Annotated in this window: 54 protein-coding genes and 1 other annotated feature; of the genes, 27 read left to right on the forward strand and 27 right to left on the reverse strand. The window is 52.0% G+C overall.

What is annotated here, in order from left to right; genetic code table 11:
* Positions 1-466 precede the first annotated feature (466 nt).
* The 3 genes from QLH52_RS15000 to QLH52_RS15010 form a co-directional block, all read right to left on the reverse strand.
* Positions 467-1,027, reverse strand: coding sequence for a hypothetical protein (locus QLH52_RS15000; protein WP_319962108.1), 561 nt, complete (start codon positions 1,025-1,027; stop codon positions 467-469).
* Positions 1,028-1,104: 77 nt separating this feature from the next.
* Positions 1,105-1,626, reverse strand: coding sequence for a YcxB family protein (locus QLH52_RS15005; RefSeq protein ID WP_319962109.1), 522 nt, complete (start codon positions 1,624-1,626; stop codon positions 1,105-1,107).
* A gap of 25 nt (positions 1,627-1,651) precedes the next feature.
* Positions 1,652-2,953: an NAD(P)/FAD-dependent oxidoreductase gene (locus tag QLH52_RS15010; RefSeq protein WP_319962110.1), complete on the reverse strand. Its 1,302-nt coding sequence runs from the start codon at positions 2,951-2,953 to the stop codon at positions 1,652-1,654.
* Between the two features lie 272 nt (positions 2,954-3,225).
* On the opposite strand from QLH52_RS15010, the gene QLH52_RS15015 reads away from it, so the two are divergent.
* Positions 3,226-3,726, forward strand: coding sequence for a septal ring lytic transglycosylase RlpA family protein (locus tag QLH52_RS15015; RefSeq protein WP_319962111.1), 501 nt, complete (start codon positions 3,226-3,228; stop codon positions 3,724-3,726).
* 68 nt (positions 3,727-3,794) lie between these two features.
* Here the strand turns inward: QLH52_RS15015 and QLH52_RS15020 are convergent, their stop codons facing one another.
* The 8 genes from QLH52_RS15020 to QLH52_RS15055 all read right to left on the reverse strand — a co-directional run bounded on the left by QLH52_RS15020 (position 3,795) and on the right by QLH52_RS15055 (position 13,168).
* On the reverse strand, positions 3,795-4,472 hold the full coding sequence (locus QLH52_RS15020; RefSeq protein WP_319962112.1) for a hypothetical protein: 678 nt from the start codon (positions 4,470-4,472) through the stop codon (positions 3,795-3,797).
* 396 nt (positions 4,473-4,868) lie between these two features.
* On the reverse strand, positions 4,869-5,813 hold the full coding sequence (locus QLH52_RS15025; RefSeq protein WP_319962113.1) for a FecR family protein: 945 nt from the start codon (positions 5,811-5,813) through the stop codon (positions 4,869-4,871).
* A gap of 150 nt (positions 5,814-5,963) precedes the next feature.
* Positions 5,964-6,470: an RNA polymerase sigma factor gene (locus QLH52_RS15030; RefSeq protein ID WP_319962114.1), complete on the reverse strand. Its 507-nt coding sequence runs from the start codon at positions 6,468-6,470 to the stop codon at positions 5,964-5,966.
* Between the two features lie 1,367 nt (positions 6,471-7,837).
* Complete coding sequence (guaA, locus tag QLH52_RS15035) at positions 7,838-9,424, reverse strand: glutamine-hydrolyzing GMP synthase (protein WP_033156915.1); 1,587 nt, start codon at positions 9,422-9,424, stop codon at positions 7,838-7,840.
* A 72-nt stretch (positions 9,425-9,496) separates the two neighbouring features.
* Positions 9,497-10,456, reverse strand: coding sequence for a class I SAM-dependent methyltransferase (locus QLH52_RS15040; RefSeq protein WP_319962115.1), 960 nt, complete (start codon positions 10,454-10,456; stop codon positions 9,497-9,499).
* A gap of 83 nt (positions 10,457-10,539) precedes the next feature.
* Positions 10,540-12,006 (reverse strand): IMP dehydrogenase, encoded by a 1,467-nt coding sequence (gene guaB / locus QLH52_RS15045; RefSeq protein ID WP_033156917.1) that lies wholly within the window; start codon positions 12,004-12,006, stop codon positions 10,540-10,542.
* Positions 12,007-12,082: 76 nt separating this feature from the next.
* Positions 12,083-12,568 (reverse strand): hypothetical protein, encoded by a 486-nt coding sequence (locus QLH52_RS15050; protein WP_033156918.1) that lies wholly within the window; start codon positions 12,566-12,568, stop codon positions 12,083-12,085.
* A gap of 9 nt (positions 12,569-12,577) precedes the next feature.
* Positions 12,578-13,168 carry a CPBP family intramembrane glutamic endopeptidase gene (locus QLH52_RS15055; RefSeq protein ID WP_033157008.1) on the reverse strand — a complete coding sequence of 197 codons (591 nt, stop codon included), beginning with the start codon at positions 13,166-13,168 and terminating at the stop codon, positions 12,578-12,580.
* 86 nt (positions 13,169-13,254) lie between these two features.
* Between QLH52_RS15055 and QLH52_RS15060 the strand changes: the two genes are divergently transcribed.
* The 7 genes from QLH52_RS15060 to QLH52_RS15090 all read left to right on the forward strand — a co-directional run bounded on the left by QLH52_RS15060 (position 13,255) and on the right by QLH52_RS15090 (position 19,641).
* The gene (locus QLH52_RS15060) at positions 13,255-13,527 is read left to right on the forward strand and encodes a YcgL domain-containing protein (RefSeq protein ID WP_033156919.1); all 273 of its coding nucleotides are present in this window, start codon (positions 13,255-13,257) and stop codon (positions 13,525-13,527) included.
* A gap of 108 nt (positions 13,528-13,635) precedes the next feature.
* Positions 13,636-14,655 carry a DUF2333 family protein gene (locus QLH52_RS15065; protein WP_020484171.1) on the forward strand — a complete coding sequence of 340 codons (1,020 nt, stop codon included), beginning with the start codon at positions 13,636-13,638 and terminating at the stop codon, positions 14,653-14,655.
* Positions 14,656-14,662: 7 nt separating this feature from the next.
* A complete protein-coding gene (locus QLH52_RS15070) occupies positions 14,663-14,965 on the forward strand; it encodes a DUF4389 domain-containing protein (RefSeq protein ID WP_020484170.1) in 303 nt (100 codons plus the stop codon).
* 6 nt (positions 14,966-14,971) lie between these two features.
* Positions 14,972-16,063 (forward strand): DNA polymerase IV, encoded by a 1,092-nt coding sequence (gene dinB, locus QLH52_RS15075; RefSeq protein WP_319962116.1) that lies wholly within the window; start codon positions 14,972-14,974, stop codon positions 16,061-16,063.
* Between the two features lie 168 nt (positions 16,064-16,231).
* Positions 16,232-17,656 (forward strand): hypothetical protein, encoded by a 1,425-nt coding sequence (locus QLH52_RS15080; RefSeq protein ID WP_129871453.1) that lies wholly within the window; start codon positions 16,232-16,234, stop codon positions 17,654-17,656.
* Between the two features lie 360 nt (positions 17,657-18,016).
* Positions 18,017-19,245 (forward strand): IS3 family transposase gene (locus QLH52_RS15085; protein ID WP_425257567.1). Its coding sequence is split into 2 segments (ribosomal slippage): positions 18,017-18,311 and positions 18,311-19,245, totalling 1,230 coding nucleotides; the frame shifts between segments, so codons are not numbered across the junction.
* Positions 18,301-18,417: a sequence feature (AL1L pseudoknot), on the forward strand. (Overlaps the previous gene by 117 nt.)
* A 156-nt stretch (positions 19,246-19,401) precedes the next feature.
* Entirely contained in the window at positions 19,402-19,641 is a 240-nt protein-coding gene (locus tag QLH52_RS15090) for a hypothetical protein (protein ID WP_205453084.1), read from the forward strand.
* Between the two features lie 279 nt (positions 19,642-19,920).
* On the opposite strand, the gene QLH52_RS15095 is transcribed toward QLH52_RS15090, so the two are convergent.
* The gene (locus QLH52_RS15095; RefSeq protein WP_205453082.1) at positions 19,921-20,796 is read right to left on the reverse strand and encodes a LysR family transcriptional regulator; all 876 of its coding nucleotides are present in this window, start codon (positions 20,794-20,796) and stop codon (positions 19,921-19,923) included.
* Positions 20,797-20,913: 117 nt separating this feature from the next.
* On the opposite strand from QLH52_RS15095, the gene QLH52_RS15100 reads away from it, so the two are divergent.
* The 4 genes from QLH52_RS15100 (at position 20,914) to QLH52_RS15115 (ending at position 23,756) form a co-directional block, all read left to right on the forward strand.
* Positions 20,914-21,240, forward strand: a complete 327-nt coding sequence (locus QLH52_RS15100; RefSeq protein WP_205453080.1) for an EthD family reductase — start codon at positions 20,914-20,916, stop codon at positions 21,238-21,240.
* A gap of 42 nt (positions 21,241-21,282) precedes the next feature.
* Positions 21,283-21,885, forward strand: coding sequence for a hypothetical protein (locus QLH52_RS15105; RefSeq protein ID WP_064041007.1), 603 nt, complete (start codon positions 21,283-21,285; stop codon positions 21,883-21,885).
* A 45-nt stretch (positions 21,886-21,930) separates the two neighbouring features.
* Positions 21,931-22,824 carry a CE1 family esterase gene (locus QLH52_RS15110; RefSeq protein WP_082877685.1) on the forward strand — a complete coding sequence of 298 codons (894 nt, stop codon included), beginning with the start codon at positions 21,931-21,933 and terminating at the stop codon, positions 22,822-22,824.
* 374 nt (positions 22,825-23,198) lie between these two features.
* Positions 23,199-23,756 (forward strand): C40 family peptidase, encoded by a 558-nt coding sequence (locus QLH52_RS15115; RefSeq protein ID WP_319962118.1) that lies wholly within the window; start codon positions 23,199-23,201, stop codon positions 23,754-23,756.
* Here QLH52_RS15115 and QLH52_RS15120 read toward each other — a convergent pair.
* The 5 genes from QLH52_RS15120 to QLH52_RS15140 form a co-directional block, all read right to left on the reverse strand.
* Positions 23,753-24,424, reverse strand: a complete 672-nt coding sequence (locus QLH52_RS15120) for an NAD(P)H-dependent oxidoreductase (RefSeq protein ID WP_319962119.1) — start codon at positions 24,422-24,424, stop codon at positions 23,753-23,755. The genes QLH52_RS15115 and QLH52_RS15120 overlap by 4 nt on opposite strands.
* 1 nt (position 24,425) lies before the next feature.
* A complete protein-coding gene (locus QLH52_RS15125; protein WP_319962120.1) occupies positions 24,426-25,178 on the reverse strand; it encodes a DUF5765 domain-containing protein in 753 nt (250 codons plus the stop codon).
* A 174-nt stretch (positions 25,179-25,352) separates the two neighbouring features.
* Positions 25,353-27,560 (reverse strand): primosomal protein N', encoded by a 2,208-nt coding sequence (locus QLH52_RS15130; RefSeq protein ID WP_319962121.1) that lies wholly within the window; start codon positions 27,558-27,560, stop codon positions 25,353-25,355.
* Between the two features lie 431 nt (positions 27,561-27,991).
* Positions 27,992-28,489 (reverse strand): disulfide bond formation protein B, encoded by a 498-nt coding sequence (locus QLH52_RS15135; RefSeq protein WP_319962122.1) that lies wholly within the window; start codon positions 28,487-28,489, stop codon positions 27,992-27,994.
* Positions 28,490-28,559: 70 nt separating this feature from the next.
* Positions 28,560-29,513 carry a universal stress protein gene (locus QLH52_RS15140; protein ID WP_319962123.1) on the reverse strand — a complete coding sequence of 318 codons (954 nt, stop codon included), beginning with the start codon at positions 29,511-29,513 and terminating at the stop codon, positions 28,560-28,562.
* A 321-nt stretch (positions 29,514-29,834) separates the two neighbouring features.
* Here QLH52_RS15140 and QLH52_RS15145 point away from each other — a divergent pair, with 321 nt between their 5' ends.
* A complete protein-coding gene (locus QLH52_RS15145) occupies positions 29,835-31,055 on the forward strand; it encodes a potassium/proton antiporter (protein WP_033156926.1) in 1,221 nt (406 codons plus the stop codon).
* A 28-nt stretch (positions 31,056-31,083) separates the two neighbouring features.
* Here the strand turns inward: QLH52_RS15145 and QLH52_RS15150 are convergent, their stop codons facing one another.
* From QLH52_RS15150 to QLH52_RS15165, 4 genes are read right to left on the reverse strand one after another with little or no spacing between them, the layout of a single operon-like run.
* On the reverse strand, positions 31,084-31,788 hold the full coding sequence (locus tag QLH52_RS15150) for a potassium channel family protein (protein ID WP_033156927.1): 705 nt from the start codon (positions 31,786-31,788) through the stop codon (positions 31,084-31,086).
* Positions 31,785-33,389: an NAD-binding protein gene (locus QLH52_RS15155; RefSeq protein WP_319962124.1), complete on the reverse strand. Its 1,605-nt coding sequence runs from the start codon at positions 33,387-33,389 to the stop codon at positions 31,785-31,787. The genes QLH52_RS15150 and QLH52_RS15155 overlap by 4 nt, the downstream gene beginning before the upstream one ends.
* A gap of 6 nt (positions 33,390-33,395) precedes the next feature.
* Positions 33,396-34,109: an SDR family oxidoreductase gene (locus tag QLH52_RS15160; protein ID WP_319962125.1), complete on the reverse strand. Its 714-nt coding sequence runs from the start codon at positions 34,107-34,109 to the stop codon at positions 33,396-33,398.
* The gene (locus tag QLH52_RS15165) at positions 34,097-35,089 is read right to left on the reverse strand and encodes an SPL family radical SAM protein (protein WP_319962192.1); all 993 of its coding nucleotides are present in this window, start codon (positions 35,087-35,089) and stop codon (positions 34,097-34,099) included. Before QLH52_RS15165 ends, QLH52_RS15160 begins: the two co-directional genes overlap by 13 nt.
* Before the next feature lie 391 nt (positions 35,090-35,480).
* Between QLH52_RS15165 and QLH52_RS15170 the strand changes: the two genes are divergently transcribed.
* Positions 35,481-35,837 carry a hypothetical protein gene (locus tag QLH52_RS15170; protein WP_319962126.1) on the forward strand — a complete coding sequence of 119 codons (357 nt, stop codon included), beginning with the start codon at positions 35,481-35,483 and terminating at the stop codon, positions 35,835-35,837.
* Positions 35,838-35,898: 61 nt separating this feature from the next.
* On the opposite strand, the gene QLH52_RS15175 is transcribed toward QLH52_RS15170, so the two are convergent.
* Both QLH52_RS15175 and QLH52_RS15180 read right to left on the reverse strand, forming a co-directional pair.
* Entirely contained in the window at positions 35,899-36,798 is a 900-nt protein-coding gene (locus QLH52_RS15175; RefSeq protein WP_319962127.1) for a PilZ domain-containing protein, read from the reverse strand.
* Positions 36,799-36,899: 101 nt separating this feature from the next.
* Positions 36,900-37,490: an LOG family protein gene (locus QLH52_RS15180; protein WP_171697127.1), complete on the reverse strand. Its 591-nt coding sequence runs from the start codon at positions 37,488-37,490 to the stop codon at positions 36,900-36,902.
* Between the two features lie 156 nt (positions 37,491-37,646).
* Between QLH52_RS15180 and ribF the strand changes: the two genes are divergently transcribed.
* Together ribF and QLH52_RS15190 are read left to right on the forward strand one after the other, a co-directional pair.
* A complete protein-coding gene (gene ribF, locus QLH52_RS15185) occupies positions 37,647-38,591 on the forward strand; it encodes a bifunctional riboflavin kinase/FAD synthetase (RefSeq protein ID WP_319962128.1) in 945 nt (314 codons plus the stop codon).
* Positions 38,588-38,818, forward strand: coding sequence for a DUF1289 domain-containing protein (locus tag QLH52_RS15190; protein ID WP_319962130.1), 231 nt, complete (start codon positions 38,588-38,590; stop codon positions 38,816-38,818). Before ribF ends, QLH52_RS15190 begins: the two co-directional genes overlap by 4 nt.
* Here QLH52_RS15190 and QLH52_RS15195 read toward each other — a convergent pair.
* Together QLH52_RS15195 and QLH52_RS15200 are read right to left on the reverse strand one after the other, a co-directional pair.
* Positions 38,815-40,296, reverse strand: coding sequence for an oligosaccharide flippase family protein (locus QLH52_RS15195; protein ID WP_319962131.1), 1,482 nt, complete (start codon positions 40,294-40,296; stop codon positions 38,815-38,817). The genes QLH52_RS15190 and QLH52_RS15195 overlap by 4 nt on opposite strands.
* A gap of 115 nt (positions 40,297-40,411) precedes the next feature.
* The gene (locus QLH52_RS15200; protein ID WP_319962132.1) at positions 40,412-40,984 is read right to left on the reverse strand and encodes a TetR/AcrR family transcriptional regulator; all 573 of its coding nucleotides are present in this window, start codon (positions 40,982-40,984) and stop codon (positions 40,412-40,414) included.
* A gap of 115 nt (positions 40,985-41,099) precedes the next feature.
* Here QLH52_RS15200 and QLH52_RS15205 point away from each other — a divergent pair, with 115 nt between their 5' ends.
* From QLH52_RS15205 to QLH52_RS15240, 8 genes are all read left to right on the forward strand, one after another.
* The gene (locus tag QLH52_RS15205; RefSeq protein ID WP_033156937.1) at positions 41,100-41,750 is read left to right on the forward strand and encodes a glutathione S-transferase family protein; all 651 of its coding nucleotides are present in this window, start codon (positions 41,100-41,102) and stop codon (positions 41,748-41,750) included.
* Positions 41,751-42,061: 311 nt separating this feature from the next.
* Positions 42,062-42,829 carry a YciC family protein gene (locus QLH52_RS15210; RefSeq protein ID WP_101052841.1) on the forward strand — a complete coding sequence of 256 codons (768 nt, stop codon included), beginning with the start codon at positions 42,062-42,064 and terminating at the stop codon, positions 42,827-42,829.
* Positions 42,829-43,710 carry a DUF4129 domain-containing protein gene (locus tag QLH52_RS15215; RefSeq protein WP_101052843.1) on the forward strand — a complete coding sequence of 294 codons (882 nt, stop codon included), beginning with the start codon at positions 42,829-42,831 and terminating at the stop codon, positions 43,708-43,710. The genes QLH52_RS15210 and QLH52_RS15215 overlap by 1 nt, the downstream gene beginning before the upstream one ends.
* Positions 43,707-45,002, forward strand: coding sequence for a DUF4350 domain-containing protein (locus QLH52_RS15220; RefSeq protein WP_101052845.1), 1,296 nt, complete (start codon positions 43,707-43,709; stop codon positions 45,000-45,002). Before QLH52_RS15215 ends, QLH52_RS15220 begins: the two co-directional genes overlap by 4 nt.
* Positions 44,999-45,967: an AAA family ATPase gene (locus QLH52_RS15225; protein ID WP_101052847.1), complete on the forward strand. Its 969-nt coding sequence runs from the start codon at positions 44,999-45,001 to the stop codon at positions 45,965-45,967. Before QLH52_RS15220 ends, QLH52_RS15225 begins: the two co-directional genes overlap by 4 nt.
* A complete protein-coding gene (locus tag QLH52_RS15230) occupies positions 45,967-47,265 on the forward strand; it encodes a DUF58 domain-containing protein (protein WP_319962133.1) in 1,299 nt (432 codons plus the stop codon). Before QLH52_RS15225 ends, QLH52_RS15230 begins: the two co-directional genes overlap by 1 nt.
* Positions 47,266-47,317: 52 nt before the next feature.
* Positions 47,318-48,088, forward strand: a complete 771-nt coding sequence (locus tag QLH52_RS15235) for an RDD family protein (protein WP_319962134.1) — start codon at positions 47,318-47,320, stop codon at positions 48,086-48,088.
* Between the two features lie 7 nt (positions 48,089-48,095).
* The gene (locus QLH52_RS15240) at positions 48,096-49,085 is read left to right on the forward strand and encodes a stage II sporulation protein M (protein WP_319962135.1); all 990 of its coding nucleotides are present in this window, start codon (positions 48,096-48,098) and stop codon (positions 49,083-49,085) included.
* A 226-nt stretch (positions 49,086-49,311) separates the two neighbouring features.
* Here the strand turns inward: QLH52_RS15240 and sodB are convergent, their stop codons facing one another.
* Positions 49,312-49,893: a superoxide dismutase [Fe] gene (gene sodB / locus QLH52_RS15245; protein ID WP_033156944.1), complete on the reverse strand. Its 582-nt coding sequence runs from the start codon at positions 49,891-49,893 to the stop codon at positions 49,312-49,314.
* A 124-nt stretch (positions 49,894-50,017) separates the two neighbouring features.
* Here sodB and QLH52_RS15250 point away from each other — a divergent pair, with 124 nt between their 5' ends.
* The 3 genes from QLH52_RS15250 to QLH52_RS15260 all read left to right on the forward strand — a co-directional run bounded on the left by QLH52_RS15250 (position 50,018) and on the right by QLH52_RS15260 (position 56,116).
* Positions 50,018-50,491: a CYTH domain-containing protein gene (locus QLH52_RS15250; protein WP_319962136.1), complete on the forward strand. Its 474-nt coding sequence runs from the start codon at positions 50,018-50,020 to the stop codon at positions 50,489-50,491.
* A gap of 231 nt (positions 50,492-50,722) precedes the next feature.
* On the forward strand, positions 50,723-51,412 hold the full coding sequence (locus QLH52_RS15255) for a tetratricopeptide repeat protein (RefSeq protein WP_319962137.1): 690 nt from the start codon (positions 50,723-50,725) through the stop codon (positions 51,410-51,412).
* Between the two features lie 69 nt (positions 51,413-51,481).
* On the forward strand, positions 51,482-56,116 hold the full coding sequence (locus tag QLH52_RS15260; protein ID WP_319962138.1) for an EAL domain-containing protein: 4,635 nt from the start codon (positions 51,482-51,484) through the stop codon (positions 56,114-56,116).
* A 688-nt stretch (positions 56,117-56,804) separates the two neighbouring features.
* Here the strand turns inward: QLH52_RS15260 and QLH52_RS15265 are convergent.
* The gene (locus tag QLH52_RS15265) at positions 56,805-57,275 is read right to left on the reverse strand and encodes a hypothetical protein (protein WP_319962139.1); all 471 of its coding nucleotides are present in this window, start codon (positions 57,273-57,275) and stop codon (positions 56,805-56,807) included.
* Positions 57,276-57,501: the final 226 nt, after the last annotated feature.

Below are 57,501 nucleotides of genomic sequence, written 5' to 3' on the forward strand. Positions count from 1 at the left end.
CGCAAACACGATGGTCCACCGGGTGCCAAGGCCATGTGGATCGGCTTACAGCGCTTGCGCGATTTTGTCATCGCCCTCGATGCTCAACAGGATGTCGCGATGAGATGTGTATAACGATGAGCGCGGCGCGTGGGAACGAGATGAAAGGGAGGAGCGCAGGGAATAAGCAGCATCCGGGTCGCCTTTTCTTTGGATACTTTCTTTTGGCGACGCAAAAGAAAGTATCTCGGTTGTCGGGCCGACAAATCGGCAGGATAGCCGATTTGCATACGGCCGCACCCGAAGGGCGAAAAACAAGGACGTTTTTCGTGAAACCGACATTAAAACCAGCCGTCGCGTTAGCGACACCAAAACATTGTTTTTGCAAGACGACGCAGAGCGTCTAGGGATGCGTTACCACGCTGGAGCGTGGGAACGATGAAAAAGATGATGAAATTTGTTGCTTTTGAACAGAGTATCTACATGGCTACGAGTCACTCTCAGGCCTGCCCCATGCTTCAGCATATATTGAAGCAGACCAAGAATTGAAATCTTCTCTAAACTTCTCGAACTCATAAATTTCTTTTTCCGTTATAGAAAGGTCCATAGGTTTTTTGGGATGAACAAGAGCATTACGGGATTTATATATCTCCTTTAACCTTGTCCAGCGCGAGGAATCGAATTCCCAAAGTAACTTTGGATAAATCGAACCTAATATCTTTATAACTGCTTTCAGTTCATCCACCGGGGATACTATTTTTACCCTTGATTTGATTTCACCATTATTTCCAACATTCCATTCTGTACCGCCCAAGAAATCGAGCACCTCTGGAGAAAGCGAGGAATGAGAAATCAAGTGGTCATTTGTTTTTAGCTCAAGTTTAAGCAAATAAACTCTAGCCTCAAAAAATGTGCAAAGGCAACGTAGATACGAGCGCCTCCAATACTCTATGTCTTCGCCAATCTCTATACCTACAAGACAACGTTCAATGTCGTCATGTAATGGACCGTAGTACTGTAATAAGTCATGGATTGGCATCAAGCTCATGCTTTACGGACTCCTAACAACTAATTATATGGTTTCCATATATCATTCATATCTGCTATATGGACGGAAAAAAGCCATCAACCCGCCCTCTCAATCATCCCCTCAGCCTGCTTAGCAAACGCCTTCAAATCGCCTTTCTTGACCGTGGCGCGCGGAATCACAATCGCTGCATCGATATCCACATAGATGTAAACATAGTCTTTATGCTTCTCCACCCGCAACATGTCTTTCCAGGGGGTCTTACTTTTACCGCCGGGGGCGCGTTCCTGTAAAAACTCCGGCTCGATGCTCAGCCAATGGATACCGAACAGGGCTTTTTTTTCCGCTTCAGTGTATTTGTTGAAAAACTGCCGGCGCATGTCCATCTTCATGATAAACGGCGAAGCAAACGACCAGACCAGCGCCAGTATCGTGATATAGGCAGTGGTGGTCATGTCCACGTAATACACGTAATAAAACAAAGCAATCGCCATCATGACGCCGGGGGCGAAGATACGGTTTTGGCGGATTTTTTTCTGCATTTCCGGGTCTTTTTTTAGCCTTTCCTCATTAAAGTGGACCAGGTCTTCTTCGCGGAATTCGTATTCGATTTCTAACATGTGTATCGCTCGGTGGAGTTGTGGGTTAGTGCATTTTCATTTTGGCGTGGGTACTGCGCCGGAACAGATTGGATAAGGTCAGCATCGCGGTGCGGAAGTAGCCGTGGATGGCCACTTGGTGCATTTTGTACAAGGACAAATACACGCCATAGGCAATCAAGCCGCCGACGCTAACCGTGCCCATCAAGCTCCCCATCAAGGAACCAACCGTACTGAATTTACCCAGCGACACCAGCGAGCCATAATCGCGATAAACAAATTTCGCAGCCGGTTTGCCTTTCAAGCGGTTGATGATGGTTTTGGCCACGGTAGAGGCCATTTGGTGGGCGGACTGGGCGCGCGGTGGCACGTTGCCGCCGTGGCCGACCCATTCGCAAGCGGCGCAATCGCCGATAGCAAAAATGTCGGGGTCGCTGGTTTGCAAAGTTTGATCGACCACTAATTGATTGATGTGATTGGACTCCAAACCATCCAGGTCTTTCATCCAATCCGGGGCTTTGATGCCGGCGGCCCAGACTTTTAAGTCCGCGTCGAACACTTCGCCATCGTAAGTGTGTACCTCGGTTTCGGTGACTTCCGTGACCTTGCGGCCTAGTTTTAACTGGATGCCCAGCTTGATCAATTGCTCCTGGGTGGCTTGCGACAGCCGTGGCGGCAGGGCTGGCAACAATTTAGTCGCGGCTTCAATGATGGTAATGTTGACGTCTATCGAACCTTCCAGCCCGTAGGTTGCCAGTAGTTTGGTCACTTCGTGCAACTCGGCGGACAATTCCACGCCGGTGGCGCCGGCGCCGATGATGACAATCGACAACGGCTTGTCGCGCTGGCGGCTTTGGTTGGCGTAGGACTGAATGTAATAGGTTTCCACCAACTGTTTTTGAAAACGGAAGGCCTCCTTGGTGGTATCGATAAAGCGGCAGTATTTATCGACGCCCTTGATGCCAAAGGTATTGCTGACACTGCCGACTGCCATCACCAGCGTGTCGTACTTGAAGCGGCGTTGCGGAATGATCTCTTCGCCTTTCTTGTTGGTAATCGCGCTGACGATAATTTCTTTATTGGCCCGATCCAAACCTTCCATTCTGCCGAACAAGAAGCGGAAGTGATTGCTGTGTGCTTGGGCCAAATATTCGATTTCCTCGGCTTCGGCTAGCGTGCCGGACGCCACTTCGTGCAGCAAAGGTTTCCAGATATGGGTGGACGCGGCATCCAGCAATGTAATTTGCGCCTTGCCGGCTTTGCCAAGTTTTTGCCCCAATTCGGTGGCCAACTCCAATCCCGCCGCGCCGCCGCCAACAATCAAGATTTTAGGTAATGCATCCGCCATGTCTCTTCCCCTCAAGTGCTGTTTACCGCGTCGGCAAACAAAAAAATCGCTATCCCGGCCTTAGTTGTCTATTTCCTGATGCCGGCATTATAACCAAACCTGTTCGGGCTGACCGATTTTGACGGGATGAACTCGCGCCGGCAACGGTCGGCTATTCGGAAGACGGGAAAGGCGCTGATAAAGCAAACGGATTTTAACGGGAGCTTTAAATTATGCTTAGATTATTGCCAGTGCATGCGCGCCAAATAAATTACGCCCTGTGGAGTTATCGAATGCCGCGAAACCAACTAATCCAGGCACTTGCCCATCCAGGTTTTTTATTGATTTTACTCAGCCTGCTAGCGGGTTGCGCATCCGAGCCGCCGCAGCCTTCCATGCCGGCCCGGTTGCCGGCGTATCAAAGCAACGCCGCTTACAACAAGCCTTACACCGTCAAAGGCATCACGTATTACCCTTTGGCATCGGGGAATGGTTACCGGGAAATCGGCTTGGCTTCCTGGTACGGCGCGGAATCGGGCAATCGTACCGCCGACGGCAGCCGTTTTGATCCGCAAGGCTTTTCGGCGGCGCATAAAACTTTGCCGATTCCGTCGAAAGTGCGGGTTACCAATTTACGCAATGGCCGTTATGTGGATGTGCTGATTAATGATAGAGGTCCGTTCAGCCCGAATCGGTTGATCGATTTATCGCAAGGCGCGGCCAAGCAAATCGGCATCAGCGGCTTGACGGAGGTAGAGGTAAGTTATCTGGCAGCGCCGTCCGGCGCGGAATGAAGTCGCAAACCCGCTCAAGCCTCTATAAAACAACAGGAACGGGTTTGCCAGCTTTCAATGTGCTGCTATTAAATGGATTTTACTGTTACCGCAAAACGCTGCTTGCTGTTGCCGGCTAACTTGAACATAGCAACCACCGAACCAAACAGCCAAAACGCCCCGGGTAGCGGTACGACTTGCACGGGGGCGTTGATGGCATCGGGAGCGAAATCGGAGATTTGTCCAAAACCCGCCGGCAGAGCCCCGTCGCGCGGCCAGAGATTCCAGGTGTAGCTCGATTTGGCAAGACCATTCGAGGGCAGCAAGCTCGCGGCAATGTCGGCAATCAACTGGTTGTCTTTAATTTTGGCGGTCCCCGCGGCGAAGGCCGTAGTGGAAGAAGTCGGTGTCAACAGGCTTACCACGCCGCTGCCGTCCATGTTGAAACGCACGACCGAATCGAACAGTACTTGCGGCAAGCCGTTTGCGGTAAACCGCCCGGTACCGGCGCCCCGATCGAAGCCCCAAATGTAGAAACCGGACGGCGAGCCGCCGAGGTTACCGGCAAAGGTACTTTCGAAATGAAAAAGATCGCTGGCCGGATTGTAAGTAACCGAGGCACTGATCACATCCAGATCGCCGGTCTTACTGCCGAAATAAGTTGCCAGATAATCGCCGGCGGCATCATGCACGGCACTGGCATTCGCTGGCGCCGCACCGATTAACAAAACGGCGGCAATTACTGTTTTAGCAATGTTTAATCTCATACTTCTATCCTCTGTCGATAAGATCATTAAGGTACAGCTAACCAGCGGCAAGCCTCAGGTTGGCTGCGATTTTTGTTCCATGGGAACGATGCTGCTGCGTCGGCATTGACCAACTGCCGAGGGTGAATGCGGCTCTGCCTTGAGGCAACATAGGGGACTTGCTCAAAGCAAATTGCATTCCGAGGTTAATTCCGCCAAGTAGTTGCCAAGTTCAATGCGTTTGAAATTTATTTTTCGGATAATTGGTAGAGGGATAATTTCAGCAATGCGCTGACAACAACTATCGAGTAGGCCAAAACGGGAATTTGCCGGGAGCGTTATTAACCCGGCCCTTAAATAGCATTCGCCTCAATGCCTTTGCCCGGTCAATAAACGCCGCCGATGCCGTAAACTCGTTTAGCGGTGCAGCACGATCAAATAATCACCAAACCGCGTTGAGCGTAGTTGCAGCGAGGCTTCCAAGGCCGCCAGCACCGATAGGGCTTGGTCGGTACGAAACACACCATTGACGCGGCGTTGGGCCAGTTCAGGATCGTTGATCAGCAAAAAGCCGCGATGATAGCGATTCAGCTCGGCAAGCACTTCGCCCAGGGGCCGGTTTTCGAACACCAGTTTGCCGCGTTGCCAGGCCGTAACGGCCTGGCTATCGATGTGTTGCAAATTGCCCATTCCCGATTCGGCGCTATAGGCTATTTGCTGACCTTCGGCAACCACGGTGTGCAGCGTTTTGCCGTCGGCTTGTTGCAAATCTACCGCCACGCTGTGTTCCGTGACACTGACTTCGGTTTTATCGTGATGCAGCCGGACATTAAAGGCCGTACCCAGCGCGGTCACACTGCCGTGCTCGGTACCTACCCGGAAAGGCCTGGCTTTGTCGGGGCTGACTTCAAACCAGGCTTCGCCTTGTAGCAGGGTCAATTGCCGCTGTGCGCCGTCGATATGTACTTCCAATGCGCTGTTGCTGTTCAGATGCACCGTCGAGCCGTCACTAAGATGCACGTCGCGCCTCTCGCCGAAGCCGGTATGAAAATCGGCGCGCAATATAAGCCATACCGGATTGAACAACCACAAGGCTAGGCAGCCGCCGGCTAAGGCAGGCAGCGCCCACTGCCATCGCCAAGCAAGCTGCTTGGGTTTGCTGGCGGCCGGAATCGTTATTCTCGGCGCGATAGCGTCCAGCGCTCCCCATAACTCGCGTAATTGCTCGTAAGCCTGCCGATGCAAAGGATCGGCAGCCAACCAGCGGGTAAATTCGGCATGCTCATTAGGGCTAAGTTTGCCGCTATCCAGCCTGACCCACCAGTCGCGGGCAGCGGCTTTAATCTCGGCAGAGATTTTCATTGCCTATGTCCATTTACAGCAGACAGGCGGCAATGCATCCTGCTGCGTAGCGGTGAGCGATAAAGGCTGAAGTTTTTCATCGGGCGCAATTCAGGGTTGGTGGCTCGCCATTATAGGACGCATAACCCTGTGAAAACAGGAGCGAATCAGCTAAAAATCGTCGTGTTCTTGCAAGGAGGCCAAGGCATTGCGTAGATGCTTTTCCACCATATTACGGGATATGCCTAGGCGCTGGGCGATTTCGGCGTGGCTCAGTTCCTCGAACTTGCGCAGCACGAAAACCGTCCGGCATTTGGCGGGGAGTCTATCTATCGCCGCGACCAAGCGGTCCAAGCGCTCGCACGCCAGACTGATTTGCTCCGGATCGATACCATCGCTAACCTGCAAGGCCGCGTCGCCGGTATCGTCATGCTCTACATGTTGATTGCGAGTATTGCGGCGGCGTTCGTAATCAGTGGCCAGATTGGCGGCGATGCGATGCAATAAGGCGCGCGGGTTATCGGCCTGCTGCCACAAATTGCCGGTAAACATGCGTTGGTAGGTCTCCTGCACGATGTCGGCGGCGGTATCCAGGCAGCCGCAGCGTCTAAACATCACCCGGCGCAATTCCTCGTCGTAAGCCTCAATCAGGCGGGAGATATGAAGAGCATTGCTCATGGTTAGGATATGCGGATTTTGGTGTCGTTAATTGGGCGAACAACCAAGATTCATGCCAGAGCACTAAAATAGCGGTATTTAGGGCATTTGGCGGCAAATTGCCCGGCATTACCGGAGCAACACGCTACAAATAATGCGGGATATGACCTAATTGAAAAAGTTATTTAACATAGTTAATTTCCATCCAGCGCAGTTGGAGCCGATAGCTTATTAACCCGGCAGTATTTTATCTCGGGTAATCCGTCCGGGCTGAGCTCGTCTGAGCCCAGGTGAGTGCGTCCATCGACAGGCTGAGTTCGCTCAAGAGCATAAGGCGAACGGTTTTTAAGAGCCCTGTCATAACACTAGAAGCAGCACCACAACGAACTCCGCATTTAAAATACTGTAATCAAATGCCTCCTCCAATGTAGCCATCCGCTGACATTCCTTTGCAAAATCCCAGGCAGGCCAAGTTGCAACCGTGTCGGAAATAAGACAAAAACCTGCACGGGAATATAGCTTTTAGCGCTAACTGACTGACAGGCAACTAAGTTATGGTGTTATCCACAAAAGCTGTGGATAACCTTGGGGATAAAAAGTTTTTTCGCGCTCTAAATGCCTAATTTTTGGGGCCTTTGCTTAAATTGACTCAATTTTAGACAACAGTTTATACAATTTAAAATCAATAACTTACATGCAATATACGAACATTAGAGCCCAGGACCAGGCAGTCTTTGGCCGCCGACAGTGTCAAGTAGTTTTTTGTGCATAATTAAAATTAATCCCTTGCATTTTTGCCTAAATAATCTAACCGTTTTCCACCTGAAAACCATTCTAAATGTGCCTGGGAGCATTCATCTTATTGTCATTAAATACCCAACAATTGCCGTATCGGACACAGGCTGTTATTCGATGGCTTTGACCAACGTCAATATCGTCAACAAATCGAGAATGACTGGTTGATTTGGCAGACCGTTACCAGCCACAAAGGAAATGATTTGGACAAACCCTCAACTTAAGGTTTTTTCGCAACGTGCAGCATAAACAGCCCAGTTACGAAACATCCAATACTCAAGAAAAGAAGCTGCCGGCATCGACATGACCCAGCCTATACCTGCTAAGACCGGGGTGCGCCAATGATGGGTTGTTAGGCTAATGACGGACGTTTATCAGTAAGAACCGACGTAGGTTAAGCCGCGTTTTATTAACTTTAATTCGGCATAGCGACCAAGACTGCTCATTCATCGCAAAAAAAAACCGGTAGTCAAAACAATTGACTACCGGCTTGGGAGAAACAATGAATAAGCTATTGCGCGGAGCAAATTTTCACACCCCGCGCTTGCATTGACCGGAAGTCATTTTCAAAGTTCCATTTTAATTTGAAGCTATTACTCCCACTCTATCGTCGCGGGCGGCTTGCCGGAGATGTCGTAGGTTACGCGGGAAATGCCCGGTACCTCGTTGATGATGCGGCGTGAGATTAAATCCAGGAAATCGTAAGGCAGATGCGCCCAGCGCGCGGTCATGAAATCTATGGTTTCGACAGCGCGGATCGCCACCACGTAATCGTATTTGCGGCCATCGCCCATCACACCCACCGATTTGACCGGCAGGAATACCGCGAAGGCCTGGCTGACTTTGTGGTAAAGATCGTGGCGATACAGTTCTTCGATAAAAATTGCATCGGCCTGGCGTAATAAGTCTGCATATTGCTTTTTGACTTCGCCGAGGATGCGTACGCCCAGGCCGGGGCCGGGGAAGGGATGGCGGTGGATCATATCGGCCGGCAAGCCCAACTCCAGACCGAGTTTGCGTACTTCGTCCTTGAACAATTCGCGCAAGGGCTCGACCAGTTTCAACTTCATGTTTTCCGGCAGGCCGCCGACATTGTGATGCGATTTGATCAAATGCGCCTTGCCGCTTTTGGCGCCGGCCGATTCGATGACGTCCGGGTAAATGGTGCCTTGCGCCAGCCATTTGGCGTCGGTGAGTTTGCCGGCTTCTTCGTCGAAGATTTCCACGAACAGGCCACCGATGATTTTGCGTTTTTGTTCGGGATCGCTAACGCCGGCTAGTGCCGCCATGTAACGGGCTTCGGCATCGACGCGAATTACTTTGATACCCATATGTTGGGCGAACATCGCCATCACCTGATCGCCTTCGTGCAAGCGTAGCAAGCCGGTGTCGACGAACACGCAGGTTAGTTGCTCGCCGATAGCGCGATGCAGCAAGGCGGCGACTACCGAAGAATCGACACCGCCCGATAGGCCCAGAATGACTTGATCGCCGCCGACTTTTTCGCGGACTGCGGATATGCTGTCTTCAATGATATTGCTGGCATTCCACAACGCTTGGCAGCCGCAAATTTCCAACACAAACCGACTCAATATCCGGCCACCCTGCTTGGTGTGCGTCACTTCCGGATGAAATTGCAGAGCATAGAAGTGTTTGTCTTCATCGGCAATGCCAGCGATCGGCGCGCCGTCGGAGCTGGCGATCAATTTGAAGCCGGTCGGCAATTCGACGACGCGGTCGCCGTGACTCATCCAAACATCCAGTAAACCGAAACCTTCCGGCGATGCATGGTCTTCGATGTTCAACAATAACTTGGAATGGCCGCGGGCACGAATCTGCGCGTAGCCGAATTCGCGGTGATCGGACGATTCTACTTTGCCGCCCAGCTGCTCGGCCATGGTTTGCATGCCGTAGCAAATACCCAAGACCGGCACGCCCAACTCAAAAACAATTTGCGGCGCGCGCGGGGTGTCGCTGCTGGTCACGGTTTCCGGGCCGCCGGAGAGGATGATGCCGTTGGGTGCGAAGTTTTTGACTTCATCGGCGCTGCAATCGCAGGAGTAGATTTCGCAATACACACCAATTTCGCGGATGCGGCGGGCGATCAATTGGGTGTATTGCGAACCGAAGTCGAGAATCAGGATCTTGTCGGAATGGATGTTGGTCGCGTGGGATGACATGACGGGAAACCTTTCAAAAATGTAGGGTGGGCCGACTAGCGTACCCACCGGAAAATCTAAGTGACGAGCGTACTATAAGCCCCGATACAATTGGTCAAGCAGGCTTTTATTGTTATCAAAACCTTTGACGTCCCGACTTTCGAACAGCGAACGACTCATGCGTTTGATAAACCGTAAATAGGGCGCCGCGCGCATGTAATGCCGTAAATTGGTATGGCCGCGTACAATCGCGGAGATTCGTTCGGCATTTTCTGGGATTCCCCAACCCATGACTTGGTCGGCCGGGTGTTCGGCTTTTTTGAAAAACAGCGTGACATTGCCGCCGTCTTCGGAAAACACATGTCTTTCCTCAATTAAACCGGCTTTTTCACCCATGCGCCGCAGTGTCGCCAAATTGAAATTGTACAGATGCGCCTCATGAAAAGTGCTGCTCGGCGATTGGCAAGTGGCCTCGATATTCGGTACTTCCACTACTAACACGCCGTCAGCTTTCAACAGGCTGCGCAACTTACCTAAAACAAAGAAAGGATCTTCGGTATGTTCCAGCACATGCCAGATAGTAATAACGTCGAAACTGCTTTCTTCGAACCGTGCGTCTTGAATAAAGCCGAACTGCAAATTCAAATCGTACTGCGCCGCCGAATACTCACCATACCCCTTGTTCGGCTCTATGCCGTGCAGATCGTGACCCAGCGATTTGATTAAATACGCAAACTCGCCGCCGCCGGTGCCCACATCCAGTAGGGATTGCGGTTTGTGCAGTAGGTGTTTGATTTTTTCATGCCTGGTCAGCGCAACTCGGCCGGCTCGCAAGATATGTTTGGCTTTGGGGGCGTAGGTATTTTTGTATGCCAGCCGATAATCTTCTTCGTAAAACTGCCGAGGATCGTGCGGAAACGGATCGCTCCAGACCAGTCCGCAGTCCTTGCAGATGACGCTGCGCAACTCGGCGCCGCTGCGGCTGCGCATGGATAACACGGCAACATGGTTGCCGCCGCAAAGATTGCATGGAGTTGAGGAGGTTTCGGACATTGAGCTATTTCTGTGATTTGTGTTCGATTAAAGCGGGTCGACGCGAAAGAGCAGACCCGAGAGCAACAGCCTGAGGGCCGGTTTTAATTCATATGGTAATTCGGCGCTTCCTTGGTAATCGTCACGTCATGCACATGGCTTTCGCGCATACCGGCACTGGTGACACGCACAAACTGGGCATTGTCATGCATCGCCGCAATCGTGCTGTTACCGGTGTAACCCATGCTGGAGCGGATACCACCTAACAATTGATGCACAATCGCCAACACGCTGCCTTTATAGGGCACCCGGCCTTCAATACCTTCCGGCACCAATTTTTCGACTTGCTCGGTATCTTCCTGGAAATAGCGGTCACTGGAGCCCTGCTGCTGCGACATCGCACCCAAAGAGCCCATGCCGCGATAAGATTTGTAGGATCGGCCTTGGAACAATTCCACTTCACCCGGCGCCTCTTCAGTGCCGGCAAACAATCCGCCCAACATCACCGCATGCGCCCCGGCCGCCAAGGCTTTGGCAACGTCGCCGGAATAGCGGATGCCGCCGTCGGCAATCAGAGGTACGCCTGTTCCTCTTAACGCATCCGCGACATTGCTAACGGCAGTGATTTGCGGCACGCCGACACCGGCGACAATCCGCGTGGTACAAATAGAGCCCGGACCGATACCCACTTTGACGCCATCAGCGCCGGCTTCGACCAATGCCAAGGCGGCCGCAGCGGTGGCGATATTGCCGCCGATCACCTGAACTTGCGGGAAGTTTTGTTTTACCCAGCGCACTTTATCCAGCACGCCTTGCGAATGACCGTGAGCGGTATCGACGATGATGACATCGACGCCAGCTTCCACCAACGCGCCAACCCGTTCGCCGGTATCGGCACCGGTGCCAACCGCCGCACCGACGATCAGTCTTTCCTGTTCGTCCTTGCAGGCTTGCGGATTGTCTTTGGCTTTTTGAATGTCTTTTACAGTGATCATGCCGCGCAAATGAAAGGCATCGTTGACGACCAGCACTTTCTCGATGCGGTGCTTGTGCAGCAAGTCTATGACTTCCTTGTGCTTAAACGACTCATGGACCGTCACCAGCTTGTCTTTCGGCGTCATGATCGAACGAATCGATTCGTCCAGCCGGGTTTCGAAGCGCAAATCACGGCTGGTAACGATACCGACCAATTCTTCACCATCCACCACCGGAACACCGGAGATGTTTTTAGCGCGGGTTAATTCCATTACCTCGCGAACCGTCACGTTGGGAGAGACGGTAATCGGGTCTTTGATCACGCCGCTTTCGTATTTTTTAACCCTTCTGACTTCCGCTGCCTGTTGCTCGACAGTCATGTTTTTATGGATGATACCGATGCCGCCTTCCTGAGCAATCGCAATAGCCAGGCGGGCTTCGGTCACTGTATCCATTGCCGCGGACACCAGCGGGATGTTCAGCTTAATTTTTCGAGTCAGCTGGGTTTTTAGTTCGACTTCGCGCGGCAGTACGCTGGAGTGGGCGGGCACCAATAAAACATCGTCAAAGGTGAGAGCTTCTTGAATGATTTGCATAATCACACCGGGTGGCTAATCGTAAATAAGCCAGCCATTGTACAACTTAACCTGCAATCCGAAAAATCGGAAATAGTCAATGGTATTTAGGTCCGTGCTGGTTTTCGCTTGAGAGTGCCGCCACAATCGCTAAATATTCGCTGGTATTGGGCTTATGCAGGAAAACTCCCAGCACGCCCATCGCACTGAAAATATACAAGGTGTTAAATCCATCGCCGAGAAAGAACATCGCGAAGCCGAACAAACTTACGAGTTCGATCAGAAACTGCGTGACTATTATCGTAGACAAGTAGCGCTGCTTAGCGGTTTTCGGTCCCGGCATGGTTTGATTCAGACGCAGCAGGATGTGCCGCAGCAGTTTAGTAACAGGAAACAACAAAATCGCTAAGCCGTAGAGCACACTCCTGATCAGCACTCGCTGCGCTTCGTCAACGCCTAGTTGCAATTCGCTGGCCCAGAAATGGCAAGTCAGGTTGTAGCCCACTATCGCTAGCAACGCGCCTGCACAGATAAGCCAGTGCGGACGCAAATCTTCGGATGATGGCTGGGTTTGAACGGACATCAATAACTCCTAACGAGCGCGGTTACGGTAGTCGCGGAGGATAACAACAAACGCCACAAAGTCATAAACGGCATGAATCACCATGGGCACCAGCAGATTGCGTTCACCGCCATAATCCAGCATAACCCCCATATACAAGCCCATCAACATCGCTAAAACCGCGTAAAGCGGCGTGACCGCATGCACCAAGGCAAACAGCACATTGCTAACCCACAAACCTACACTCGCACCCCAGCCATTTTCCAGCCAAGGCTGTAAAAACCCGCGAAACAGCGCTTCTTCGGCAAAGCCGGCAATCGCAGCCAGTATCAGCAAATCGGTCCAATGCCGATATGCCAGCCTAGCACCCAAGGTTTCCAGCAGTAATTCGCGAATCTTTTGGATGGGCGGATAGCTAAGCTGTTGCATCGCAAAAAACAATACCAGTAGCGGCCCAGTTGCGAATAAGCCAATCCCTAATGCTGCCTCGGAAAACGCCAGACTGGCGAACGGGTCGAGGTCGGCAAGCCAGCCCAAAGCCAGCGCCAATACCGCTAAAGAACCCTCGAAATAACAGGCAATTCTGAAAAAAGCGTTTGAAGCGGCGGGCTGGTTTTCCATGATGTTGGGCATTAGGCAAACGGGGACTGAAAATTCTAAACAAAAACCATTAGAATTGGCAGCATTAGCGATCACAGGTCATCATCATGCAATGTTTCATCTATAAAAGCCTGAAAAAAGACGAACTCTATTTATATCTGGACAAAAAGGACGACTTTTCCGCCGTACCGGAAGCCTTGTTCAAAAGCCTTGGCCGCTTAACATTTGTGATGGAGTTGCAGTTGAGCCCGGATCGCAAATTAGCCCGGGAAAATCCGGAAAAAGTCATTGCCAGCCTGCAAAGCAAAGGCTTTTTCGTGCAATTACCACCGACATTGATCAGTGCCATGTCGGCGTCGCTGGACAAGCAACTGCACTGAAATCGGGCGCGCCATATTGGTATATCCGTGCTAACATGGTCACAAAAAATCTTTATCGGAAAGCACGGTTTTTGCTCACTTATTTAGTCAGACCAGGATACGCACCACATGTCAGATAATCCATTAGCTTACGAAGACGCAAAGTCTAAGGGCATACTTTGGGGTTTTGGTTCGCTGTTAGGCGTTGTTCTGATTGTCATGCTGGTGTTAGGCGAATGGTGGAGCCGCGAGCCCGAGCAATTCAGCGTTCAGGACGAAGCGATCGAACGGATGAATGTCACGCATACCGATCAAATGCCGATTGGCTACGTGTATGCCAACACGCTGGCGCATATCGCCGACGTGATTCTGTTCAAATCCGGCGGTTACCTGTCCAACGACGTGGCGCCTCCCGGTCTGTTTTGCGATAACATTCAAAACTTCGAATACGGTGCACTGGTCATGTTGCGCGACGGCACCACCGCATTACGTAACCATTTCGCCCGCGACCAATCGCAATCCGCGGAAGACCCTGATTTGGCAAAAGCCGAACCTTACTTTTACTACGAACGCAATTCCTGGGCTTTGCCGTCCACCGAATCGGAATATGTAAAAGGTATCGAAGCGCTGCACGCTTATATGGTACGCCTGCAAAACCCGTCTTCCACTTCAAAAGCCGCGCAGTTCCACTCCAGAGCGGATAACCTGTGGCAATATACCGAGGTTGTCATCAAGCGACTCGGCGGTCTCTCGACCCGCTTGGCGGCCAGTACCGACAAATTTTCCGGTGCAACCCACGGCGACCCATCCAATCCGATCGACATCAATATGCCGACCATCGGCCAAACGCCCTGGATGGAAATCGATAACGTATTCTACGAAGCGCGCGGCTCCTGCTGGGCGTTATTACATATTCTGAAAGCCATCAAACACGATTTTTCCGACATTCTGTTGGACAAACGGGCGATGAACACCTTGGACAACATGATCCAAGCGCTGGAAAACGCCTTGTCGCCAACCTTGAGCCCGGTAGTATTAAACGGCGACGGCTTCGGTATATTCGCCAACTATTCGCTGGCGATGGCCAACTACATTGCTCGTGCCAACGCGGCTGCGCTGGACTTGCGGGACGTGATGAACAGAGGTTAATGCCATCATGCAGGAACAAATTAACGAAAATCTGAAAAAAATCGAGACCTGGAAACGTATCATTTTCATGCTGATTTTTGCGGCCATCGATAGCTTGGTTAAACTATTATTGTGGCTGGTGATTTTGTTGCAGGTGGGCTCGGTGCTGTTTACCGGTGACGCTAACGCGAATATCCTCAACTTTGGCCGTAGCCTGTCAACTTACCATTATCATATTTTGCTGTTTTTGACGTTCAATACCGAGCAGCTGCCGTTTCCGTTTTCCGATTGGAACGAAACCGCCAAACTGGAATTGATCGGCAAGCAGTGATTTTCCATGGAAGCAGCGCCGCGCAAAATCATCCACATAGACATGGATGCATTTTATGCGGCGGTTGAACAGCGCGACTATCCCCAATTTAGAAATAAACCCATCATTGTCGGCGGCAAGCCCGATTCGCGCGGCGTAGTCGCCACCTGTAGTTATGAAGCCCGCCAGTTTGGCGTACGTTCGGCCATGCCTTCCGCGCATGCTTACCGACTCTGCCCGCAAGCTATTTTCGTTAAGCCGCGTTTTGATGTGTACCGGGAAGCGTCCGAGACTATCCGAGGGGTTTTCGCTCGTTACTGTGAACGTTTCGAACCCTTGTCGCTGGACGAAGCCTATCTGGATGTTAGCGATAGCGAGCTTTATCAAGGCTCGGCGACTTTGCTGGCTAAGCACATCAAACAGGAGATACACCGGCAAACCCAGCTGGTGGCGTCCGCCGGTATTTCCTACAATAAATTTCTCGCCAAAATTGCCTCCGACCTGGGCAAGCCGGACGGCTTGTATCTCATTACACCCGAACAAGGCCCGGCGTTTGTGGAAAATCTGGCTATAGGCAAGTTTCACGGCATCGGCCGCGCTACCGAACAGAAAATGTACGACTTGGGCATCGTTACCGGCAAAGATCTAAAACAATTGCCGCTGGCGGAATTACAACGGCATTTCGGCAAAGCCGGCCAACATTATTACAATATCGCCCGGGGTATTGATCCGCGCCAGGTTAACTCCAATCGAGCCCGCAAATCGGTGGGTATCGAAACCACGTTTGATCACGACATCGCCGACCTGAGCACCATTCTGCGCTATTTGCAGGATTTGCTGGAAAAAGCCCTAATCAGATTGGCCGAAAAAGATATGACGGCCTATACGCTGACCGTGAAAATCAAATATCAAAACTTTGTGCAAATTACCCGTGGACGCACCTTGGCGGAACCGATCAGCAATAGCCCGAACACTAGACTGCTATTGACCGAATTACTGAAAAATACCGGCATCGGCACCGCCAAAGTTCGATTACTGGGTGTGACCTTATCCGGGTTGGAAAATGGCGATAAGCGCTTGGGTCAGTATAGGCAGATGGATTTGTTCGACCTGGGCTGAAGCGGATTTGCCATAATACGAGGCTATCATCGGGGCAGTTCCTTTCTTCAAGATAGTGGCTTTCACGACAGTCTTAATCGGGGTGGGGGATTTTGCGGCTCAACAAGCTTTGAACCCACCGGAAATACTTCGGTTTCAACATTGCGGTTTCAAATATTGTCAAACTTAATGTCATTGGCTCGAAAAATTAGCGCGGTGGCGGAAATGCGGCAGGCCGAATGGATTTTTATCTGCGGATTCCTTATCCATCTCGGCATCGTGTATCCGGGCTTCATGTGTTATGACGCGGTCAATCAAATCCTTGAGGCTCGCGAAGGCGTCTATTCCGACTGGCATCCGCCGTTAATGGCTATTATCTGGCGTTTCACCGATAGCATCCTGCCGGGCCCTGCGGGCATGCTGTTTCTGCAAATTAGCTTGGTGTGGACCGGCGCCTACCTGAGCTTTCAAGCCTTTTTTAAGCACTCTGGAAGCAAGGCCTTAGCGCCATTGCTTTGCGCAATATTATTTTTGCCGCCTTTGTTCGGTATCAGCGGCGCGATTTTGAAAGACATGCTGATGTGGGGCGCGCTATTCACCGCTTTCGGTATTGCCGGGCATATAAAAAATTATGACGAACAACTCCCGCGCATTGCGTTTCTAATGTTCGCACTGACAGCTTTGGTCTTATGGTTAGCCATCCTGATCAGACACAATGCCTTTTTCGCCACAATCCCCATACTCAGCTTTGCGATATATCGCCTATATCCCAAAAACAGCCTATTCGGCTTGGTACGCGCAGCCGTTCCCGGCGCGGCGTTTACGCTGGTGTTATTTGTAGCCACCGGAGCGATAAACAACCGGCTTGCCGACCGGCATACCTTCCCCTGGGTCGCCAACGCCTCATTTGATATAGCCGGCGTTATCAAACGGCTTGAAGATAAAAGCCGGCAACAAGCTATTTTCGATCAATTGGCTGGTAGCCTGAATTCAACGGGTTCCGTCGAACCTTTGCTAAAAGCCTATACGCCGATGTATTGGCGGGAGGTTTTCCGTACTAAGCCGCCCACTTTGCAGCTGCCAAAAAATTCGATGGAATCGCAGATCCATGGCTTTGAAAGCCTCTCCGACCTGCAACGGCAAACGCTGCATAAGTTGTGGATACACACCCTACTCGCAGAGCCGGTTTTATGGTTACGTCACCGATTGGCCGTATCGAAATATGTCTTGGGTTTGGTGCCGGACAACAGCTGGAGCCCGGTGATAATGGCTAAAGATTTTCCCAGTGACTTAGAACAAGTCTATGGTTCCCATCCGCAAGCGACCAAATTACAGGAGTGGCTGGAGGCGGGTATGTCGAAGTACGTCGAATACTGGTTTTTTCAACCCTGGCCTTATTTTATGCTGACAATTTGTCTATTTTTTGCCGCTGTGTTTCGCCAAGTAACAGCCAAAATCGAAGTCATTTGCCTAACTTCCAGCGCCATCTTACATGAGTTGGGTTTGATGTTGGCAGCCCCTTCACCCGATTTTCGCTACTCACACTACATGGTTTTTTGCAGCCTGCTTAGTTTGCTGTTGCTGGCGCGTCCCTGGTTGGCAAAAGCCAAATAATAATTTGGCGTTTTGCAGTTTGAGCGTGCCAAACCAAACCGTCTCTGTTTCAAATTTACAGTCAATCGCCAATTTCTTTAAGATTATGCCAGTAGAGAATGACGGTTTCTGGAAGTGATGAATTGTCACAATCGACCCAAACTTGACGGTCGCACTTCTCCAAACCAGTCAGTCAGCTAAATCCAGCGCCTGGGAACTGGAGATCTACAAAGCGGTCATTGGCGACCGCATCCAACGGCCAATTTTGCGACATCCACATATAGAGGGTGCCTGCCAATATCGAGCCCTCGCCATTTCGGCAAACACAGAGTGAATCGCCCCGGGAATCTCGGAGGCTCCAACCTTTGAGAGAATGGAGCAATGAAAGAGAAAACGTCAAACCAATATTCATCGGAAATCCGTGAACGAGCCATTCGCATGGTGCGAGAACATCAAGGCGAATACCCATCAGAATGGGCGGCGATTCAGTCGATTTCGGCCAAGTTTGGCTGTACAGCTGAAACGCTACGTCGCTGGTTGAGGCAAACCCAACCAACCACTAGTACAGTCAAAGCAATGTCCGGCAGCGAAGTGGAGCGCATTAAGGCGCTAGAACGCGAGAACCGTGAATTGCGCCAGGCCAACGAGATTCTACGCAAAGCGCCGGCATATTTTGCGCAGGCGGAGCTCGACCGCCGGTTCAAGTCATGAAAGCGTTCATCGACGATCATCGCGAGGGTTATGGGGTCGAGCCAATTTGCAAAGTATTGCCGATTGCCCCATCGACGTATTATTTGCATGCTGCGCGCAAAGCCAATCCCGAGCTTCGTTCGGCCCGCGCCAAGCAGGACGATATCCTGAACCAGCAGATTCGGCGCGTCTGGGATGAAAACTTCCAAAACTATGGCGCGCGAAAAGTCTGGAATCAGTTGAAACGCGAAGGCTGGGTCGTGGCCCGTTGTACCGTGGAGCGCCTGATGAAAAACCTAGGACTTAAAGGTGTCAGGCGAGGCAAAACCATCAAGACGACGATCAGTGACGCTGACGCGGAATGTCCCTTAGATCGCGTCAACCGGCAGTTCAGCGCCGAGCGGCCGAATGCCCTGTGGGTGGCGGATTTTACCTACGTCAAAACCCGGCAGGACTTTGTCTACGTGGCCTTCGTGATTGATGTGTTTGCCCGCTACATCGTCGGTTGGAAAGTGTCGTCTTCCGCACACACCGACTTTGTGCTGGATGCGCTGGAACAAGCACTGCATGACCGGAAACCCCAGCGCGACGGTGGCCTGATCCATCATAGCGATAGGGGGGTGCAATATGTTTCGATTCGTTATACCGAGCGTCTGTCAGAAGCCGGCGTTGAGGCATCCGTAGGCAGTGTGGGCGACTCTTATGACAATGCCTTGGCCGAAACCATCAATGGTCTGTATAAAACTGAGCTGATTCACAAGCAATCGTGGAAAAACCGCGAAGCCGTCGAACTCGCCACCTTGACCTGGGTTGACTGGTTTAATCATCGACGGCTGTTAGGACCGATTGGTAATATCCCACCCGCCGAAGCCGAGGCCATGTATTATCAACAACTTTCCGAGCCGGCTAAGGCAGCATGACTCACAACAATCAGCCTCCGAGATTCCCGGGGCGATTCACTGTGGGCAAACCTGCATTTATTGTTCTGGTTATCGTTATTTCCGTTCACAACTGCCTGGATGGGGGAAAATCACTTTGCGGCTATACCAACGATGGCTTACGGAGTGGTTCTATTGATGGCAGCAATCGCTTACATATTAATACAATACCTCATCATCGTTTCACAAGGGGCAAATTCGCTATTAAAAAGAGCTGTCGGTAGCGACTGGAAGGGTAAATCCTCACCATTGATTTACTTAATAGCGACACTAAGCACGTTTTGGTCGCCATGGTTAGCTCAAGGGCTTTATGTGCTGGTCGCATTGCTATGGTTAGTGCCAGATCGACGTATTGAGAACGTGATGTCTGAATATTAAAAGGATTTTTGATTTGCCAAGCAAATGACCAAATAAAACTGGGCTTTTCATTGTAACCTTCAACAATAAATTGAGTTGGTGAAGGTCTGCTCAAGCCTATTTGAAGGTCAGCTATTGAGAAACATGTATGGCGGCTTTCTGGCAGATTGGTTCAGCACCAATTAAAACAATGGTTTGCGCGTCAATTTTTCTTGAAAAACTGCAATAATCAGAGGTTTCCTAACCCCTTTAAACGCCATAATCGGACTTTTGATTTAGTTTTGCCTAACCTGTGATTTTTTAAAAACCCATCCGCAGACTTTTCAATACTTCTGCCACTTCGGGTTTTGCGGCCGATGTGGGTGGGAATATAGCGCAGATGGTGCGACGAATTTCCGGATCTGACAGATAACGAACTCGAATCTGATCTGCATTTTTGGTGATGGTGAATTCCGGCATTAGCGCAACACCGATTCCGGCGCGTACCATACTCAGTATCCACTCTTCGCTATTACTTCTATAGGCAGCATAAAGATTGACCTGCCGCCCCTGGCACACACTCCTCAGTGTTTCACGCAATTCACAGTTCAGGCGATCCAAGTAAGGTTCAGCTTGTATGGTCGCTAAATCAATTTGTTGCATTTGATTGAAACGGTGTTTGTCGTTGAAGACAACGACATAGCGTTCTTCGTAAAGCTCTAAAGACTGGTAATGCTCTGCCAGTAAGGATGTTGGTGCGCTGATAACTAAATCCAGGCCCTCTTCATCAAGTTGATTCAATAGATTGCATTCACTGTCGACGACTAATTCCAGTTCTACATGGGGTCGTTCTTGCTGAAAGTCAGTGAAGAATGGACTTAAATGGTGTGCGGCAATTGTCGTCATCACGCCGATGCGAAGTGGCACAGTATTTAAGCGGCTGAAACGCACAGCCTCAGCTTTGACAGCTTGCGTCTTGCGCACTATTTCACGTATAGAAGGTTCGACCAAACGTCCTAAAGCCGTCAACCGACATCCACTGCGGTCTCGGCTAAATAGCTCACCGCCAAGTTCATCTTCCAATTTCTTAATTGCTTGGGTCAGCGAGGGTTGGGCCACATAGGTTGCTTGTGCAGCGCGAGTGAATGAACCTTTATCGCAGACGGCCAGAAAATAGCGTATTTGTTGCATTTCCACAGTTTGCCCCTTTTTGAATAGGAAAAACCTATTGTTTCATAGAAAATTGGTATTTTACTATTTTCCTAACTCATTATTTAATATAAACGTCCAATCAAATAAATATTCAATATTCCTATGAAAACTGCAAAATTAATCGTAATGTACCCTACACCAACAGATTTAAAAACTTTTGAACGTCGTTATGCTGATGAGCATGTGCCGATGGCTGTCGAAAAGCTGGCCGGCAAAACACGATTTGTCGCCTCATTGATTCTTTCCAATGCAGACAAATCTGCAGCGCAGTTTCATCGGATTGCCGAGGTTTATTTTCCATCCCTCGCCGAATTAGAGGCTTGTCTGAATTCACCAGGCGGCCAAGAAACAGCTCAGCATGCCGTTGAGATTTCTAGCGGTGGTGAGCCGTTGTTTCTGATCTCCGAGGTGGAAACCTTTGATTTCTAATCCGACCATCGGATTTAACATAATCACAGTGGAGGCAAATCAATGTCTAACTCTATCAAACTAAAAAAGGTGGCTTATAAGCGCATTAGGTGGCTGGGTCTGCTGCCTGTTGTCTTTTTGGTTGGATTAATGCCAACTATTGCCCAAGCGCATCGCGGTGCGCCTGACGAGGCCGATGCTTGCGTTACGAGAGTTGGTTTTGAACGAGTCCATTTCACGGCCTATACCCCGACTCTGTCAGGGGATCGGGAATATTGCAGCATCATTCCCGAAATCGGCCCAACTAATTTGGTGTTCGACTACGAAGGTAAAAGTCTGCGCAATGTCAGCGTGGAATTCGAAATCACCAAAGAACCTGAAGGGCAAAGGGTTTTTTATCAGCAGCCGAAAAAAGTTAAAAACGGCACTTTCGATAGTATGGTCGATTTTAGTCAATATGGTGCTGGTAATTATTTGGCACACATCGCTATTGTCGACAAGGATAAGCGTCTTGATACTCATATTCCGTTCTCTGTTGGCCTGGAATCGGTTCCGGGAAAAGGCTATATGCCGCAGATTGTGATGATCGGAAGCTTGTTGTTGCTGGCTTATATAGTAATGAAGTTAGCGAATAAGGAAGCGCCCAATCACTCACCTGGGGCATGAGCGAATGGTGCAGGCGAGTCAAACGTACTTAGGGGGAATATGACTATGAATATGGCTCAATTAAAGGTTTTTCTTTTAAGAACCAATTCTTGGCAGAAAGTGCTATTCGGGTTACCGATATTAGTAATGGTTGTCATGCTTTTGATGGATCATAGCGGCGACTCGGTAGAATTGGGGCAGGCCGTGTATCGACCTGAGATGCTGCAACGTCTTTGCAAAGCTGATCAACTCAGTGGAGACGCTGGAGAGACTTATGGTGAAGAAACCGAAAATGGCATCAAATACAATGTCCGCACACCAGCCAATTATGATGCATCCGTTGCCCACCCACTATTACTGGTATTTTCTCCGGCCGGATCGAATCGGGCTAAAACCGAAAAAACAACTGGGTTCACTTTTCCTGCTACCCAAGCCGGTTTCATCGTGGCCTATGCGGATCACCCGGAATTATCGCCCAGCACTACCGTAGAATTAGGCACCATTCCCAGTTTAATGGCCAAAAAGTGGTGTATTGATGAAAAACAGGTCTATGTTACCGGGCATTCCGATGGAGGGACTTCGGCAATGGCATTAGCATTTATGACTGGCACACGACACATCCCACGTGCCATTGCGCCGAGCGCAGCAGGGGTTGCATATGATGATTTGCGCGACCGCAGATGCCCCGAGCCCTTGCCGGTTATGATCATGCACAGCAGCAAGGATCGCCTGTTTCCTGGTTATGGTCAGCAAGCGGTGGGTTGGTGGGCAGCTTGTAATAAATGTGATCCTATTCCGGATAAAATCGCAAATGGTTGCTCCTCTTATTCAGGGTGTGCCGGGGGCGTAAAAACGTTGTACTGTGAAGGTGATCAAATCCATTCACATTGGCCCGAGCGAAGTCAGGATATTGTCGAGTTTTTTGTGTCAGCGACTCAAGTTAGCCCACGGGCAAAGTGAAATTGGCTCCATATGAATCGTAATGGGTGCAAAGGTAAACCCGAAAGCAAACGGTCACCCGGATTCCTCTCGGGTCTGCCAGCTCCTTTTTGTGGCTGAACAGTTGGTTGACAACCGACCTGGACGTATTGAGCCTAGAGCCATCAAACGACGACCCAAAACGTAGCCGAATACCGGACAGCCGATTGGGTTACATGGTGCCTTAATTATTAAAATGGGATAGCTACTCCGAGCGGCGGGTTTTGGCCGATTCAAGGCGTTCAATATCTGGACCGGGCATTAAAATGCATAGCCGGTTAGCGATATACGGCGAGCGGACGGCGAATAGCCTGTCTATAATATGCAAATTGATGATTTTATTGCCGATAAATCCGATGTCCATCTGTCTATCTTACCGCCGCGCTTTATTACTGCTGGTTCAGATAGTGGCGGTTGCCATGCTCAGCCAGCTTACCGGCTGCGCCAGCAAAGAAAAAGCGCCGCTGACGGTATTACCCGCTCCCGAAGGCGGCAACCGGATCGCAGCGAATGATGCGCTGCAATTGCAAGGCGCGCCTTATGTTTACGGAGGGGAGTCGCCCAGCCAGGGCTTCGATTGCAGCGGTTTGGTGTATTACGTGTATAACCGTCAGGGCGTGCACCTGCCGCGCGACACCCAATCCTTAGCCAGACAATTGCCGGCCGTACAGCCCGAGCAAAAACAACCGGGCGATTTGTTGTTTTTCACTACCGAGCGGCCGTTTTCGCATGTGGGGATTTATATTGGCGGTGAGCAGTTCGTGCATGCACCGAGTAGCCGGACCGGCCAGGTGATGGTTTCCGACCTCAGACAGCCGTATTGGCGGGAACGCTTTATCGGGGTGCGCCGTCCTGTGGCGCGTTATTCCTTGTCGCTGAACGACAGCGATTACAGCGGCTGCCGTCTGAATTAATCCAGCCAGCGTACCACCGCATCACGCTGTTGCCGGGTCTTCGGCCGCGCCGGCGGATTTTTCCGGTAGCCAAACGCCACCATATATGCCGCGGACCAGTGTTCTAAATTTACGTTGGCGTCTTCCGCCAAGATCCGTTCTACTTCCAAGCGCTCGAAACCTTCTATCGGACAGGAATCAATCCCTATCAGCGCCGCCGCCGTCATCATATTCGCCAGCGGCAGATAGGTTTGCCGAGTCGCCCAGTCGGTCAGGGTGCGTTCGGAACCCAGTAAGTCAAAATCGCTACGCTGAAACTTCTCGATCAAGCCGCTGCGCAATTCGATGATGTCTTCCGGAAACTGCTGCACCTGGCGCATGATGTGTTGCAGATAGGCGCTGTCGTAGCGCATGAAATGGCTTTTCCGCACCAGCGTCAACACCACATGGCTGGCGGTAGGCAACTGCTTTTGCCCACCCCAGGTAACCGCCCGCAGTTTTTCCCGTAATTCCGAATTTTGTACGACCAAAAACTGCCAAGGCTCCAGCCCAAACGAACTGGGCGAGAGTCTGGCAACTTCCAAAATAAAGTCGAAATCCGCGCCGGCAATTTTACGTTCGGCGTCGAATTCCTTACAGGCATGACGAAATTGAAATGCGTCGAGAATATCCTGTTTGCTGATGCTCATGTTACAAGCTGTCGCCTACTTCACGTTGATAGAACGGCCATTTCTTCACATGCAAATGTTTTCTGATCGGTGTTTTGATCACCGATACGCAGAGTGCAATCGAGAACAGACACCATACCGCGCAATACTCGTTCGGATCGTTGGTGGTGACGTCAGAAATCCAGGGTCCGATCAAGTAGTGGAACCCTACAAAGCGCCAGGAACCGTAAATGATAGGCAGATAAAACGCCGCCAGGATGTACGAAAACGCATGCAAGCCCCAATTAAAGCCAAACAACCAAGTCACGGGTTGCGACATCAAGCCGTTCAAAGGCATTTGCCAGGCAATGTGCCACTCACCGGACACCGAGCAGGTTTGTACACCGCAAAAGCCTTCAGTACCGGGCACGCAGCCGCCGGCCCAGGCGAACGGATACATCTTGATTAGCATCGCCAACGAACTGATGGCACATAAGGTGTAAACCGTGGTTCTAATCTTTAATTTGACGCTTTCCGGAATGAAGTACATCGCCACCATATTTACGAAAAACGGTTGGAAAGCGATATGCAGATAACCGAGCAGGGTGAGCACCTGATTATTGGGGTTATCGCACAAATTGATATACACATACGTTGCCGCCTGTAGCAGTTCCATCAGGGCGAAATAGGTTAATGGAATCCACAGTTCCTTGGATTCGCCTTTGTAAGCCACGTAAACGGCGGTCGTTAAACCTGCGGCAGCCAATACGCCTGACGCTTCTCCACTCCAACACATTGAAAAATACCTTCTTTATTTTAGTTATAGGCATAGACACCTAGCTTGTAAGCGTGCCATCCAACGGCGCTTAAGTTACTGATTTAGATGTCTATGGGTTTTGCTACGGTCCGTCGTAAAGGGCGGGAATTATTACATAAACCGGACTAAATCGCCGGATTTTGGCGGATCAGGCTAGTACAAATCCACCGGATCGACATCCAGCGACCAACGCACCTTTTTGGCTTCCTTCAACGCATAAATGGCGGGCAACAAATTGTCCAGCAAATGGTGCAATTCTTTACGCTGCGGACTCTGCAACAACAACTGGTAACGGAATAAACCTGCGCGCCTAGCCATCGGTGCCGTCACCGGCCCCAGAACCTGCACTTTGCCGGGATTTAGCTCGCTGATTTTCTGACAAACCGCCTGTAAAAACTGTTGCGGTTCCTCGGCCTTGCCAGCTTGCACCCGTAGCAAGGCCTGATGGCCGAAGGGTGGCAAACCAGCCTGCCGCCGCTCCTGCAGCGCACTTTGCGCGAAAGCCCGATAGCCTTTGCTTAGCAGGGTCTCCAGCAAGGGATGTTGCGGATGCCGGGTTTGCAATACAACCTTGCCGGGTTGGTCGGCACGGCCGGCGCGGCCGGCAACCTGCACGATCAATTGCGCCAGCCGCTCGCTGCCATGGTAATCAATACTGAACAGGCCGCTGTCTATATCCAGAATGGCGACCAGCGTCACCCCCGGAAAATGGTGGCCCTTGGCGAGCATTTGCGTCCCGAGAATAATATCCACCCCACCATCGTGAATCTGCTCCAGATATTGTTCCAGCGAACCTTTGCGTTGTGTGGTGTCCCGGTCCAAACGTATCACCACCTTGTCCGGGAACAAGCTTGCCAGGGTCCGCTCGATACGTTCGGTACCCAGACCCAGCGCCTGTAATTCGCCGGTTTTACAGGCCGGGCACTGCTTGGGCAAGGGCTGCTCGCTGCCGCAATGATGACAGCGCAGCAAGCGGTCGGCGGCGTGAATCACCAGATTGGCATCGCAACGCCGGCAGCGCGACACCCAGCCGCAGCCATGGCAAATCTGCACCGGCGCGTAGCCGCGGCGATTGAGAAAAATCAGCGCTTGTTGCTTTTTGGCCAGTGTCTCATGAATTTCCGCCAGCAGCGGCTCGGACAGGCCGGCTTGCATTCTTTTATTACGAATATCCAATAACTGAAAACTCGGGGCCGTGGCGTTACCGGCTCGATTAGGCAAATGCAGCAATTGATAACGGTGCTGGGCGACATTAGCCATGCTCTCCAGCGACGGCGTCGCCGAACCCAATAACACCGGGATACCCAAACCCTTGGCTCTGGCAATGGCAACGTCCCGCGCGGAAAAGCGAAAGCCTTCCTGTTGTTTGAACGAGCTGTCGTGCTCTTCATCGAGAATGATCAGGCCGGGGCGCGGCAGCGGCGTAAACAACGCGGACCGGGTGCCGAGCATGATGGCGGCATGGCCTTGTTGCATGCTCAGCCAGGCCTGCAAACGCTGGTTATCGGTTAACTTGGAATGCGTGGACACCAGGTTCACGGCAAAACGCTTTAGAAAACGCTGCTCCAATTGCGGCGTCAGGCTGATCTCCGGCAGTAAAACCAGCACCTGTTTGCCCTGCGCCAACACCTCGGCGATGATCTGCATATACACTTCCGTCTTACCGCTACCGGTCACGCCCTCCAGCAAGGATACGGCAAAGCGGCCCAGATTGGCGATGACCGCATCGATAGCCGCCTGCTGGTCGGGATTTGCCGGTAACACGCTCTTAGTGACGGCTAATCCGCCGCCCGGAACGGATTCGTGCGCCGTGACCAAGCCCTTGTCGAGCAAGGCTTTCAACGCCGGCTTGTAGGCGCTAAGCGCGGCAGCGGTCATCGCACTCCCGGTGGCCTGCAACAAAGCCAATAGTGCTTGTTGCTTGGGTGCGCGGCGTAACTGTTCCGGGGCAACCAGCCGACCCTGCGGGCTGAGGCCGAAGCAAGGCTGCCGTTGCAGCAAAGCCGGCCGGCCTTGGCGCAAGGCCACCGGAAACGCCGCGGCCAGCACTTCACCAATCGGGTGGTGATAATAGCGGCTGGCCCAGCGTAATAACTGAATGTCGGTGTCCGCCAATAGCGGCTGGGTATCCAGAACGGCGATAGCCGGTTTGAGTTTATCCATCCGGACGCTGGAATTGTCCGCGACAGCCAGCAAAATCCCCACCTGCTGGCGCTTACCGAAGGGCACCAACACTCTGACACCTGCTTGCAATTCGGTCACATTAACGCCAAGTGGCGGCAAATAATCGAATAAGCGGTCCAGCGGAACTGGCACGGCAACTTTCAAAATTAAATTGCCGGGGATGTCACAGTTAGGCATGTCTCGTGATTTTTTTTTGATATTAGCCGGCTAAGTACTTAACAGGATTGAGGAATCTGAGTTACCCACAAAAGCTGTGGATAACTCTGTGGATAGGCTTTTGAGAGAATCGCTTAGTGTCGGTTTTTATTACACATTTGTTAAATTGTGCAAATTTAAGCCAGCTGATTTGCAAATTATAAATCAATGACTTAGCCAAAAAATTAATCTGTGTTAAATATCGCAGGCGCTATCGAAATACCATGCAGGCTACGCGCCGTTTTTGTGCATAACCTGTTGCGAAGCTGTATCGATTCGACGCGGTAACTGCTGCAGTTGCAACAATTGGGTGCCGCGAAAAAATCAGGGTTCCGACACTGACGACTCTTGACATGGCTGAAGCCGCTTTGTCACCAGGAACAATCTCCCCAAGCAACGTGCCAATCGCGCGGCTAGACGGCATCGGCATTGTTAAAAAACTGTAGGCCCGCCCAACCCGCCAACAACAAAAACGCGAATAAGGTCCAGGCCGGAATACTCAGGCCCAGCAAGGTCCAATCGACTTTCGCGCATTCGCCGGTGCCGGTCAGCATCAATTTGATCGTATCCGCCAGCGGGAAATGTTGAAACACGTATTCCAGCCCCGGACTGCATTCCGGCACCTCTTCGGGCGGCAGATGTTGCAACCAGACATGCCGGGCCGAGACGCTGGCGCCAATCAGCGCCGCGGCGGCACTGCACAGCGCGTATATTTTGCGGCCGCGATTATGCAAACCAGCGATTAAAAAAATCACGCCTGTCGCCAAAATGGCCAAGCGCTGCGAAATACACAGCGGGCAAGGCTCCAGCTCTTCGACAAATTGCAAATAAGCACCGACCGCCAACAGCCCAGCGCAGGCGGCAAAGCCCAGGAAAAAACAAATACGTGGATTAAATTTTAAAAAATTCATTTTCTATGTCTTGGATTAATACGGAAGCTGCAAAACTTCGGTTTAGGGCAAACGCTGGCTCAAACCCTGTTCATGCCAAAGGAGAAACAAAACCGTCCGGCTTGACTGCGAGCACTGAACAGTGGATACCGTTAAGGATGACTTCGGCAGTGTTGCCGATGATCAAACCTTTGATGCCGGTACGCGCCACCGTTCCCATCACCAGTAAATTGACGTCCAATCTTGCCGCCAAAGCCGGAATATCGTCCCGCGCACTCCCTCTGACCAAGTGCAGCCTCGGCGATAAGTAATTGTAAGCCTCATCGCCTATCCAATGCCTTAATTTAGCGGCCAAGCCATCGAGCCCGGCCTGGTAGCGGGCTCTTTCGGCTTCAATCTGCATTTCGACGGTTTTACTCGGAATTTCGCCTGCCCACGCGCTCAACATGGAGTCCCAAACGTGTACCAGATGCAGTTCGGCGAAATCGGCGAGCGCGACAGAACTGGCGAGCTCCAAAATTCTGCGGTTCAAACCGTCGTCCGCCCCGTCCGCGGACCAGGGATCGAAATCGACGGCGGCCATAATTTTGGCATAATTGGTTTTTTCTTCCGGCCGCATCAACCAGACCGGGCGCGGACATTTGCGTAACAAATGCATGTCCGTACTGCCGAACAAATGGTCATGGATACCATGGTCGTCGGCGGCCAATTTAATGACCAAATCATGGTCGCCATCCAGAGTCTGGCGCACGATTTCGATAAACGGGCTGCCAACCCGGATTTGCACATCAACGGGATTGACGCTGCTGTAGCCAAGCAGTAAAGCTTCCAGCTTCTGGCGCTCCTGCTCGCGCAGCTGATTGTCGATTTGCTCCGGCGTATAAAGCTCAAGCAAAGCGCCCAGACGCGGTTGTTCGACGACCTGTAAAAACGTCAATCTGGCTTGATTGTTTGCCGCCAACGCGATCACCCGCTCGATAGCCTTCCGCTGGTCGACGGCAAATTCGGCGACATACAGGATGTTTTTGAATCGGTTCATAGCCATGGTGTTGAGATCGTATAAATAGCCGAAATGCTTATATTCCGGCTATATTGTCCGGGCAATCGAAAGCCACTTTGGCGGCGGATGTGCGTCCCGTACCAAAAAATTCCGTTTTCAGCGGGGCCATGCAATTACACTCCGGCCTCAGACTTTACCGCGTCACGGCAAGTGAGGCAATCGCCGCTGTTTATCGGCACGGCACAAATCGACGTGGGAAGTAAGACACGATTTGCTTGGACCGAACATGCCGGCTCAAGCTTGCAAGACCGCTCATTTGCCCATACATCTTAACTACCGTAAATTCCTGATCACAGAGAATCGCCCATGCCCTCCATTGAATTGGTCAGTCTAGTTAGCGCCAGCCTGCTATTAATCAGCGTGTTTTCCAGCAAACTGGCCAGCAAAGTGGGCATTCCTTCGCTGCTGTTTTTTCTCTTGACCGGCTGGCTGATCGGCGAGTTCGGCGGACCGGAACTGCATAGCCCGGAAATTGCAAAATTTATCGGCGATTTTGCATTGATTTTTATTTTATTTACCGGCGGCCTGGACTCGCATTGGCCCAATATTCGCCCGGTGTTATGGCAGGGGTTATGCCTTTCCACACTGGGCGTGTTTATCACGATGCTGCTGTTAGGCAGCTTTGCTTGGTTTATCCTCGGCTCATTCAGCACCTTTTCGCTGGGCGTTCATGGCATTACGCTGACTCAAGGTCTGTTGCTGGCCGCTATTGTCTCTTCCACGGATGCTGCCGCGGTGTTTTCCGTGCTGCGCTCCAGTCACATTGTTTTGAAGGGCAAGTTGCAACCTTTGCTTGAGTTGGAATCCAGCAGCAACGATCCGATGGCCGTGCTACTGACTGTTACCTTGCTGAATTATGCGACCGGGGCCGAATCGGCTTTTCTGGAAGGCGGCATGTTTTTGGTTATGCAACTGTTAATCGGTGTGGCCGTGGGTTATGGCGGCGGGCGTTTCATGGTCTGGTTGCTGAATCACATGGGCTTAAGCTCGGCCGGCTTGTATGCCATCGCCTCCATAGCATTGGTGCTGCTGACGTATAGCGGCGCTACATTCATGCATGGCAATGGTTTTCTGGCGGTTTACGTGGCCGGCATTGTGGCCGGGAACCGGGAGGTTACCCACCACCATTACATCAATGCCTTCCATGACAGCTTCGCCTGGCTGATGCAGATCATTATGTTTTTAACCTTGGGCATGCTGTCGGTACCCTATCGCGCCGAATTGTCGTCCTTGGCCAGTGTGGCCGTGGCGATCAGTTTGTTTCTGATGTTTGTAGCCCGCCCGGTCAGCGTCTTCATCAGTTTACTGTGGGCCAAGATCAGTTTTAAGGAAAAGCTGCTGGTTTCCTGGGTGGGTTTGCGCGGTTCCGTACCTATCGTACTGGCAACGTTCCCGTTGGCGGCCGGCATCAAAGAAGCCGGGGAGATTTTTGTCCTGATCAGTTTTATTGTGGTGATGTCGGTGTTGATTCAGGGGTTTTCGCTAGCAGCTTTGGCGCGTTGGCTGGGATTGGCAGAGAAAAAATAAAATCGGCAGGGCGCAGTCCAAGTGCCGGCTAGATTTTACAAAACTCATTTTCAACGTCTTTCTTAAACGCTCTAATCTCCCGCGAGGGCCCCAAAATCACCAATATATCGCCAACACTCAAACGGCGATCAAATTCCTCCGCCACAAAATGCAGGCGTTCGCTGACTTGTTTATTGACGATACCGATCAGTATCAAATTGTACTGCGAACTTAAATGCAGCTGGCTGACGTGGGCATTCTCCAGATAGCTGTTTTCCGGAATCGCCACCTCGGCCAGATGCAAATCGTGTCTGCCGAATACGGTGTGATCGAAAATATCATTGATATCCGGTCGCTTCAGCATATCGTGAATTTTGCGCCCGCAGATTTCATACGGGTCGATAATCTTGTTGGCGCCCGCCGCTATCAGTTTTTCCGCCGACTCCGGACTGTCGACAATCGCCACGATATTCAACGCCTTATCCAGTGCCCGCGCTGATAGCGTCAGAAATACATTTTCCGAGTCCGTGTCGAAAAAGCAAAACAGCGTATCGATATGCGCACCAATGCCGATCAGCTTCAAATCGTCGTCGCTACGGAAATCGATATTGGCGGTTTCGAAGCCGTTTTCCCGCGCCAGCGCCGCTTTGGCCGGATCGTGATCGATCACGGTGATTTGATATAGCTCTTTGTCCAGCCGGCTAATGGCCTCGAACGACAGCCGGTTGTAACCGAATACGGCGATGTTTTTCATTTGGGATGCCTGCTGAATAAACGGCGCTGTTCCACCTGATCCCGAAAATGATCGATACCGTACTTACGGCCCAATAACACCAGCATGTCGCCGTGCCGCAGGATAAAGTCCACTTCCGGATTGAAATAAAAATGTTGCTGATTCACCTGGTATTTATTCTTGTGTTTCAGATGAATCGGATTGTCGCTGATCACTCCCAACAAGGTGAGCTTACGCTGCTGCAAATCCAGTTGGCCGATTTTTTGATTATCCAGCGGCGACTTTTCGCTGACCAATACCGACTCCATCACCGTCTCGGTTTGATTATGCAAAATGCCGGAGATGGCCTCGAAAGCAACGGGCTGACCGACAAATTCCGCCGCCAGCAATCCGGCAATCTCAAACGGCCTGATGACGTTATCAGCGCCGGCCTGGTAGAGCTTATTGACGTTGTCATGCCGATTGGCACGGGAAATTATGCGCAGGTTTTTATTCAAGTGCCGGCTGGTTAAGGTCACGTAGACGTTAATCACATCGTCGCCGGTGATGCACAGGATGGCACTGGCACCGCGGCAAATACCGGCGTTGATCAACACTTCATTGTTACTGGCATCGCTTTCTATCGCCAGATAACCGCGTTTCTTGGCCAAATCAATCCGCGCCGGCACCCTATCGATGATTAAAAATTTTTGTCTGTCGTTGTGTAAATGCCGGGCAATTTCCTGCCCTACCCGGCCAAAACCGCAAATGATGATGAAATTGTCATAGCGGTCCAGTTCGGCGTAGGTTCTGGATTCACGCACCGACAGCATTTTCTCGCTGAAGGCGGCAATCAAAATGGACGTGAAGAACGACAACACACCCAAGCTGGCCAATATCAAAAAAATCGTCACCCAGCGCCCACCGGTGGTCTGCGGGGTGATGTCGCCAAAGCCGACCGTCGCCAAGGTAACAATGGTCCAATAAAAGGCGTCGAATAAATTATGGATGCCGCTATCGGTGGCCTGATACTCAAACATATAAATCGACACGCTGGCGATAAACACCAAAAAACAGGTGAAGATCAGCAAGGTCATCAATTCGAAGCGTTTGCTGGCCAAAGCGTCGGCGAACAATTTGGCGCTATTGGAGTAACGAAATAACTTGAACAGCCGGAATATGATGAAAATACGCAGGATCGCCAACGGCCGGTAGCTGGGCAAAATGGCCAGAATATCGATAATCGCAAACGGCGAGGTGATGTACTCAATATCCCTGACAAAGGCTTTGCGAAACACCCTGAGCAGATTGAAATTCAGATTCAAATACAGTGCTTTCTCGTATTCCTCGATAATGACTTTATAGGTGTCCGAATAAATCCAGCCCCTGACCAGATATTCGACGATGAATACCATCAAAATCGCCAGCTCGAAATAACCGCCCATCTTGCTGTCTTCGTGTTCGATGTCGTAAATCAGAAAAATCACGCTCAAAATCAGCAAGCCGATCATCGTCGCGTCGAAATATTTTTTTTTGCGGCTATGGCTGTTTTCTAACAGATCGTAAAAAAACAGCTTGGCTCTGCGATACCCGTCGGCGGATTTGAGGTAATAAGCGCAATAAACGATGAGTTTGGCTAGCATCTGGGGTTATTTCTTAAATTCGATCACTTTGCTGGAGGGGTTTAAATTGATTTCGTCGATGACGCAATGCGGGCCGGCTTGCAGGATATAAGACACCGCGTCGGCAATGTCCTCCGCCAGCAAGGCCTGGCCGGACTGTTTGCCGGGCGCGAACGACAATGCATCAAAAAACGCGGTATCGACCATGCCCGGGTTGACCAAGGACACCCGCACCGGGCTTTTGCCGCATTCGTCACGCAAGGCCTGGCTGAAGCCGCGTAAGGCAAATTTGCTGGCGCAATAGATGCTGCCGTTGCGGCTGCCTTTTAACGCGGCTTCCGAGCCGATATACACCAGGTTGGCATGGGCTTTTTGCTTCAGTTTCGGTAACAACGCCCGCGTCAGATAGGCTTGGGCGGTAAAGTTGACGGTCATCAGCGTCTCGATTTGCGCGTAGGAAAACTGCTCCAAACCGCCGAATTGACCGTAACCGGCGGCAAATACCACCGTATCCAAGGCCGGGAAATCGCTTTGCAGCTGCTTGGCAAACGGCGGCAGGTCGGCCAATTGCGCTAGATCCAGCTCGCGGCCGATAAAATGAGGGTGATGTTTGGAAAACTTCCGACAGTCGCGCGATGTGCCAATCACGTGATGCCCCTGCGTCAGCAATTGCCGGGCAATCGCCCGACCGATGCCGGAACTGGCGCCAGTCACCAGTACCGTGCGCTTTACAGTGTGCATGGGAAATAAGCGCTGTGCGGAATGTATTCCAGCAGCATTTGCGCACAATCGGCCATCATCGCCTGTTCCAGATCGGCGCGGTAAGACACCATGCCGGACGCAGTTTGCAGCGGGCTGGCGAACAATTTTTCATCCGGATATAGCTTATGCATTTTTTTGAAATATTGTTCCGGCAAACGAAACACCCCCAGACTGACAGAGTGCAGGGCTTGGGCATCGATGGCCGCAAAGACTTGCTCGAACAAAGCCCGGTATTGCTGCCGATAATCGTGCTGATAAATCAACGGATCGAAACGCAAACCGATTTGCCAGCCTTGTTGCTGTAATTTAGCGGCGGCTTCGATGCGCTTGGCCACATTCGGTGCTTTGGCTTCCACTTTATCTGCTACCGCATCCGGCGACAGGCTAAATGCCACCAAGCAACGCGGCACCACCTCCCGATTTAACAAGCTTCTGATTTGCGTGCTCTTGGTACGCAGTTCCAGCCAGGCATTGGGTAATTCGGCAAACACCGGCAAAAACTGTTCGGCAAAATCGGTGACCGGTTCAAAAGCCAAGCTGTCGCAATCGTAACCCGAGAAAAAATACACATCCTGATCGGGCGTTTGCAGACAGGTCTGGCGAATCTGCTCCTGAAAGTCCTCGTAATTCACAAACAACACATAATTGGCTGACTGGTACATGCCCTGTAAAAAACAGTAACGGCAGTCGTACAAGCAATTGAGCATGTGCGAAAAGTAATAATTACGCTGCCCGCCGATGCCATAGCCAGCCGGCGCGGGCAACACGAACTTTTGGTATTTTTCCGCCAGGATCAGGGCCGGATGTTGCTTTTGTAAGCGAAAGTTTTGCGCCTTGGGATTAAACACCTCGCCGTATCGCTCGCAAACCACTGTCCGTGCTTGCGGAAAACGCCGCCGAATCGTCGCTACGCGCGGGTGCTGCTCGATAGCGGATTCGATGTATAGCGTGTCTATCATGGTGGCTGAATGCGGCAAAAGGCGGGAGAGCATTATAAATGATTGCCGGCGACGGGGCGCCAGCTTACGCCCGATAAAACTGCAAATCCGCGCGTTGCGGCCACTTGTCGCAACTGCCCGGCGCAAATGGTCCGTTGCCGGCATGCTAAATCCGTTATGATGGCTCCTGAAAAACAATAACGTTTTTCAATTGGACCCAGTAGGAAAAAAGATACTTCCCATCAGCATGGATTTGCTTCAAGCCTTTTGCCGGCTATATGGCAAAGGGTGCTGTACCGGTGCTACTTCACGACGAACTTAGACTTATAAGTTGCCGGTGCAAAAAATCTATTCTGTGATGACGTGTTTTTTAGGGCATTGGACCTATTAACCATCACACAAAATCTACTTAATGAAATTATTTACAAAAGCAGTTTTAACGCTGTCATTCGCAGCATCTTTGAGTCTGGTCAACGTTTGTGCCTTTGCTGCTGAAGAAGCGCCAGTTGCAGCAGCACAATCAGGCGCCGCAGGCATTATCGCTCACATCGAAAAAGCACTGGTTGAAGTGAGCAAAAGCGATTTCTCCGCTGCGCAGATTCATCTGAAAGCCGCCAGAACCAGTTCCGAAGCGATTGCCGACACCTCCGAAGCAGCGAAAAAAGCTCACGCCTCTTTGATGCAAGGACAGATCCAGTCTAAAGCCGGTAACGTAGCTAAAGCCACTGAAGAATTGACCAAGACTATAGAACTGTATAAAGCGCTGTAAGGCTTGAACAGGGCTGGGCTGTTATGTCGGTCCAGCCTAATTCAGGGGCAAACCATAGCCCCTACATCCCAAAATAGGCATAGCCGCTCACAGCTATAACGCCGATTCCGACAATCTTGATCTTATCCACCAGCGCTTGCTGGCTCCAAAAATAAAGACAACTGGCTTTTTTGCGGCACCAGAAGGCTATCAGGCTATTGCCGGCCCGCCGACAATGACGGGGAATAATGCGCCAAATGAAGTACAAGCCAACCAGGCCTAGCGTACACAGAATGTAAAAAACGATGACTTGGGTAGTATGCGTATCGGTATGGAATGCGTGTTCTATGACATGATCCAGATTGTATTCGGCATACTCGAACATCAAGTGCGCCACATGCAAAACCACTTCGATAACATGATGGATCAAGCCCATTAGCAGCCCGAATGCGGCATCCGGCATTGCCAGAATTAATAAGACCAGGCTTAACAGCAGGCCGTTCACGGCCCGCTGTTGTGTTTTGGTTTTGTCGATATGCTTGTTTAACAGCGCCGTGTCTTCAGGCGTCAAATTGACGAATTGGGCGCCGATTAAATACGGATAACGGTCGTTTTCGTAAGGGTTGCTGGGCTTGCAATACACCACCTTACAGCAGGTCATGATTGCGGTCATATTGGATAACAGCAATATTCGCAGCATTAGATAATCGCCGGTTTGCAGCGGCTCTTGCGCAGTAAAGGCGATACCGCTGGCGCTGATACTGACGTTGAGCGTGTCGTTTTCCCTGCTTTGCGAATCGGGTAGCGCTTGAGGCGAGACGGTATCGGGCGGATTGCTGTTGCCGAGTAAATCATGGAAATTTTCCGGCGCTTGCATTTGTCCATCATGATCAAGCTTGCGATAGAACAGATTGGCTTGCTCGTGGATGCGAAAAGCCACTCTGCGATTCAATTTCTTGCCGTTTACCTTAGCCATATTCATCAAACCCTAAAAATCGCCTGTTACGTACTGTCGATGATAGTCCAAGACCGTAAACTCTCAATCTGCATAAAAATAGCCCTGACGCAGACTGGCGCGATTGCTCAGGTGTCGTCTTTACTGACCCACTGTTTTACGGCGGGCGGCTGGTAATTGACATAGCGGTCCAGTAACAAATTTGGATCGGACTCGACCATCAACATGTCGCGATGATGCGGTTTGACGAATTGTTCCGCCGCGACGTGGTCCAGGAAATTAATCAAGGCATCGTAATAGCCCGCCACATTTAATACGCCGCAGGGCTTTTGATGAAAACCCAGCTGCGCCCAGGTCCAAATCTCGAATAATTCTTCAAGCGTGCCGATGCCGCCGGGTAGAGCGATAAAGCCGTCCGCCAGTTCGGCCATCAGCATTTTTCGCTCGTGCATGGATTGGGTAACGTGTAATTCGGTGAGATTGGGATGGGCGACCTCCTTGTGCGCCAAGGCTTTGGGAATAACACCAATGGCTTGGCCGCCGAGCTTTAACACCTGATCCGCCACCGTGCCCATGATGCCAATCCCGGCGCCGCCATAAATCAAGCGGATGTTGCGGCTGACCAGGGCTTGGGCCAGCGCCCGCGCGGCCTCGCTATACGCATCAAGCCGGCCGGGACTGGAACCGCAATAGATGCAAATGCTGTTTATCGTTGTCATGTCGGGTATGCCGGAGAATTACGGTGGCTTATATTCGGTGGAAAACCATGACGCGGCAAGACGAATTTTACTGCCGCCTCATGCACGGGCAACTGCCGGCATGTTCGCTCAAGGGCTGTTACTGATAGAATTAGGCTTTTTAGTCAGACAGCCATCATGCGCTTAATTAGGGGTTTGAATCATCTTGAGCCGTTACGTGACGGCTGCGTGTTGACCATAGGCAACTTCGACGGTCTGCATCTTGGGCACAAGTTGGTCATCGAAAAGCTGGCCGAGCATGGCCGGCGGTTGAATTTGCCAACGGTGGCAATGGTCTTTGAACCTCAACCGTTGGAGTATTTCCTCGGCGACCATGCGCCATCCAGACTGACCCGGTTGCGCGAAAAAACCATTCAGTTTGCTAAATTACCGGTCGACGAATTACTGGTTTTACCCTTTAACCGCAGCCTGGCCGATTGCGATGCGGAGCATTTCATTCGCGATATTTTGGTCGAGCGCTTGCGCGTCAAGCATTTGGTGGTCGGGGACGATTTTCACTTTGGTAAGGCGCGGCGCGGCAATTTTGCGCTGTTGCAGCATCGCGGTCAGGAGTATGGTTTTGCGGTGGAAGATAGCCATTCTTTCGAGCTGGCCGGTTTGCGAGTCAGCAGCACGCTGATTCGCGATGCCCTGGGCGAAGGCCAATTGGCGCAGGCCACGCTGATGCTGGGCCGGGATTATTCGGTCTGCGGCCGGGTGGCGCACGGCGACAAGCGCGGCAGGGAGTTGGGCTTTCCTACGGCCAATGTCAGAATGTTTAGAAAGAATACCCCCGTCGTCGGCGTATTCGCGGTGACGATGACCGGCTTGAATGGCAACGAGTACCAAGGGGTCGCCAATGTCGGCACCCGCCCCACCTTCGACGGTGGCGCTAAAGTGGTCTTGGAAACGCATTTATTCAACTTCAATCAAGACATTTATGGGCATTACGTGGAAGTGCATTTTAAAAAGAAGCTGCGCGACGAAATCCGTTTTGCCTCGCTGAGCGAATTGAAACTGCAAATCAGCCGGGATGTCGAACAGGCTCAGCAGTTTTTCAGTGAAACATTGGACATGAAATGATTAACTCCGCAAACTTCCCGGCATCGCCTTGTGTCCGTAACTGTTGTCTGAACGACGACGATATTTGCTTGGGCTGTTACCGCTCACTGGATGAAATCCGCCTGTGGTCTAGCGCGGATACGCAGACTCGCGAACTGTTTTTGCAGCAGGCTGCCGAGCGGCGTAGCAAGATTTTGCAGGCCACTCGGTTGAGGTCTGCTTATGTCGAACAGTTGCCGAAAGCTTAAGCGCTACGCCGCCTTTGTAATATCGGCCTGACATCCAGCCAAGCCGCAATGCCTATATACGTAGACAAGCCCAGGCTACCGGCCAGCCAGACATTCACCTGATAGCTATCCAACACGTAGCGGTTGGCAAAATATAGCGCCAAACCCAATGCAAAATAACCGGTGATCTTGAAGAGCGGATAGCTCACCGGATAATAGTGCCGGCCCAAAGCCCAAGAGCAAACCACCATAAACAAATAACAAGCCAGCGTTGCCCACGCCGAGCCGACATAGCCCCAAACCGGTATCCAGCAGATATTCAAAACAATCGTCAGACCTGCTCCGGCCAGCGATACCCAGGCGCCCAAGCCGGTGCGGTCGCTCAGTTTGTACCAGACTGACAGATTGACATAGATCCCCAGCAGCAAATTAGCCATCAGTAATATCGGCACCACCTCCAGGCCCACTCGATACTCCTCGCCGATAAAATATTTGAACAGGTCGATGAACAGCATCACCACTAAAAAAATAAACACTCCGGCAATCACAAAATACTGCATCACTAGTGCATAAGCGCGTTTGGCGTCTGCGCGGCCGGCATAGGAAAAGAAAAACGGTTCGCCGGCGTAGCGAAAGGCCTGCACGAACAAACTCATCAAAATCGACAGCTTGTAGCAGGCGCCGTAAATGCCCAGCATCTTCAGGTTGGTGGGTAAATCGTAAGGCAGCAAGACTTTCAGAATCGCCCTATCCAGCATTTCGTTGACCATGCCGGCAAAGCCGATGATGACCATGGGCAGCGAGTAACGCAGCATGGGCCTGAGCACGCGCGGGTCGAGCTGGAAGCGCACCGCGCGAAATTGCGGCAGTAACAGCAGCAGCTTGCAAACACTGGCGGCCAGATTGGCTAAAAATATGTAACCCACGCCCAGTTTAGGGTCGTAATAAGCGGCCAGCTCGCTATCCGGCCATAAAGTATTCAGCTTCGGCCAGACCAGCAAAAACAAAAGATTCAAGCCGATGGCGATGAATATCTCGGTCATTTTGATGCCGGCGAAACGCCAGGCCCGGTTCTCGGCGCGCAATCGGGCAAACGGCAGTGCCGACAGGGCATCCAGCGCCAGAATCCAACCGAACCACAGCAAATACTCCGGATGTCGCGGATATTGCAGCCAGTCGGCCAATGGCTGTTGCCAATAGTAGATTGCCGCGATGAAGCCGAGATTGGCGATCAGCAAAAAGCTTAAAGCGCCGCGGTAAACCTCATCGCCGCTAAACTCCGGCCGCTGCCGAAAGCGGAAATAACCGGTCTCCAAACCTAGCACCAACAACACCGCAAAAAATCCGGCATAGGCGTAAAACTCGGAGACCACGCCGTATTCGCCGGCGCTGAAGGTGTAGGTGTACAGCGGCACCAGCAGATAATTCAAAAAACGGCCGACGATGCTGCTGAGACCGTAGATGGCGGTTTGGGAGACGAGTTGGCGTAGTGAGCTCAAATGCGCTTAAGTCCAAAGAATGATGGGACCTCCGGGTGAGGCCTAAGGTAGCCATATTGTAAGGTAGTTGCCGGCTTACCGCTCTATACGACACAGCCAGCTGCCCGGGTTACGTTTATTCTGCGCAGGCTAAACTTTGCTCGATCAGGACTTTCGCTGCGGCGGCGGCGGTGCGCATTGCCCCGGATTCTCGGCGTCTCTGTTCGCTAACCATGGCCCCGGAAATCAGCATTGCCAATTGTTGGGACAGTGCTTCCGGATCCCGCGCGCCGGCTTGTCGGGCTAAATCTGTCAATACTTGTTGAAAGGTGTCGGAAAACTCGGCGGCGGCCCGTTGAACAGGATTGGCGGCCTCGGCAAATTCGGCAGCGGCATTGATAAACGGGCAGCCACGAAACTCCGGGCTGGATGATAATTCATCGAATACCGCAAACACCGCCAGCAACTTTTGCTTGGGTTCGCTGGCGCGCTGTTCCATACCGATAAGGATACGATTCAGCATGGCCTCCCGGCTTTTGCTTAGATGCGCCAAGACTAGATCGTCTTTTGACGGAAAGTACTTATACAGACTCATTTTGGTGGTGCCGGCGGCTTTTACTATTGCATCGACACCGGTGGCCTTGATGCCTTGGCTGTAAAACAACGCAGAGGCAGTTTGCAAAATGTGATCTTGGAGATTACGGGCCATAATTTAAGTACCTGGAAAAAACAGCTTGCAACTATACAGACCGGTATGTATTATTTCAATAGACTGACCGGTCTGTTATAGCGCAGTCTTTAATTCAACTACTGGAGATTATTCGATGATTACTTTGTACGGCGTGGCAATCAGCAACTATTACAACAAAGTCAAATTTGCGTTGATGGAAAAGGATATAGCATTCATCGAAGAGTTTACCCCACCCAGCCAGAGCGAGGATTTGTTGCAACGATCCCCGCTGGGAAAAGTCCCGTTCATCAAAACCAGCGACGGTTATCTATCCGAATCGCAAGCGATACTGGAGTATCTGGAAGATGCATTTCCGGAACATCCGCTGTATCCGGCCGATGCTTATGAGCGCGGCAAATGCCGGGAGTTTATCCAACATCTTGAATTGAACGTCGAACTGATTGCGCGCCGCCTGTATGGGGAGTTTCTGTTCGGCAACACCGTATCGGCAGAAACCAAGGACGAAGTCAGAGCCAAGCTCGATACCGGATTAAAGGGCTTAGCCAAACTGCTGAAATTATCGCCCTATGCCCTGGGCGACCGTTTCAGTACGGCAGACATCGTAGCCTGGCCGCATCTGCAATTGGTGGGTTTTGCCACCCAAAAAATCTACGGCGAGAACTTGGTGAATACGCATATTCCGGGCATTGAAGCTTATATACAACTGATCGAAAGCCGGCCGCACGCGCAAATCGTCGGTGCCGACCGGGCAAAGGCGTTAGAAGCCTTTTTTCGGAATAAATAGTCCCCGCTCTGCTATTCCTCAGGTGATTTAGCACAAGACCCTCTTATCACTTTCTGGCATTAAGCCGTCGGCGTAATGATGCCGGCGGCCACTCCATAGTGATTTGCGTATTCCGATCAAATCAGTCAAGGCGGACCGACCGAGTGGAGTCCCTGCTGTGCTAGGGCTTCGGCGCCTGCTATTCAGGACATTTACGCATAGACCAATTCAGAATTAATTGTCTATACTTCGCTTCCTAACGGCTATCACAATTTGTTTTCGAACATTTAGCGGGAGCCAAGCTCCGCAACCTTCAATTTAGGAATTTACTCATGCGACTATTAGCCACTGAACCCGCCAGTATTGCGAAAATTTTGGATGCCAGTATCAAACTTTACTCGGCCTGCTTCAGCAGACTATGGGGCATTCTTTCAATACTTGCCGTGCTGTATATCGCCATGGGTTTGCTGACTGCGACTTTGCAGCCCGATCCGGCCGCACCACAGACTGCGGCGCTGGAATTATTGTCTGAGAACCTGTTACTGATATTAGCGTTTGTCATTGTTTTCTCCTTGGTGTCTTTCGTGCTCTATGCCGCCCTTATTTACCGCTTGGATAATCTGACCAATGAACGGGAAGACAGTTTTTCCGAAGCGATAACGGCCGGATTCAGAGCCTTTCCCTCTATGTTCCTCGCCGCGTTCCTGTACATGGTTGTGATAATCGTGGGCTATATCCTGCTACTGATACCGGGCTTGATCTTGACCTTATCGCTGATGTTTTATCTCTATTTCATCGTCATCGACGGCCTTGGCGGCTATAGAGCTCTTAGAGCCAGCCACTCTTTGGTTTGGGGACATTGGTGGCGGACTGCGACAATCTTTACCGTACCGATGATCATCTGGATGGCAGTGATGTTTGCGCTGGGGTTTTTGATGGCTTTTCTGGCGCCGGCAGACAATCAAGTCTTGATGCAGATTTTGATGAATTTATTGTCGGTGTTTTTCATGCCCTATTTTTTCGCGCTGGGTTACGTGCAGTTTCACGACTTAAAGTTGCGTAAATCGGGCAGCGACCTTGCCTCTCGCCTAGGCAGATAATGCGGTTTGCTGCTTTACTGCTGTTGTGTCTGGCCGGCTCATCCCAGGCGCAAGACAACAGCTTACAAGCCTGCCTGAACCTTGCCCGGCAACAATCCGGGCAACAGCTAGATATAAAAAAACACTGTCCGGCTCTGTTCAAGGAATTGGCAAACCAGGGCCTGCTGACCAGTTTCGATCCACCATTAACTGCCGACGTTAGCGCCACGCAACTGGCGCTTTTAGCCGACAGCCTGAATAATTCTGGGACCATCCGCCAGGAAGGCCTGACGCTATTGTTAGCTGAAATTTTGATCACGCCAACCGACGACTCGCAAGCGAATTGGTGGCAAGCCGTCCTGAACTGGCTGAATAGCCTCAAGCCGGCGGACCATGAAGACCAATACCAGCAGTTGCAGCGCTGGCTGGCGGCCTTGAAGCCATCGCAACAAGCGGCAGAGATTATCATCTACGTGTCGATTGCCTTATTGCTGGCACTATCGGCCTGGCTGGTGATTAGCGAGTTGTATCAGGCCGGGGTTTTTCGCAAATTTTCCGGCAAGCGCCAGCCCGTCACTCCCGCCGGTAAGCTGGCTGAAACGCAATCATCGGCTTCGCATCCGGCGATTAAGACCTTAACACCGCAAGAGCAAATCGGCGCATTGCTGGCGCAACTGATAAACGCACTAATCCAGCGCCAACTGCTTCCGGCCGACCCCAGCCTGACCCATCGGCAACTCGTTAGTCATTTTCAACAACAAGCCCGACAAGCGGATTCGGCATTTTCCCGTTTGGTCCGCCAAGCCGAACCCTTGCTTTACGGCCATCGCCCTGTTGATGCGGACTTGGTCGGCAATTACCGGCGCGAGGTGCAGGCGCTATTGGGCAATTTGCGCTCATGAAAGAACGCCTGATTACCCTTCTAACCGCACTGGCGGCATTGGCGCTGGTGATTTTGTTGTTGTCGCCGCGCCATCCCGATGCGCAAAAGCCGCTATCGCTACCGACCAGCGAAGACCGCGGAGCAGATGGTCTGAAAGGGCTTTTTACCTGGCTACAACGCGAAGGACTGAATGTCGTCAGTTTTCGCAAACGCTACAGCGATCTGCATAAGGACAAAACCCTTCCGGAGCGCGGCAATGTGCTGATTGCCAGCATGCCAGCTTCCAAAGAAATCCGAGAAACGGAGTGGCCGGCGCTGGCGGACTGGCTGGAGCAAGGCAACACGCTGATCGTTCTAGGCGCCGTGTATCAACACCCGGGCTGGGCCGCTGCCGAGAATTGCTTTTGCGATGTTAAGGAACTTTTGTCACGCTACGACTGGATCCTGGATTCCGCAGATCAACAAGACGAGCCAAACACCCCGGAAACACAGACGGATAAAACCCTGCAAAGTACCCTAAACACCCTACAAAACAGCCTCAAAGGCGCTCTCCCTCAAGACAGCCAATTGCTTGCTCAATCCTCGCACCCTCTGCTGCAGGGCGTCACCAGCCTACAGACCCAAACCTCGGCAGACTTGTTAAAAGCCGCATGGACGCTGAGCGGCAGCGAACCTGAGAATCTCTCGCTGCGCTTGCTGTCCGAGCGCGATAGCCATCTCACCACCGCCTGGTGGATGAATGCCGGCGCCGGCCGGATCGTGTTGCTGCTGACCCCGGATTTGTTTAGTAACCAGCGGTTGGGGCAAGCAGACAACGCCCGGTTTATCGGCAATTTGCTCAAGCAATCGCTGGCGCCGGCAGGCCGATTGTTGTTCGACGATTACCATTTCGGCTTGTCCGAACTGTACGATCCCGAGCACTTTTTTAAAGACCAACGGCTACATCAAACCTTGTGGTGCTTTGGCATATTCTGGCTGCTTTACGTGGCCGGCTACACCAGCCGCCTGGCGCCGGTGCGCCAAGCCGGCAGTCAACTATCCACCCGGGACTTCATCAAGGTTAACGCCGAATTTTTCGCGCGCCGCCTGAACCAGCCTGTATTGGCCGAGGCCCTGGTCAAGCATCTGCTGGCGGATATTCATGCTCGGCGGGGAATGCGCAGCGAAGCGGAAGTCTGGCTTTGGCTGGAACAGCATAGCCGGGTAAGCAACGATCAGATCACACTACTAAAACGGGCGTTAGCCAAACAACGTCTTTCATTACTGCGTTTATCCAACACTATTACTTACATCAGGACAGTCACGCTATGAGCAACAACGCAGCGCAAAATTTGAATCTCCACCTGCGGCAACAAATAGGCAAGGTGGTATTCGGCATGGATGAGGTGCTGCACGGCTTGGTCGTCGCCTGGATTGCCGACGGCCATGTGCTGCTGGAAGGTGCGCCGGGCCTGGGGAAAACCCTGTTGGCCAAATCACTGGCGCAATTGATGAGCGGCAGTTTCGGGCGCATCCAAGGCACCGCCGATCTGATGCCGTCCGATATTACCGGCCTGCATATCTTCAACACCGAGGCTAACAGTTTCGAATTCGTCCCCGGCCCCTTGTTTAACGAAGTGGTGCTGGTTGATGAAATCAACCGCGCCGGCCCCAAGACCCAATCGGCATTGTTGCAAGCAATGGAAGAAAAACTGGTGACGCTGGATAGAAAAACCTATCCGCTAGCAGAAAACTTTTTTCTGATTGCCGCTCAAAACCCCTTCGATTTCGAGGGCGTTTATCCCTTGCTGGAATCGCAACTGGATCGCTTTTTGGTGCGTCTGGACATTAACTATCCGCAACTGCCGGCGGAGGTGGCGGTGCTCAGGCACTACGATAAACCGGGCGGCGGGCACAGCACGGCGTTGCAACAAATCCAAGCCCTGCCGGAAACGCTGCTGCGGCAAGCGCGCCAAGAGGCCGCCGCTGTTCACGTTGAAGACTGTTTGTACCATTATGCCATCATGCTGGCGGAAGCCAGCCGTAACCATCCGCGTTTAAGCCTGGGCCTGTCGACCCGCGGCGCACTTGCCGTGATGCGCTGCGCACGGGTGGAAGCGGTGCTGGACGGCCGCGATTTCCTGATCCCCGATGACATCAAAGCGGTCGCGCCGCTGGTAGTCGGGCATCGTTTACTGCTCAGTTCCGAAGCCATGCTGGAAGGTTACTCCGCCATCCAAATCTACCGGGAAATCGAAAATCAGGTCGCCGTTCCCCGCAGTGCGGAAGCGAAATAATGTCAATATCGCGTTTGACACTGCTGCTGGCCGGCTTGATTATTCTGCTAGCCATCATCGGAATCTGGAGTGGCGAGCCGCTGCAAGGTTTCTGGCGATGGCCGGCGGCCTTGCTGATAACGCTGATGGCTTGGGAACGCTTCAGGTTGACGGACAATATCGAGTTGCACAGGCAAGTTCCGCCCACTTTGGCACTGGGCGAGTCAGTCGACTACAGCATTCAAGTCTGCAACCGGGCCGGTTCCAAGGTCCGCTTCGAAACCCAAAGCGACTACCCTGCCGCCATTGTCGGCGACAACTCGCTGCAGCGTTGGCTACTGGGCGCGCATGAAACCCAAAGCCGGCAGTTTTCGATTACGCCCACCCGCTTGGGCGGCACCTCCTTGGGCAGTTTGTATGTAAAACAGCTGGGCGCGTTCGGCTTGTGCTGGTGGACGCGGCGGATAGACGACGACATCGCCATGCGGATAGAACCCGCCCGGCTGAACAACTTTGTAGACCTGTCCGGCATGCAGCAGCTTGGTAGCCGCGGCAGTGCCCAGGCTCGCAGTAGCGGCGTCGAGTTTTTGGATTTAAGCGAGTATCGGCGCGGCGATTCCTTGCGCAGCATAGACTGGAAGGCCACGGCCCGGCGCGGCAAGCCCATGGTGCGGCATTTCGAGCGCGAACATTTGCTGGAAATTGCGGTGCTGATCGATTGCGGTTTGAGCAGCCGCCTGCAAAGCGAACACATGGACCGCTTACATCATTACATCAATGTCGCCGCCAAATTGACGGAATTTGCCAGCTACCAAGGCGACCGGATCGCCTGTCTGGCCTACGCCCAACAAACTGTCGATAAAACGCCGATGGCCGGCGGCATGAACTCGGTCCGGGCCATACGTCAGCTGTTGAGCCGGCTCACAGTGTTTAACGAGAACGGCAATGCCCTGAATGCCGCACTGGAGGTCAAGCAACTGCTGAAACGGCGCGGTCTGGTGATTTTCCTGACCGAACTGGAACAGCCGGAAGCCGCTTTGCAGTTGGTTCAAGCCGGGAAATTACTTTCCACCAAACATCAAGTCCTGGTCGCCACAGTCGATGAGCCGGCGATTGGCGACGATCTGAAACAAAACGGGGTCTACTGGCAGGACCCTTATCGGAAATTCGCCATTCTCGAATACCTGCGCGGCCGCGAGTTGACCCGCAAGCGTTTACAGGGCAGTGGGGTAGCGGTAACCAGCGCCACCGCACAGAATCTGGACCGGCGGATACTGGCTTATTACCGGAACAAGCGCGACACCATCGCGGCAGCCTGATGTTAAATACCCGGTACCAACCTGTGTAAACAACTGACCTGTTTTTAATAAGATGATGAATAACCCCCTGAATAAACCCGGTTCGTTCCAGGATTATCTGCACATACAATCGGCAGACGGTATGGATTACCAGTTGGAAATTGCCGGAATGGGCGCATGTACCTATGCCTTCGTCATCGATTGGCATATACGACTGTTGTTGGCGATTAGCTGGGTAGCGATCTGCGGCTTGGCGTTCTTTAACTGGGAAGAAATGCGCAACGTGTTTAAAGCGGGACATCCCGGCTACACCGGCCTGGTTTTAATCTTACCGACACTGCTGATATATTTTTTGTATCACCCGGTGCTGGAAATCCTGATGGCCGGACGAACGCCGGGCAAGCGCATGACCGGTGTTCGTTTGGTGGATTTACAAGGGCATACCCCCGGCATAGGCGCGCTGTTGTTGCGCAATGTGTTTCGCCTGATCGACTCGCTACCCGGCTTTTATTTTCTCGGCTTGGTGGCTGTCGCCTTCACCGGCAAGCGCCAGCGGATCGGGGATTTAGCGGCGGGCTTGGTACTGGTGTATGACAACGTCGACAAGACCCATTCCTTGCAGCAAATTTCCACGTTAACCCTGCATTCCCGTTTAAGCGGCGACGATCAGACTCTGCTGCTGGATTTGTTGAAACGCTGGGACGAACTGGCCTCCGAACGCCGGATCTTGTTCGCCACACAATTTTTAAGCCGAATCGGCCGCGACATTCCTGAAGCAAATGGCAAACAGACGCAAGAACAGGTCTTAAAACGGGCTCTGAAAAGCTTGTTAAGCGAACCCTGAGCCGACGATGCAGCAGTTAAACAACCAATCTCAAGCATTGTCTCACTGGTTAAATGCCCGGAAAAGCCAATGGGAAAGCCTGGAAAACACCCTTAAACCGACGGCTAGCCGCCGCGCCCAGGAAATCAGTGATGCCCGCCAGCTGCTGTCAGGCTATCGCGCCCTGTTGAGCGATTTGTCCTTGTCGCGCCGGGTAAACGGCAAAGCCATGATTACCCGTTACCTGGAAAACCTGTTCTTAAAAGCCCACGAAGAAATCTACGGTCCCGCCAATCATCCTTTGGCGCGTTTGATCGATTTATATCATTGGGAAATACCGCGGCTGATGCGGGAATTGAAAACCGCAATCTTCAGCGCCTTTGCGCTGTTCGTGCTGGGTATTGCCGCCGGCTGGTGGCTGATTGGCAGCTATCCCGATTTGATCGGTCTGCTGGCCTCGCCGAAGATGATAGACCACGTTCAGAAAGGCGAATTATGGACCGACGGCCTGCTCAACGTCGCGCCGTCCTCGGTATTGTCCCTTAGCATTGCCGCCAACAACATCACGGTGACACTGTTCGCTTTTGGCTTAGGGGCATTCTACGGCGTCGGCACCCTCTACATCATCGGCTTCAACGGTTTCATGCTGGGCGGAATCTTTGCCTTTACCGCCGCTTACCAGCTGGACGGGCGGTTATTTGCCTTCATCATTGGCCATGGCGTGGTCGAATTGAGCGTCATCATCATCGCCGGCGCGATGGGCTTGCAACTCGGTGAAGCCCTGATACGGCCCGGCGCCCGCAATCGACTGCAAGCGTTTCAGGAGACCAGCATCAGTGCCGGCAAAGTACTGCTTGCGGTAACTCCGTTTCTGATTTTCGCCGGTTTGATCGAAGGCTTTGTCTCGCCCGATCAAGCCTTCAATTTGCCGCAAAGAGCGGTAATCGGCTGCTGCAGCGGCATGATATTCTGGCTGATATTGTTGTTCGGCGTGCCGGGAAAATCCAGACAGCCGTGACAGTACTTCGCAGCTATTCGGTATAGGCTAATACTGCTTAAGGTATTGCCTTGCCGATAATAGCGATAGCTTGGTTGTCGAAACGATAGGTGGAGAGGTCGAGGTAGAGGCTTGCGGCTTTTTAAGCTCGGCTAGCGCCAGTCTTGTATTGAAAAGCGCGAGAAATAAGTCTGGCAAAAGCGGCGCGGACGGGCCTGTGAGGACGCCGGCCCGCGCCTTCTAAGGCTTAAGCTTCGTAATTGGCGCTGGCGAATTCCCAGTTAACCAATGCCCAGAACGCTTCCAGATATTTAGGACGCAGATTGCGGAAATCGATGTAATAAGCGTGTTCCCAAACATCGCAAGTCAACAACGGCGTTTGCCCGGCAGTTAACGGGCAACCGGCGTTGCTGGTGCTAACCAGTTCCAGACCGCCTTTGTCGTTTTTCACCAGCCACGCCCAGCCTGAGCCGAAAGTGGTGACCGCGCATTTGGTAAATTCTTCTTTGAATTTCTCGAAAGAACCGAATGTTCTATCAATGGCATTCGCCAAACCACCGGTAGGTTCGCCGCCGCCGTTGGGAGACAGGCTGTTCCAATAAAAGGTGTGGTTCCAGATTTGCGCTGCGTTGTTGAATACGCCGCCAGAGGATTTTTTCACGATCTCTTCCAGGGACAAGCCTTCAAACTCAGTGCCGGGAACCAGATTGTTCAGGTTGGTGACATAAGTTTGGTGATGTTTGCCGTAGTGAAATTCGATCGTTTCTGCGGAAATGTGCGGCGCCAATGCGTCTTTTGCGTACGGTAATGCAGGTAATTCAAAAGCCATCTTTATTCTCCAGATTGATTGAACAGCAGCAGTTATTAGGCGCGGGCTTACCGCCCAAACCTAATTACCCAGCATTATAATAAAGAATTATTGCTTAACACTACCTAATCTAAGGAAAACAACGATGGCACTTGAGGTTGAACATAAGTTTTTGCTGGCGAACGACGACTGGCGCGGCGAAATCGATCATTCCGTACACTACAAACAGGGCTATTTAAGCAGCAGCCCGCTCAGTTCGGTGCGCGTGCGAATTTCCGACAAGCAGGCTTGGCTGAATATCAAGAGCGCCACTATCGGTAGCCATCGTCAGGAGTTTGAGTATGAAATCCCGTTGAATGACGCCAACAGTATTCTCGACGAGCTATGCCATAAGCCGTTAGTGGAAAAAATCCGTCATTTTGTCTATCGCGACCGGCATGTTTGGGAAATTGACGAATTCATGGGCGATAACCAAGGTTTGATTGTCGCTGAAATCGAATTGTCGGCAGTAGGAGAGGCCTTTGTTAGGCCGGACTGGGTCGGCATGGAAGTTACCGACGATATACGCTATTACAACAATAATCTCTGCAAGCATCCGTTCAAGGATTGGGATAAATAAGCGGCAACAAGCCAGATAGGCGATAAAAGTTGCCGTTTTCTGAGGTTTGCGGCGTTTGTTGCAAAACTGGGACAAGATATTTGCAGAGTCGCTACAGCGCTACAAATGCATACCTAGCCTTCCTCACTAAAGCCTGGCGCATAGCGAATTTTTGCGACAGGCAATACTTTGTTAAAACAATAATTTAAAGGACGTATTGAAATCCAAAATGCAATGCTCTATATTGAATGTATGAGCAAAGCTACTTTTGTTGTTTTATTGATACTTTTCGCCGGTCCGCTGCATGCATCGGAGCTGGCGACCGCTATTGCCCGCTTGGAAAGCGAGTGGGCCAGCGTTTATTATCAAAGCGACGAAACCCGGCAAAGACAAACTTATCCGCAAATGCTGGAAACTGCCGCCGAATTAACCAAACGCTACCCAAACGCCGCCGAGCCGAAAATCTGGCAAGCGACGATTATCGCCACCAATGCGGCGTTTCAATCTTCGTTGAGCGCCTTGTCCAGCCTGCAAACCGCCAAGACACTGTTGGAAGAAGCCATCGCCCAAAATCCCAATGCGCTGGATGGCGCGGCCTATGTCACGCTGGGCACGCTGTATTACATGGTGCCTGGCTGGCCGGTATCTTTTGGGGATAATCAGCTTGCGGAGCAAATGTTGAAAGCCAGCTTGAAAATCAACCCCAACGGTATCGACGCCAATTACTTCTACGCCGATTATTTGCTGCAACAGGATCGCAGCGCGGAAGCTGAGGAATATTTGCACAAGGCCGTCCAGGCCCCGCTGCGCAAACAGCAAGTATTTGCCGATACCCAGTTGCAAAACGAAGCCAAAATGGCGCTGGCACACACCCAGCAACGTAAATCCAACGCCGGCAAAAATAAATTTCAATCGTTGTTCACTTCCGCGACAGCCGACTAAATCCGCCTGGCCCGTTTGCCTTTGGCTGTAGAATAACCCTACTTTCAAAACAGGCCACGACTGGCATTTATGAAAAAAACCATTTTCGGACTGTCCTCGGTATTTTTTTTACTGTTTTGTACGTCCAGCACCGCTGGCACACCCGCAGCAAACCAGCCGCTGGAACCAGTAGCGCTACAATTGAAATGGTTTCACCAATTCCAATTTGCCGGTTATTACGCGGCTATCGAGCAAGGCTATTATGCCGAGGAAGGCTTGCAGGTAAAGATACGTGAGCGGAATCCTGACCAGGACTACGTAGAACAGGTCGCATCCGGGGAAGCCGAATACGGCATCGGCGATTCCGGCATCATTGCCCAGTATGCCAACGGCAAGCCCATAGCGGCTCTAGCCGCCCTATTTCAGCACGATGCGCTGGTGCTGTTCAGCAAACAAGCTTCCGGCATCGTCAGCCCCTACGAAATGGCCGGCAAGCGCATCATGTACGATGTGGTGGGCGAGAATAATGCGCAGATTCGCGCCTTACTCGCCGAAGCCAATCTAAACGAAAGCCGCTATCAAAAAGTTGCCGAGACCTTTAACAACGCCGACTTTATTGCGGATAAAGTCGATGTGATGTCCGGCTATATCACCGACCAGCCATTCAGCTTTCGCACCGCCGGCATCAAATTCAACATTATCAATCCGCAAAATTACGGTATCGACTTTTACGGCGACTTGCTTTTCACCAGCCGCAAAGAGCTACAACAACATCCCGGCCGCGCAGAGCGCTTCCTCCGGGCCAGCCTGAAAGGCTGGGAATATGCGCTGTCTCACCCCGATTGGCTGATCGAGCTGATCCAGCACAAATACCCAAGCAAACTGAGTCCGGAGCAACTGCGCTACGAAGCCGAGGAAACCCGTAAGCTGATCATGCCGGACTACATCCCGCTGGGCCAGATAGAAGCTACCCGCTTACGCCGGGTAGCCGACATTTATGCCAGTCTGAAATTAGCGCGTCCTTTAAGCGACGGCCAACTCAATGAGTTTGTCTACGGCGGCAGACAATCCGCCGATTTGCCATTGAACGACGCGGAACGACAGTGGCTGGCTGAACATCCTGAAATTCGGGTGGGCATAGACAAGAATTTTCCGCCATACGAATGGCTGGATGCCGCCGGCCTGCATCAAGGCATGGTTGCAGAACACCTCAAGCTAATCGAGCAGAGATTGGGCGTGAAGTTCGTGCTGATCATGGACAAATCCTGGCAGGAAGTGCTGGACATGGCCAAACGCGGCGAACTGGACATGCTCGCCGGGGTGACCAAAACCCCTGATCGTGAGCAGTACCTGAGCTTTACCCCTCCCTATATCAGCACGCCGACGGTGATCATCGGCGACAAAAGCAGTGCTTATATCGATTCCCTGCCACTACTGACGGGGAGACGAGTCGCTATCGAACAAGGGTATTTTGTGCAGGAATTGCTGAGCAGAGACTACCCAGGGATACAACTGCTGACCGCCCCCTCGGTACACGAAGCACTGAATCTGCTGGCCGAAGGCAAAGTGGATGCTTATATCGGCGATGCGGCTTCGGCCAGTTACACCATCAAACAACAAGGCTTATTGAATCTGCATATTGCCGGCCAGCCTGGGTATGTCAACGAAACCCGGATGGCCGCACTCACATCTCAGCCGCACTTGCGGTCGTTACTGGAGAAAGCTCTGTCCAGTATCAGCCAAGCCGAACATGACGCCATTATTAACCGCTGGATGGCTTTGAAGGTCGAGCAAGGCATTCAACTGGACGCGCTATTGCGATCCGCCACCGTTGCGCTGCTGGCCCTGTTGTTTTTCGTCTATTGGGTGTTCAGGCTGCGTAAGGAAATCAAGGCTCGCAAACGTAGCGAGGCCGACTTGGCGCGGCTTTACACCAATATGTCGCTGGGCTTTGCGCTACATCAGGTAATACGCGACGACAGCGGCAAAATCGTCGATTATCGCTATCTGGATATTAACCCGGCCTTTGAAAAAATGACCGGTATTGCCCGCGAGAACTGGATAGGCAAAACCGTGAAGCAGGTGTTGCCAAACACCGAGGGAGCCTGGATCGCCAGTTTTGACGGGCTGGATACCAGTGGCGAGCCGCAACATTTTGAAAACTGCGTAACCGATCTGGGCCGCTGGTATGCCATCGATAGCTATAAAGCCGGCCCCGACCGTTTCGTCGTGTTAGTCCAGGACATTACCGAGCGCAAACAGACCGAACTGGCACTAAAAGAGAGCGAAGAACGCTTTCGGATAAGCCAAATCTATGGCGGCGTCGGTATTTGGGAAGCAGATTTGTTGAAAAACCGCCAGTTCTGGTCGGAAATCGTCACAACTGAATTGGGTTTTCCGCATAAGCCACTCAATACCTGGAATGATTTCCTGGAAGTGGTTTGTCCGGAGGATAGGCCTTTAATTTTGGAAGCGACCCGCGAGCACCTTGAACGCGGCGCCAATTACGATGTGGAGTACCGTATCCAAACCCCTAACGGCGAAAAGCGCTGGATGCGCTCGGTGGGTCAGGTCGAGCGCGACGGTAACGGCAAACCGGTGCGGATGCGCGGGATTGTCCATGATGTTAGTAAACGCAAAGCGGCCGAGGAAAAACTACGGCTGTCGGCGCGGGTCTTTTCGGACGCCCACGAAGGCATCATCATTACCGACCTCAACGCCTGTATCATTGATGTCAACGCCGCCTTCACGGACATCACCGGCTATAGCAGCGAGGAAGCATTGGGACAAAATCCCAGCTTTCTGAAATCCGGCCGGCAAGCGCCGGAGTTTTACGAAGCCATGTGGGCCATCATAAACCAGACCGGGCATTGGCAAGGCGAAGTCTGGAATCGGCGGAAAAATGGGGATTTGTATGCCGAACTGTTAACGGTTTCGGCTTTGCGCGATGACGCCGGCAATATCATCAATTACCTGGGTTTGTTCTCGGACATCACCGAGAGTAAGCAACAACAGCAAGCCCTGGAAGTGCTGGCGCATTTCGATCCGCTCACCCAATTGCCCAATCGCGCCTTATTCGCTGATCGCTTTGCCCAGGCTATCGCCCACAGCAAACGCGCCGAATCGCTGTTGGCGGTATGCTATCTGGATTTGGACGGATTCAAGCAGGTTAACGATAACTTCGGCCACGAAACCGGCGACCAGTTGTTGGTGGAAGTGGCCAAACGCATCAAGTTAAAGCTGCGCGAAGGCGATACGGTTTGCCGGCTGGGCGGCGACGAATTTGCGTTGTTATTTGAAAATTTGCAATCGGTGCAGCAATGCGAAGATGCCTTGACCCGCATACATCAGGCCATGGCCGAACCGTTCGAGCTGGAAAACCGCCATGTGCGGATTGCCGCCAGCAGCGGCGTGACCATCTATCCGCTGGATTTGGAAGATCCGGATATTCTGTTGCGCCACGCCGACCAAGCCATGTATCAGGCCAAATTGGATGGCCGCAACCGCTATCGGATTTACGATCATTTGCCCGGACAATCGAGCAGCATCAATCATCGCCCCAGCCGCTTGGAGCAAGCTTTGGCCGAAGTCGGCCAGGCGCTGATGGATAACCAGTTTTGCATGTACTACCAGCCCAGAGTCAATATCAAAACCGGCGAAGTGGTCGGCGCAGAAGCGCTGATCCGTTGGCATCATCCGCAACGCGGCGTGTTGCCGCCGGCCGAATTTCTGCCCATAGTCGAAAACACTACCTTGGAAATTGACCTGAGCAACTGGGTGCTACGACAAGCCTTCAAACAATTGCAGGTCTGGCACGATCTCGGCCTGAATCTACAAGTGAGCGTGAACATATCCCCGCGCCATCTGCAATGGCCGGATTTCATCAAAACCCTGGAAACCTTACTAACGGAATACCCGCAAATTCCTTCCTGGCAATTGGAATTGGAAGTGCTGGAGAGTAGCGTACTGGAGGATTTGATCTCGGTTGGGGAAACGCTGAAACAATGCTTTCACGACCTGGGCGTACCCTGTGCGCTCGACGATTTCGGCACCGGTTATTCGTCGCTGGCGCATTTGCGGCATTTGACCATCAACACGGTAAAGATCGATCAGAGTTTTGTCCGCAATATGATAGACGACCCGGATGACATGGCCATCGTCGAAAGTGTGATTGCGCTGGCCAAAGCCTTCAAACGCGAAGCAGTTGCCGAAGGCGTGGAAGATATAGAACACGGGATTTTTCTGATCGATTTGGGATGCAGCATCGCCCAAGGTTCCGCCATCGCCGAAGCGATGCCGGCCGACGCGGTGTTGGCTTGGGTCAACAGCTATCGCAACCCTCAGGCCTGGACCGATTGCGCCAGACTTTCGCTGACTAATTGGCAAAACCAATTGGAATTACTGAAACTTCAGCAGCAGTATTGGTTGCGCCGTCTGGAGCAATGTCTGCATCCCCCAACCGGCACGAGTCCGCGCTGGCCGATCCTGAACTCGAAAAAATCGCACCTGGGTAGATGGCTGGAACGGCTCAAACACGAACGCGGCATTGATGCGCGCTTGCTGGAACAACTGGAGCGGGCGCAATCCCGCCAACAAATCCTAGCGGAACAACTCCAACGTCATCGGCTGGACGGCAGAAGCGGCGACAGCGCAGATTTCAGCCAATTACGCGAAGCCAATCTGCAAATAGTGCAGTTACTGGAGCGCCTAGAACCCGCGGCCTAAGCCTGTTCGGATCACCCCCAGCAAGCTGCCGATACAACGTCAGGCGGATTTTGAACCCGTTAGACCAACCACAATCCACCTGACGAAACAAACACTTGACGGGCCACCTCCACATGCTTAAGGGCAAAGCCACAAGGCTTACGCGAATCGCTTATTGGCCTGCACGCGAGGCTCTCAGGTTTGGGGTTGCGCCCATTTGGTTTAGCCGAATCGCTTTTTACCTGGCCCGCAACGTTATCGTGGCTTGCGGTTAAAGCAATTTGCTATCGGCGAACACTGTTTCTGCTTGCGCGCTTGCCCAGACAGCTTTGCGATTGAAGCAATTTGCCTTGCACGAACGACTAAATGGCTTGCGCGCAAGGTTGAGTAGGTTTGAGTTTGAACCAAATTGGCGAAGCCGAATAGCTTTTTACCTCGCGCGCAAAGTTATATTGGCTGGCAATTAATGCGATTTGCTATGGGCGAGAACTGTTTTTGGTTGCGCGCTTGCTTAGGCCAGTTTGCGATCAAAGCTATTCGCTTTGCGCGCGTGGCTTTTTGGCTTGCCGACATGCCTTAATGCTTGGCCCTTAAGACTAAAAGGTATTCGGGAAAGGCAAGAAAGTTGGGATTGATAGCATTTAAGCTCAGCGGTAAAGCCTTGCTGTCGGCCGTCCCCCGCGGCCGGTTGCAAACGCCGCCGTCAAGCTTAGCCGGCGGCTGGTTCGACTTTGCTCTTGGCGCCACGATTGAATCGCACCGCCATCGCTTGCCGCAGCGTTTCCAAGGCCGCACCTTTGCCAGCAATTTTTAATGAAGCGTAAGCATCCAGGCAGAAGCTGTAAATATCGCTGCCCAGCGCCATGTCGGTATCGTCGCCGCGCGCCTGCAAATCCCGCAGCCGATGCAAGCGCGGGCGGAGTTGGTCAAGGCTGGTCATGTCGGCTTGCGCCTCAGGCATATTCAGATTGGGCGGAATCGCCTGGGCGTTTTGGGCGGCCAGCAGCATTGTCTGCCGGCAGAACGCTTCAGTCTTATCGCCCATCTTCAAAATATTGCGGCGCTGGTCGGGCGACAGCGTCGCAAAGCCGGCGAAATGGGTTTCCAAGGTAGTCAACGCCGCGTCGATTTCCGCCAGCGCGGTGTCAGTGAACGTTAACGATAACAAATTCTGACTCATCTCAATCTCCTACATAGTTGTCGAAGTCGCGAACCGGCAGCGCCTGTCCGCAGAGAAAAAGCGTAGGCTATTTTTCTAAAAAGGAGTGATTTTATATGTTAGAAAATGGCTTTTTTATTCGGTAAAGCCCGTAGCCTGGATGCAGCGAAGCGGAATCCGGGGTTGAGATTTAACTTTTATGGATGCTCTTGATTCAGGCCATACTTGCTGTGGCCTGAGAGGGAAG

This window comes from Methylomonas defluvii, from assembly GCF_033949435.1.
Classification (GTDB): domain Bacteria; phylum Pseudomonadota; class Gammaproteobacteria; order Methylococcales; family Methylomonadaceae; genus Methylomonas; species Methylomonas defluvii.

Coding starts and splice junctions, on each gene's coding strand:
- QLH52_RS15000 (WP_319962108.1), bottom strand. CDS start 1,027: ATGAGCTTGATGCCAATCCATGACTTATTACAGTACTACGGTCCATTA.
- QLH52_RS15005 (WP_319962109.1), bottom strand. CDS start 1,626: ATGTTAGAAATCGAATACGAATTCCGCGAAGAAGACCTGGTCCACTTT.
- QLH52_RS15010 (WP_319962110.1), bottom strand. CDS start 2,953: ATGGCGGATGCATTACCTAAAATCTTGATTGTTGGCGGCGGCGCGGCG.
- QLH52_RS15015 (WP_319962111.1), top strand. CDS start 3,226: ATGCCGCGAAACCAACTAATCCAGGCACTTGCCCATCCAGGTTTTTTA.
- QLH52_RS15020 (WP_319962112.1), bottom strand. CDS start 4,472: ATGAGATTAAACATTGCTAAAACAGTAATTGCCGCCGTTTTGTTAATC.
- QLH52_RS15025 (WP_319962113.1), bottom strand. CDS start 5,813: ATGAAAATCTCTGCCGAGATTAAAGCCGCTGCCCGCGACTGGTGGGTC.
- QLH52_RS15030 (WP_319962114.1), bottom strand. CDS start 6,470: ATGAGCAATGCTCTTCATATCTCCCGCCTGATTGAGGCTTACGACGAG.
- guaA (WP_033156915.1), bottom strand. CDS start 9,424: ATGTCATCCCACGCGACCAACATCCATTCCGACAAGATCCTGATTCTC.
- QLH52_RS15040 (WP_319962115.1), bottom strand. CDS start 10,456: ATGTCCGAAACCTCCTCAACTCCATGCAATCTTTGCGGCGGCAACCAT.
- guaB (WP_033156917.1), bottom strand. CDS start 12,006: ATGCAAATCATTCAAGAAGCTCTCACCTTTGACGATGTTTTATTGGTG.
- QLH52_RS15050 (WP_033156918.1), bottom strand. CDS start 12,568: ATGTCCGTTCAAACCCAGCCATCATCCGAAGATTTGCGTCCGCACTGG.
- QLH52_RS15055 (WP_033157008.1), bottom strand. CDS start 13,168: ATGGAAAACCAGCCCGCCGCTTCAAACGCTTTTTTCAGAATTGCCTGT.
- QLH52_RS15060 (WP_033156919.1), top strand. CDS start 13,255: ATGCAATGTTTCATCTATAAAAGCCTGAAAAAAGACGAACTCTATTTA.
- QLH52_RS15065 (WP_020484171.1), top strand. CDS start 13,636: ATGTCAGATAATCCATTAGCTTACGAAGACGCAAAGTCTAAGGGCATA.
- QLH52_RS15070 (WP_020484170.1), top strand. CDS start 14,663: ATGCAGGAACAAATTAACGAAAATCTGAAAAAAATCGAGACCTGGAAA.
- dinB (WP_319962116.1), top strand. CDS start 14,972: ATGGAAGCAGCGCCGCGCAAAATCATCCACATAGACATGGATGCATTT.
- QLH52_RS15080 (WP_129871453.1), top strand. CDS start 16,232: ATGTCATTGGCTCGAAAAATTAGCGCGGTGGCGGAAATGCGGCAGGCC.
- QLH52_RS15090 (WP_205453084.1), top strand. CDS start 19,402: ATGGCAGCAATCGCTTACATATTAATACAATACCTCATCATCGTTTCA.
- QLH52_RS15100 (WP_205453080.1), top strand. CDS start 20,914: ATGAAAACTGCAAAATTAATCGTAATGTACCCTACACCAACAGATTTA.
- QLH52_RS15105 (WP_064041007.1), top strand. CDS start 21,283: ATGTCTAACTCTATCAAACTAAAAAAGGTGGCTTATAAGCGCATTAGG.
- QLH52_RS15110 (WP_082877685.1), top strand. CDS start 21,931: ATGAATATGGCTCAATTAAAGGTTTTTCTTTTAAGAACCAATTCTTGG.
- QLH52_RS15115 (WP_319962118.1), top strand. CDS start 23,199: ATGTCCATCTGTCTATCTTACCGCCGCGCTTTATTACTGCTGGTTCAG.
- QLH52_RS15120 (WP_319962119.1), bottom strand. CDS start 24,424: ATGAGCATCAGCAAACAGGATATTCTCGACGCATTTCAATTTCGTCAT.
- QLH52_RS15125 (WP_319962120.1), bottom strand. CDS start 25,178: ATGTGTTGGAGTGGAGAAGCGTCAGGCGTATTGGCTGCCGCAGGTTTA.
- QLH52_RS15130 (WP_319962121.1), bottom strand. CDS start 27,560: ATGCCTAACTGTGACATCCCCGGCAATTTAATTTTGAAAGTTGCCGTG.
- QLH52_RS15135 (WP_319962122.1), bottom strand. CDS start 28,489: ATGAATTTTTTAAAATTTAATCCACGTATTTGTTTTTTCCTGGGCTTT.
- QLH52_RS15140 (WP_319962123.1), bottom strand. CDS start 29,513: ATGGCTATGAACCGATTCAAAAACATCCTGTATGTCGCCGAATTTGCC.
- QLH52_RS15145 (WP_033156926.1), top strand. CDS start 29,835: ATGCCCTCCATTGAATTGGTCAGTCTAGTTAGCGCCAGCCTGCTATTA.
- QLH52_RS15150 (WP_033156927.1), bottom strand. CDS start 31,788: ATGAAAAACATCGCCGTATTCGGTTACAACCGGCTGTCGTTCGAGGCC.
- QLH52_RS15155 (WP_319962124.1), bottom strand. CDS start 33,389: ATGCTAGCCAAACTCATCGTTTATTGCGCTTATTACCTCAAATCCGCC.
- QLH52_RS15160 (WP_319962125.1), bottom strand. CDS start 34,109: ATGCACACTGTAAAGCGCACGGTACTGGTGACTGGCGCCAGTTCCGGC.
- QLH52_RS15165 (WP_319962192.1), bottom strand. CDS start 35,089: ATGATAGACACGCTATACATCGAATCCGCTATCGAGCAGCACCCGCGC.
- QLH52_RS15170 (WP_319962126.1), top strand. CDS start 35,481: ATGAAATTATTTACAAAAGCAGTTTTAACGCTGTCATTCGCAGCATCT.
- QLH52_RS15175 (WP_319962127.1), bottom strand. CDS start 36,798: ATGAATATGGCTAAGGTAAACGGCAAGAAATTGAATCGCAGAGTGGCT.
- QLH52_RS15180 (WP_171697127.1), bottom strand. CDS start 37,490: ATGACAACGATAAACAGCATTTGCATCTATTGCGGTTCCAGTCCCGGC.
- ribF (WP_319962128.1), top strand. CDS start 37,647: ATGCGCTTAATTAGGGGTTTGAATCATCTTGAGCCGTTACGTGACGGC.
- QLH52_RS15190 (WP_319962130.1), top strand. CDS start 38,588: ATGATTAACTCCGCAAACTTCCCGGCATCGCCTTGTGTCCGTAACTGT.
- QLH52_RS15200 (WP_319962132.1), bottom strand. CDS start 40,984: ATGGCCCGTAATCTCCAAGATCACATTTTGCAAACTGCCTCTGCGTTG.
- QLH52_RS15205 (WP_033156937.1), top strand. CDS start 41,100: ATGATTACTTTGTACGGCGTGGCAATCAGCAACTATTACAACAAAGTC.
- QLH52_RS15210 (WP_101052841.1), top strand. CDS start 42,062: ATGCGACTATTAGCCACTGAACCCGCCAGTATTGCGAAAATTTTGGAT.
- QLH52_RS15215 (WP_101052843.1), top strand. CDS start 42,829: ATGCGGTTTGCTGCTTTACTGCTGTTGTGTCTGGCCGGCTCATCCCAG.
- QLH52_RS15220 (WP_101052845.1), top strand. CDS start 43,707: ATGAAAGAACGCCTGATTACCCTTCTAACCGCACTGGCGGCATTGGCG.
- QLH52_RS15225 (WP_101052847.1), top strand. CDS start 44,999: ATGAGCAACAACGCAGCGCAAAATTTGAATCTCCACCTGCGGCAACAA.
- QLH52_RS15230 (WP_319962133.1), top strand. CDS start 45,967: ATGTCAATATCGCGTTTGACACTGCTGCTGGCCGGCTTGATTATTCTG.
- QLH52_RS15235 (WP_319962134.1), top strand. CDS start 47,318: ATGATGAATAACCCCCTGAATAAACCCGGTTCGTTCCAGGATTATCTG.
- QLH52_RS15240 (WP_319962135.1), top strand. CDS start 48,096: ATGCAGCAGTTAAACAACCAATCTCAAGCATTGTCTCACTGGTTAAAT.
- sodB (WP_033156944.1), bottom strand. CDS start 49,893: ATGGCTTTTGAATTACCTGCATTACCGTACGCAAAAGACGCATTGGCG.
- QLH52_RS15250 (WP_319962136.1), top strand. CDS start 50,018: ATGGCACTTGAGGTTGAACATAAGTTTTTGCTGGCGAACGACGACTGG.
- QLH52_RS15255 (WP_319962137.1), top strand. CDS start 50,723: ATGAGCAAAGCTACTTTTGTTGTTTTATTGATACTTTTCGCCGGTCCG.
- QLH52_RS15260 (WP_319962138.1), top strand. CDS start 51,482: ATGAAAAAAACCATTTTCGGACTGTCCTCGGTATTTTTTTTACTGTTT.
- QLH52_RS15265 (WP_319962139.1), bottom strand. CDS start 57,275: ATGAGTCAGAATTTGTTATCGTTAACGTTCACTGACACCGCGCTGGCG.